This window comes from Spirillospora sp. NPDC049024 (assembly GCF_040649235.1).
Taxonomy (GTDB): domain Bacteria; phylum Actinomycetota; class Actinomycetes; order Streptosporangiales; family Streptosporangiaceae; genus Spirillospora.
In genome coordinates this window covers 1-55,880 of record NZ_JBEZFD010000017.1, presented here as the reverse complement: position 1 = coordinate 55,880, position 55,880 = coordinate 1, and the positions used below count along the sequence as shown (strand labels likewise).

Genomic DNA, 55,880 nt, shown 5'->3' with positions numbered 1-55,880 from the left:
GACGGGCAGCATCCAGCCGAGGTCGGCCCGGTCGCCGTCCCGCAGCTCGGCGTTCGTCACCATGCCGATGACCTCGCCCGACACCGGGTCGTACACGGCGGACCCGCTGTAGCCCTCCTCCAGCCAGTCGCCCGGCCCGGTCTTCAGCTCCCACCACTCGCGCCGCATCCCGCGATGCGGGAACGTCGTCACGGACGCGTGCCGCTCGTTCTGGTCGCGGCGGCGCGGGAAGCCGCACACCCCGAACGTCCGGCCGCCGAGGCCCGCGTCGTGCAGGGCGTCCGGGGCGGCCAGCGTCGCCGGGGTCAGCGCGACGGGCTCGCGCAGTTCGAGGACGGCGACGTCGCCGGGGTCGCCCGCCCGCCGCCAGTCGCCGCGCCGCACGACCTCGGCGGGCAGGTCCTCCAGCAGGCCGGGGAATCCGACGCGGGCCTCCTCCAGGCCGTGGACGGTGTGGGCGCAGGTCAGCAGCCGGGTCGAGGTGACGAGGAACGCCGCGCCCAGCTTGCCGCCGGACGGGGGGCCGACCCAGGCGCGCCACTGCCAGTCGTCCACGATGCGGCTACGCCTCCTCCGCGGCGCGCGGCTGCTGCCCCCACGTCATCTTGACCTTCAGGTGGCCCTCGACGGTCGTCTTCGCGATGACGGCCCCGGCCGCCGCGTTGAGCTTGACGCCGAACTCCAGTTCGACCCCGTCGGGGTTCAGGTCGCCTCCGCGCAGCGACGCGAGCGCCGCCTGCGCCGCGTCGCGGACGTGCTGGAACGCGTCCTCGAACTTGCCCGCCGCGTCGTGGATCAGGTCGCCGGTGCGGGACACCGACTGGAACCCCGGCTCCCGGTCGTCGGTCTCCACGACGATGGTCCCGTTCTCGGTCTGCCAGCGCACCAGTTCGTTCACCCGGCAAATCTAACAAGATCATGCCTTGTGGGGTGCTTTGCTGGGAGGAGCGGCGCGGTGTGCCGCGGCCACAGGAGGACAGATGATCACCGTCGAGCAGGTGCGGGCGCTGGCGATGACGCTGCCCCGCACGTCCGAGCACCTGATCAGGGACCGGGTGAAGTTCCGCGTCGGCTCCATCGTCTATATCGCCTTCTCGCGGGACGAGACCGTCATGGGATTCGCGTTCCCCAAGGAGGAGCGACTCGCGCTCGTCGAATCCGAGCCGGACAAGTTCCACCTTCCGAGCGAATCCGACATGCGTTTCAACTGGGTCCACGCGTGGACGGCGGCGCTCGACGAGGCCGAGATGGAGGAGCTGGTCGTCGACGCGTGGCGGATGGTCGTCCCGAAGAAGGTCGCCGCCGCCCGTCTCGGCCTTCAGGACGGCTGACGCCCCTCCGGCGGCCGGGGCGGTTCGAGCAGCGCCCCGGCGCCCCGGGTGATGTCCTCCGCCGCGACCCGCAGGAGCCGCGCCATGCTCCGGGTGGACAGCCTGCCGGTGCGCCCGGTCACGCCGAGGCAGCCGATCAGCGCGCCGCCGGGGTCGCGCACCCCCGTGGCGACGCAGCTGAAGCCGAGATGGATCTGCTCGTGCTCGACCGCGACCGCGGTGTCGCGCACCTCCTTGAGCTCGTCCAGGAACCGCGGCCAGGACGTGGTGCCGCGAGGGGTCTGCGGCGCCGGCGGCCGTCCGTGCAGGCCGTCCAGCAGGTCGGGCCGCTCGGCCAGCAGCACCCGTCCCAGCGCGGATCCCTGCAGCGCGGCGCTGCGGGGATCGTTCGGCCATTCGCCCCGCCGGACGTCGGGCGCCCGGTTGGCGCCGAAGGCCATGGTCATGAACGAGATCGAACCGCCGCTGATCCGGCAGATCCACGCGATCTCCCCGGTGCGGGCGAACAGGTCCTGCACGTGCGGGGTGGCGGCGGTGAGCAGGCCCTGCTGGAGGGCCGCGCGGCTCCCGAGGTCGAGCAGATGCGGCCCGAGCCGGTAGCGCCCGTCGGGGCCCCGCTCCAGCATCCGGCGCGCCACCAGGTCCGCGGCGATGCGGCGCACGGTGGGCTTCGGGATGCCGACCTCGCGCGTCAGATCGGCCAGCCCCACCGGCTCGCCGCGAGCGGCGACCGCGTCGAGCACGGCGACGACGCGCCCGGTCACCGTCCGGTCGTCCCTGCCCTCGTCGCCCTCCATGCCGTCAATGGTCGTACCCGGTCGGGCTGAAAGCCACTGGCGGGTCACTCAGTGACACGTATCCCTGGCGTCCGGAACCGGACTCGGCGACCGTGGCGACGGAGACACCGCGCCGGCGGGCCCGCGCCACGGGGGCCGGGGTCCGAACCGCGGTGTCACCGCCGCACCGGAGTTCCGACCGCACCGGGGGACCATCCCATGACCCAGCCCTACCGCCCGGCGGCCCACCGCCCCAACGTCCTGTTCTTACTGTCCGGCCTGATCCTGATCATCATCGGCGTCGCGGCGATGGTGCTCAGGTTCCTCTACGCGGCCCAGGCGGTGCTCGGCGCCGGTTCCGGCGACCTGCGCTCCCAACTCGGCTCCGCCGGGCTGGGCGACGCCCGCGGGGACATGGAACCCATGGTCAACGGCGTCACCGTCGCCCTCGTCGGGACCATCGTGCTGACGATCGGCCGCTACCTGTGGCGGGGCGCCCGCCGCCGCGGCGCCCGCGACCGGATCGGCCGACTCCTGATCATCGTCGGGTACCTCGTCGTCGGCGCCGCGATGGTGGTCTTCACCCGCTTCGTGCTGTCCGCGCTGGACGCCGGCGACCCCGCGGAGGGGGAGAAGATCATCTTCAGGGGGCTGTTCGTGTGCGCGGCGCTGTCCGTCCCGGGCCTCCTCCTGGGCGTGCCCGGCATGCGGATGGCGAAGGAGCGCCCGCTGATGAGCGCCGAGATCGAGGTGAACCGCCCCGGGCCCCCGCCGCCCCCGCCTCCACCGCCGCCGCCTCCTCCGCCGCGGCCCTTCATCCGCTGACCCGCGCGCCGGTCAGTGGGGCGGCGGCATCGGGTGGACGGCGTTGCCCGCTCCGCAGCCGCCCTCGCCGGCCATCCGCTGCATGCGGGGCGGCGTCCACACGCTGGTGCGGCCCGGCGCGACGCGGGCCAGGACGCAGTCGAACAGGTCCGACCCGTAGGGCTTCGCGACGAGGGCCACGCCGACCACGTCGCCCTCGGTCCGGAACTCGCGCCGGACCGCCGGGTCGAGCCGCAGCGACGCGACCGCCGCGCGGACCTTCGCCTCCTCCGCCCTGCCCCCTTCCGGGACGCGGGGCAGCGCCTTCCGCAGCTGCTCGTACGGGAGCCGCGGTGTCTTCGGCCATGGCTTGAACGTCAGCGGGCCCCCGGCCGGGCACCTCACATCGCGGGTTCCGTAGTGCTGCCATTCGGTGGTGGTGGAGAACCGCAGCTCGAAGCACCGCTGCACGGTGACCGTCGAGGTCGGGAACCAGCCGTCGTCCGGGGCCGTCCCGGACGTCCGGAGCACGAGCCGCACGCCGTCTCCAGCGGTCGAGGCGCCGGTCACCCGCATGACCTCGACGCCGTCGAGGTCCGCGGCGCGGTGCGCCATGTCCTGCGCGGGCCGGACCCGGGCGTCGTAGATCCGGTCACCGGCCCGCTCGGCGGCCTTACGCGCGTCGTCGGCGGCCACGTCCTCGGGACTGCTCCCCAGCTGCCCGCACCCGGCGGCGAGCAGGACGACCAGCGGAATCACAAAGCGGCGCATGCCCCCGATCCTCCCGACCGCCGCGCCCCGCCGGCATCCGCTCTCGTACTCATTCCTGCCGCGACGTCCGGGCCCGATGTCAGGCGTCGGCGGGCTGGACCTCGGGGGGCGCCTCGATCGGCTCGGGCTCCGGCGCGGCCGGGGCGGGACGGCGGCGGCCCCATGCCAGCGCGGCGGCGAAACACGCGAACGGCAGGGCGGGCAGCATGTAGCGGTAGTCGAAGTCGACCGTGATCGGGGGGATCGCCAGGAGGGCGACACCGGATGTCCAGAACAGCGCCGTCCGGGCGCGCGACCGCCGCCACACCATCCCCGCCGCGCCCGCGAGCAGGATCGCGCCGAGCACCGTCCCCGGCACGCTCACATGCTTCTGGTAGCCGCGCAGCACTCCGGCGTACGGCTCGACGACGTGCGTGCGGCCCGTTCCGTGGGAGTACTCGTACACGACCGAGCGCCGGTCACCGCCGCCGTAGACGGGCAGCCCCGGCTTGCGCGCCGTGGGGCGCGTGGGGAAGTGGTACCTGGCCTCGGTCCCCACGGTCGGGTACCGCGACCGGTGCCACGAGAACGTCCGGACGAAGAAGTCGTAGGAGGCGACGCGCAGGTAGTCGAGCGGCTGGTTCTTGATCGCCCACAGCGCGAACCGCTGCGCCCGCGCGTTCGTCTCCGCGTCGAACGCCTTCCCGTTGGACCAGCCGGTCGGGGAGTTGTCCTCCCAGATCTGGTGGGACGAGGCGGACCGGTCGCCCTTCGCGCCGTACGGGCACAGGCTGGCCAGATCCGGAGGCGGGGCGAACGCGTCGCAGTCGGCGAACGCGGCGGTCCGTCCCCACAGGAAGATGCCGTCCACGCCGGTCATCTGGAACCGGCCGTGCTCCCGCTGGAACCACGTCGCGTACGCCCCGACGGGCAGCGCGAACGTCACGGCGAGCGCCACGTACACCGGCCACCGCGTCCGCCTGACCAGCAGGTAGAGGAGGGCGATCAGGAACAGCGGCACCCCCACGGTCCGCGTGACGGCCGCCACGCCGAGCAGCGCGCCCACCAGCGCGGCCCGCCGCCACCCGGTCGCCCCCGGCTTCGCCAGCAGCAGCATCGCCCCGAACAACAGAACGGTGAACAGGGTGTCGGACAGCAGGAGGTGCTCAAGCGTGAGCTGGTAGGAGTCGAGCAGGACCGGCGTGACGGCCAGCGCGGCCCACGTCCGCCGCACGTCGAAGTCGCGGACGAGCATCCGGTACCCGAGCACCGCCAGCCCGAGCACCGCCGCGTGCTGCAACGCCGTCACCAGCGCCAGGCTGTGGAACGGCTTCAGCGCCCAGAGGAAGAGCCCGTACCCGGACGGCCTCAGCGGATGGGGGAACGGGTCGTCCGCGATCCGGACATAGTCGTAGCTGTCGTTGAACCACAGCACGCCCCGGAAGCCCACCATGGCGAGCACGCGCAGCACGACACCCGCGAGCAGCACCGCGCAGAACAGCCAGTTGCGGCGAACGGCCGAAGGGGAGAACGACACCGGGAACCTAACTGTGGGACCTGCGGGCGGACAGAATCCTGCGCCGATCCGGGACCGGCGGCGTCACGCCGGGGCGGGCCACCTGGCTGCGCCTCTCACAGCCACCTGGCTACGTCACTCACGACCGCCCACGCATCGGCCGAGATCCTACCAGCGCACCCGCGTCCCCCTCAGCCCACTGCGACCATCCCCCCAGCCCACGGGGGGTTTCGGGGCCTTCGACGCGGTTCATGTGGACACGGTCGCCTCCCCGTCCGCCGGCAGGTAGTGCGCCCGGCCCTCGTCGTCGAGCTCGACCGAGCCTTTCGGGATGATGCAGAACTCGAGACGACCGGCCGGTCGAGGAGTTCGCTCCAGAAGGCCGCCAACCGATCGGGGTCGGCCGAGTCGACGATCACGCAGTTGATGTCCATGGTCACCCCTCTGCCCCGGGAGAGGCGCCCGTCAACTGTGACGGCGCCGTAATTGTGCCACCGTCCACTGGCGAATTAATGTCTCGCCCGGGGCGTCCGTCAGCGGATCCTGCTAGCCCTGCCCGGGGACGACGCCTGCTGAGCCGCCCCTGCCTGCTCCGCGGGGAGTCGGATCGTGACGAGGAGACCGCCCGTGGGGCGGGGGGTGAGGGCAAAGGTCCCGTCGTGCGCCCGGACGATGCTGTGCACGATCGCCAGCCCGAGGCCGACGCCGGCGTGCTCGCCGGTGCGGGTGCGTCGGGTGCCGCGCTGGAACGGTTCGGTGAGGGTCGGTACCAGTTCCGGCGGCACCGGCCGTCCGGTGTTCTCGACCCGGAGCACGCTCGCGTCCTGCTGCGATTCGGTGTGGACCGTCACGGTGCCGCCGTCCGGGAGGTTGTGGACGATGGCGTTCTGGACGAGGTTGGTCACCAGCCGGAGGATGAGCTCCGCGGAGCCGAGGGCGTGGGCCTTCTCGCCGGTGACGTCGAGCGTGATCCCGCGCCGTTCGGCGAGGGGGAGCAGTGCTTCGGCGGCTTCCTCAGCGATGAGGGACAGGTCGACGCGCTCGCGGGTGAAGCTCCCGCGCTCGCCGCGGCTGAGCAGCAGGAGCGCCTCGGTGAGGTCGATCGCCCGCGCGTTGACGGTGTGGAGGCGTTCGAGGAGTTCGCCGTGATCCCGAGCGGGATCGTTGCGGGCGGCCTCGAGCAGGGTCTTGGAGATGGCCAGCGGCGTGCGCAGCTCGTGGGAGGCGTTCGCGGCGAACCTCTGCTGCTCGGCGACGTGGGATTCGAGTTGTTCGAGCATGGCGTCGAACACGTCGGCGAGTTCGCGGAACTCGTCCTTGCGCCCCCGCAGCCGGATCCGGTGGGACAGCGACCCGCCGGAGGCCATCCGTGCCGCGTCCGCGATCCGGGTGAGCGGCGCGAGCATCCGGCCGGCGAGGATCCATCCGCCGAGGAGGCCGAACACGAGGATGAAGCCCATCGCCGCGGCCGCGGCCGGATAGAAGCCGCGCAGGAGGTCGGAGCGGTCGGGCCCGAGCACGATCACGACGCCGAATCTCTGCTGGATGGCTGAGGGATCGACATCGCGCATCCACCGCAGCACGAACACCCAGAACACGGCCAGCAGGAGACCGCCCCCCAGCAGGAGGAATCCGGCATAGCTGAGGGTGAGCTTCAACCGGGCGCTGAGCCCCGGGCGCCTGCCCACGACGGCGGTGTTCGTCTCGACGATCGACACGCGCATGCCCGCGATGCTACGAGCCGCTCCATATCGTCGGCGTATCGAAAACCCCGTACAAGCCGGCGACACCGCGCCGCCTTGACCGGCGGGGTGACTCCGACTCCATCATCACGAGCCGGCGATCGCCCCGGCCCTCGGCCGCGACACAGTCGTCCGTTCGGACGGGCGGGCTTCACCTCCGTCCGGGCGTCCGCGCGTTCCGCCAGGCACGGTCGAAGAGGTCGGGGACGGGGCCGGACGGGACGGCGGCCATGTTCGCCAAGGAGCGGTGCTCGTCCGCCAGCGGCAGCAGCCGGACCTTCGGCCCCTCGACGGGGAGGCGCGGCGCCTTGTGCTCCCGCCATGCGCCGTCCACGAACAGCGAGCGTCCCGCACGCGCCCGGGTGGCGGTCAGCACGAGCCCCGAACCACCGAGTTCGGCCACCGCCGCCTTGAACCGGGCGGGCTTCCAGCCGGTCCACTCCTTCACGTTGCGGTCGGACGGGTCGGGCAGGGCGAGCAGCATCAGGTAGAGGGCCGCCGCGTCCTTGCCCAGCCGGTGGGTCTCCGCGCACTCCTCCACCAGGTGCGGCACCGAGCGTGCCGGGTGCTGCTCCCAGCCCGGCGCCAGGTTCGGGTCGGTGGCCAGGTGCGCGCCGAGCGCGGCGAAGTCGTCGCTGAGCAGCAGGCGCAGGTCCGCCAGCGTGGGGAGCCCGGAGCCGCCGGGCACCACCTGGGACGGCAGGGTCGCGTCGTAGTAGTCGTCGAGGACGTCGAGCAGCGGGTCGTCCGGCCCCTTCACCGCCGCCGGATCGACCCGCACGTGAGTGAGGCGGAAGACGTCGTCCTCGACGAGCGTCACCGCCGGATGGGCGGCGAGCGCGCCGGTGGGCGGCGGGGAGCCCATCAGGTGGTTGCTCTGCAGCGAGAACAGGGTGCAGGGGCCGGTCGCCCCGCGCAGCCGGGAGATCGCGGCGCCGATCGAGGGGCGCAGCGGATCACCGGCCGGGGTCCGGTAGGCGAGCCAGGCGGCGACGCGCGGCAGCGCCAGTGGGTCCGGTTCGCCGGAGAAGATCGAGGCGTCCGCGAGGCAGGCCGCGCCGGCGGCGACGCGGCCGAGCAGCACCCGATGCCGCAGCGGCGGACGGCCGCTCCGCCACGGCCACGGGGCCTTGAGACCCGCGCGTGGCAGCGGAGTCTCGCCCTTGGGCCGGGTGATCTCCTTCAGCGCGCGGGGCAGGAACCCGGCGGGCACGGGGAACGGGGCCCCCGACTGCTCCGAGCACCACGCGGCCGCGCGGTCGACCGCGGGGCCCGACGTCCACAGATCCTCCGGGTCGTCCGGCAGGAGCCGTTCGTAGAGCTTGGTGTAGAACTCGGGCGGGCGCAGCGCCCTGAGGCTCTCCTTGGCCTGGTCCGCCTCCGTGTTCCGCCGCGTCCAGTTGGACGCCCCGCGACCGAAGTGGACCAGCCGGACGGGGTCGTCCTCGCCCAGCTGGTACGGCGCGGACGAGACCGCCCCCTGGAGCACGACGGCCGCCTCGGTCTCCGACAGGCCCGTCTTCTCCGCGAACGCGGCCGCCAGTTCAGGGCTGATCTGGGGGCGGTCCCGTTCGCGCCAGAGCTCGCTGAAACGCGCGAACCAGTCGCGGGAGCGCACCGGCTCCAGCACGCAGGCGTCGAGCAGGCGCGCACCGGCCGCCGCCAGCGGGCCCTCCTCGGCGAACCTCCCCTCGGGTGCGTACTCCAGCAGCACTCGCTCGGGAGGGGCCCCATGCTGGGCGCTCACCACCAGGGCGACGGACGTGGCCGTGCGGAACGCCATCCCAGGGGTGGCCTTGCCGCCCTTCGTGTCCTCGGGGAGTTCGCAGCGCACCACCCGCCAGCGGCCCGGCTCTCCCGACACGAAGGGGTAGGACGCGTAGGCGGCCGGCTTCTGGTACGCACGCGCCCTCGACCTTGAGGGGACGCCGGTGTACTCGGCGGTGTTGACGTGGTCCGGCCGCAGCTCCAGGCCGATCAGGTTGCCGTCGAACTTGCCGCTCGGCGTGCCCATGTCGCCGTCCCAGACGGGTGTGCCGGAGCCCGCCAGGTCCATGAGCCGGCCGCACTGCCGCACGACCGGGTCGACGGTCCGCGCCGGGGCCGCCTCCTTCGCCTCCTCTCCGGGAGTGAGGCGGCGGACGAGGCGTTCCAGCCCGACCCGGCAGTTGACCGCTGTGACCAGCGAGAACGCGACCCCGTCGAAGGTTTCCCGGTCCCGTTCCCTCAGCTCCGGCAGTGCCTTGGAGAGGGCGACGAAGTTCGGTCCCGACACCGAGCGGTTGATGTAATGGGGTTCCAGGAGCTTCAGCAGCTCCTCGACCCGCTCGCGGGTGAACTCCTCCGGCAGGTCGGCCATGAGCAGCGCCATGACGTCCACCGCCGCGAACTCCCGCGCCGCCTCGGCGTCCTTGAGCAGCAGGTCCACCGCCGCGCCCACGTGCACGAACCTGGCGAGCAGCATCCGCAGCCCGTACAGGTCGACGCCCTCGCGCAGCAGGGCGCGCTCGCGGGCGCACCACGCGCGCACCTCCTCGTGCCCGACCGGGTTGTCGAACAGCACCGGGAGAGCGCCCCAGCCCTTGGTCTCGTGCGGCTCGTACCAGGTGTTGGACGCGCTGTCCCCGACGGTCATGTCGAGGTCGCCCCGCACCCGGGCGCGCAGCTCCCGCGCGAACCGCTCGTCGGCCAGGACATGTCGCAGCTCGGGACGGCGCGTGATCACCAGGTCGGACAGGGACGCGGGGCCGAGCCGCTCGGGCGGGTCGGCGACGGGGACGCCGTGCTCCAGCAGAATGTCGATCATGTCCAGGGGCGTCCGCCTGCGGCCGGTCTCGTCGAGCCGCCAGAAGCGGAACGCCACCGGCACCCCGTCGGCCGCGAGCCGCGGCGCGATCCGCTCGGCCACCTCGTAGAGCTTGCCGAACGGGTCCGTCCACTGACGTGCCTGCGCGCAGGCGACCAGCCAGGCGGCGGCCTCCCCGCGCTGGAGGCCGGGGACGTCCCCGGCCAGCATCGCCAGGGCGCCGCTGCGGTCGAGCAGCCTCAGCCACAAAGGTCCGTAGGACGGCCAGCTCGGGCGCAGCTTCAGAACCTGCCGCGCCGCCTCCGGCCCGGACACCAGGTCCATGGCACGGCCCTTCAACGCGTCGTCCCAGAACGCCTCGTCGGTCAGCGATACCTCGCCCGCCGTGAAGAGCGACCGCACGAACTCCGCGAGCTCCTCCTCGGGATCCAGCCCGGCGGCCTTGGCGATCTTCCGGAGGTCGGTGGCGAGCTGCGGATAGACGTCACCGCAGCCCTCGACCCGCAGCTCCATCACCTCGCGGAAGCGGGCGAGGCCCTCCGGCGTGGCCGCGCCCCTGGCGCTCAGATCGCGCACCCACGCCCGCAGGACCGTCGCGGACACCACACGCGCGTGCTCTTCGTAGCGGTCGGCCAGCCACTCCGGGTCGGGACGGTGCGCCAGCGTCCGCTCCAGCTTGCGTGCGCGGCCGAACCAGACGGAGGCCAGTTCGGGCTCATCGCAGGTGAGGGCGGTGTCGGCCACCGCGTCCAGAAGCGAGATCAGGAGGTCGGGCGCGGTCTCCTCCAGGCCCGCCAGGATCTCCTCGACGGCCGGCTTGTAGAAGTAGTGCCAGCGACCGGTGCAGACCTCCAGGGTGTGGACTTTCTCCACCGCGAGCCGCTCCGCGTCGGGGTGCGCAGCGATGATGCGCTCGGGGAAGGGGATCACGTCGCCGTGGGGGTCGTGCAGGCCGGTCTCGAACAGGCCTTCCGGCTCCCACCCGTCCACCGCCATCAGCATGTCGCGGTAGCGGACGGCCGACTCGCGGAGCACCTGGGTGAGCCTGCGGTCGTCAGGGCCGACATAGGTCCGAGCGCACAGCCCGCCTTGGACCGGCCCGCCGGTCAGGGTGACGCCCGCCTCGTCGAGCGCCTCCGCCCAGAAGGGGTCGGCGTCCGCGAGCGCGTGTGGAACGCTCACCCCCCGAGCCGCCCACGAGCGCGCCGTCTCGCCGCACTCCTCCTCGTGGCGCTTCAGGTACCGGCGCACCGCGAACATCGCGGACAGACCGGGCGCGCCCGCCATCTGCCCGGGAAGTTGCTTGAGCTTGCGCCCACGGGGATTGCGGAAGACGACCTCCAGATCGTCCGTGAACTCCGCCGTGTACCCGCCGGCCTCGATCCGCCACCCCATACGCGCCGCAGCCCCCATCTCGATCTTGACGCGCCAGCGTACGCACGACGACCGACATCGGCCACCGAAGCATCCTCACCGCCGTCGACGGCGGGTCAGCGGCCGTCAGCCCGGGCCGGGGGTCTCGCGGCGGAGGCGGCTGCGACGGCCGTGGCCAGCGGGTCTCGGATGGGGCGGCCGAGGATGTCGGCGAGGTCGGGGCCGCTGCCGTCGAGGAAGCCGTGCCGGACGCTCGTCGCGATCGAGATGAGCATGGGCGGCTGGAACGGCAGAAGTTCCGGCACGCTCAGGAGCCTGCGGCGGTACTCGCCCAGGTCGATCGTGCGGCAGGGGACTTCGAGTCGTTCGGCCACCTGCGCCGCCGTGATCGGCGTGCCGGTCAGCTCGTAGACCCGCCCGCCGTGCCGTGCCGGATCCGCCGCGACGGCCGCCGCGGCCTCGGCGAGGTCCGCACGGGCGACCGCGGCCAGGGCGCCGTCGCCGAACGCGGACTCCACGCCGTCGCCGGTCCACATCAGCAGACCTCCGAACAGCTCGGCGTACAGGCCGTTGCGCAGGATCGTCCACTGCATGCCGCAGGCGCGCACGAGCCGTTCGGTCGCGCGGTGGGCCAGTGCGAAGCCGAGGTGGTCGCCCGCGCCGGTCAGGCTCGTGTAGATGACATGGCGGACGCCGTCACGGACCGCGGCGTCCAGGACGGCCCCGTGCCGCCGGACGACCTGGTCGTCCTCGGCGTAACCGGCGGAGACCAGCACCAGGGTCGACACCCCGGCGAGGTCGATGCCGGCGGGATCGTCGAAATCGAGGCGCCGCATCCCGTCTTTCGGTGTGCGGCTGCCGCCTGTCGCGCTCGCGCCGCGGGCGTGCAGCGCCGCGAGGGTCGCCGAGCCGAGGCTTCCGTTCGCTCCGGTCACCAAGATCATGTGCGTCACAGACTTCCGTAGTGGTTCTCTTCGGTAACTACGCTTGATCCTGATTCGCCCGCGCAGCCGGCCACAAGGAGGCAGTTTCATGTCACCCACGCACACCGGGGTAACCGCCGAGCCCGCGGCGCTCGATCCCTGCGGACGCGCGGACCACCCGGACTGCGGGATCCGCGACGTCCTGGACCGCATCGGGGACAAGTGGTCGGTACTCGTGATCGTCGAACTCGCCGGCGGGCCGCGGCGCTTCCGGGAACTGCAACGCGCGATCGACGGCATCTCCCAGCGCATGCTCACCCTCACGGTGCGCAGGCTGGAGCGCGACGGACTCGTCCTCCGCACCGTGTATCCGACCGTCCCGGCCCAGGTCGACTACCGCCTGACCGAGACCGGCGACAGCCTCACCCACCTGGTGAAAGCACTGGCCGACTGGTCTCTCACTCATCGCGACGTCATCGCCGAGGCCCGGCACCGATACGACCAGACCAACCCCGACCACGACATCCGGTGACCTGCGGCATGGTTTCATCGTGACGGTTCCCCGCGGTGCCGCCCGGCGGCCACCGTTCGGGCTCGCTGTGACGCAATTGGAGGACTCTGTGAACCGCAGCTCGACGCCGGCCGCTCGAACTCAGAACTTGCGCGTGCTGGAGGGCCGCTTTGTCCTCGAGCGGGTGTCCGACGTCCGCACGGTCGCCCTCGGATCCGACCTGCTCGCGCTCGTGCTCGGTCCGGACGGAGGCGCGGCGATGCGGCGCGACGACACGGCCGAGGACGGATGGGCGGCGCTGTGGAACGGCGATGACGCGCACGACCCGGAGGCGACGGGAATGCTCAGCGCCATCGTCGCGCCGCTCGCCGCCGACGAGCTCCCCGTCTGGACCGCGGCGAGCTACGACGGCGACCTGGTGCTCGTCCCGGCCGACCGGCTTGAGGAAGCCGTCGGCATACTTCGCCGAGCCGGCCACCAGGTGGCCGCATGACTGAACACGCCGAAGTTCCAGGAGAGCGGCCGGAGCCCCAGAGATTCCGCCTGCCTGCCGTTACCGCTGCTTGAGATCCGTGAGCAGCGCCCGGAACGCAGCGGGGGCGAGCAGAAGCTTCGGCCCATCCGGGTCCCGGGAGTCCCGCACGCCCACACTCTTCGGCAGGGCGGCAAGTTCGACGCAGGCCCCGCCGTGGTCGTTGCTTCGCCGCGCCTTGCGCCAAGTCACATCGTCCACCGGTCTATCGCCTTTCGTATGAAGTCACGGGAGTCAGTGACGCTCAGTGCGCGAGCCTGCAACTCCGCAAATTCACCGACAACGGTCAAGATATCCCTTGAGTCGTCAGAGGTGACTCCTCCGGTGGAGGTCTCCAGAGAGACCAGTTCCTCCCCTGTCGGTTGCGTGGCGATGTTGAATGATCCGGAGACACCACGGTAGTAAGCGATCGGAGCGATCTGAACGAGGATGTTCTCCCGCTCCGTCGACTTCAGCAAGTGTTCGCACTGGTCCCGCATCACGCCTGGGCCACCCACCTCCCGCATGAGGACGCTCTCGTCCATGACGACGATGAGCCGGGGCGGTGTTTCGCGGAACAGGATCTGCTGGCGACTGAGACGCGCATCGAGAGCGGCCTCTGAGAGAAGAAGCACGTGGGCGTACTCCTTCGTCTGGAGCAGGCCGGGCACGAACGTCGCTTCGTAGGCGCGGAGTAGGTCGGCTGATGACTCGGCCTCGGAGTAGTCGGCGAAGAACTTCGGGTAGTTCGCGGCGCGAAGGTGCCTGGCCCAGGACGCCGTGAGTTGGTCGCCCGTTTCCAGCGCATGGTCCAGTCGCTGGGCGAAGTCCTTGCGGCACCGGGTATTGCCGCTCTCGACCTGGGAGATATAGGAGGGCGTCACCGCTACACGGTGGGCCAGCTCTGTTCGGGTGATGCCGGCGTCTTCGCGCAGGCGTCTGACCTCTGCGCCGAAGGCCTTCAGGGCCGGGGACGGCTTGCGTTTGGCCATGGCAGTGATCTCCAGTGGCTCTGAAGTGGAATTAAGTGATTTTGAGTCCTCGATGTGCGTCTCGGGGCTTGCATGCTCACGTTACTTCCTGGAGTGGATTCTGTGCGGGGAGTTACCGGAAGTCGGAGGTGATCGTTCATGGAGTGCCCCGCGGAGATCGTGGTGCTGGTTCGGGCCGAGTCGGTCAAGGAAGCTCGGGACTGGGTCGAGGCCGTTCTGGGGAGGTGGGGCCAGGACGCCTATGTGGCGAAGGTCGTGGTGTCGGAACTGGTGACGAACGTTTTGCGGCACACGAAAAGCGCGACGGCGACCGTGCGGGTCGTCCAAGCGGACAAGGGGACGGTCGTGGAGGTCTTCGATTCCTCCGACGTCCTGCCGGTGCCGGGATCGGCGGACCTGCTGAGCGAGGACGGGCGCGGGCTGGCGATGCTGGGCGCCCTCGTCAAGGAATGGGGCACGCAGCCTCTCGGAGGCGGCGGGAAGGCGGTCTGGGCGCTGCTGCCGGAGAGCACGTCGTGAAGGAAGCCGAAGTGCTGCTTTCCTTGCGCGAGCGCTACCCGTCCTGGGAAATCGCGCTGGACCGGGGCATGTGGCAGGCCGAAGGGCGCCTCTTCATCCGCTCCTCGTCACCGCGCCTGCTGGAGGCGGCGATGAACGGCGAACCCCCATTCCCGTCCCGCCTGGCCAAGGCACGAGTCGCTGTGCGGGCGAACGGAGCGTCAACCGTCCACAAGTCGCGACCGGAGGTGCCGTGCGGATCCCTCGGGCCAGGTCGCAACCGCCGGTGGCGCGGCGCTCTGCGAGTGGTCCGGTCAGTCCTTCGGGAGCGGCAGGGACGGGCGTGCTTGTGCCGCCTGAAGCGGTGACCCTGGGTGCTCGGCGGGCGCGGCGGTTCACTGCCGGAGTGGGGAGCGGCGTCCTGATCGGGGCGGGGTGGCTCAGCTGTCAGGATGGACGTTATTGATCACTATGGTCTCGTCCATGACCAGGTAGTACACCGTGATGTCGTCTCGAGTGACCACGTAGTGCGCGAACTCCAGGTCCTCGATGCCGAGCGGCTTGGCGTCCGGGGGCACCGGGTCGGTGAGCAAGGACATGATCACCAGTTGGATCGCGGTGCGATAGTGCGGTGCCATCGCGGCGATCTGCAGCCGGATGGACCTGGAGATGGTGAGATGGTCAGGCAAGCCAGTCCCCTGAGGCGATCTGCTCACGGGTGTAGACCTCGTATCCCGGCGGGGTCTTACCGGCTTCCAGATGGGCTCGGATGCGCCTGGCCTCGCGGTCCGCTTCTCGGGCCGCGCGCTCAAGGCGGAGTTCCTGGAGTTCCCGCCACTCCTGCTCGGTGACCAGTACGACCGGATCCTTGCCGTTCTTGGTGATACGGGGATGTGCGGCCCTGTGGACGACGGCTGCGTGGAGATCGCCGAGCCGCACGCGGGCTTCTTTGATCGGATAGGACTCCATGGTTCGACCATAGTGCACACAGTGATCCGAGTGCACACTTTGTACATCGCAGGTGGTGCGAGTCGGTTTTCGGCTGCGCGCTGACAGCTCGCCGGGTGGCCGGCAGGCGGGGTCGGTTGCCGGTGTCGGTCTGGATCACGCTGACGCTCAGGGGGAGGCTGGGAGGTCATGCCGTCCGGTCTGCGGCACGCCGAGAGCACGCCCGCGCCTTCAGTCGCGTGTCAGTCGTCCAGTACCTCGATCACGGGCAGTGTTCCGTCGATTCTGGCTCCTGCCGACTCCGGAGTGATCGCCTCGTTGTCTCGCAGCGTTTTGGTCACCTTCATCGGTACACGCGGTGTCACCAGGTATTTGCCCGGTGGTAGTAGCTCGCGGTCCGGAAGGACGATTTTGAACGTGGTCGTCCACCGGCTCATGATGGCGCATTCCGCCTGGATGAAAGGCTGCTGTTCACCGACCGTGTCGCTGCGAACGGGGAGGACTATGGCGCCCGTCGTCTTCTGGGGGATGTCGCTCCGCCTGGCCTGTGGGAGACGGTAAAAAGCCATGGACTCCGAGCCCTGGGTATCAAGCTGATCGGTACCGAGTCCGATCGCCCATTCATACCCATGGGTCTTCGGCGGGTGCGCCTTGGTTCCGAAGCATTGACGCTCACCGCTCGCGGTGTAGTAGACGGCTCCGGTAGTGCGTGCCCGAAACTCCTCCACGAGGCGCACTTCCGTGCCGGTCTTGGCTCTGGCCGGGGTGAGCGAGTACTTGAGGTCGATGTACGGGGTCTCGGCGGCGGGCAGGTGGGCCTGCCCGAGGAGCACGCCCGGCCTGGTGAAATATGCGTGGACTCCGGCGTGGCTGGTGCCGCCCACGCTCGGGCCGGGCCAGAGAAGCCATGCCGCGATCACGCCGCCCACGCCCGCAATCCCGATTCCGGCGGCGCCCTTCGCCCCGCCGATCTTGCTCAGGAAGCCTTTGGACGCGGACGCGCCGGTTCTCGCCATCACGTCCACCGAGGCGGCGTGCTGTGCGAGGCCGACAGAAACGTGGCCCGCCGCCGTGGACGCTGCGGCGCCGGTCGCGGATGCGCCGGGGGGCAGGAGGGCGCCGCCGAGCATTGCCAGTGGGGCGGCCGTTACGACGGTGGCGGCCACCGCGCCGAGTGCGAGGAGGCCCCGCCGTTCCCAGTCGGGCCCGTAAGCCCGTGCGGCGACCGATTCCAGCTCGCTGACGAACTCGTACGCGTTCCAGATCCGATCACTTGGTCTTTTCGCCAAGCCTCGTCGAACGAGGGGCCGCAGCGGCTCAGGGACGCTCTCGTATGACGAGAAGCCTTGGTCATGCGCGGTTTTCAACTCGGCGAGAGTCGTGCCGCTGAAGGGCTTGTTCCCCGTGGTGCACTCTACGAAGACGCATGTCGCCGCGTAGAGGTCGGTCGCTGGAGTGGCGGGCCCTCCCGCCCACTGCTCCGGGGCCATGTAGGCGGGTGTCCCGGCCTGGCCGCCCTGCCCGGTGAGAACGGCGATCCCGAAGTCGATGAGTTTGCTCTGCCCGTCGTCCTGGACGAGCACGTTCCCGGGCTTGTAGTCGCGGTGGACGACTCCGACCGCGTGTGCCGCCGCCAGGCCGAGCAGGGAGCCTTTCAGTATTGCCAAGGCGGCCTCGGATGCCAGCGCCCCCTCGTGTTCGTCCAGCACCTTGCGCAGCGGGCGTCCCGGCACCGCCTCCAGGATGATCGCCGCGCCCCAGGGCGACTCCAGATAATCGAGTATTCGCGCCACATGCGGGTTGTTCACCCGCTTGAGCATCTGAGCCTCTTCGCGGAAGACGTTCCTCGCGGCCGCATCACCGAGAAGGTCGGTGGCCAGGTACTTGATGGCGACTGGACCGCCGCCCGACTCGTGCCGGGCGAGCACGACCTCGCCTTGGGCTCCCGTTCCCAGCTCCGAGAGCTCGACGAACCCGGGCAGCCGATGTTCGCGATATGTCACCGGCCCGTGTTGGTCTGGATCTCGCTGACGACCAGCGGTGCGGGCTCAGAGGAGACGGAGCGCTCCCCCAGATCGCCCCCAGGGCTGTCACAGTCGTTACCCTCACACGTCCAGGTGACGTTCCAGGTGATGGTCGCAGTGATCAGGTATTTCCCACGCGGTTGGCCGGCGGAGGACCGCTTGTAGGTGTAATGGCAGGACTTGCCGTCCTTGCTGCCGGCGCTCTTGCAGGTGAACTCGTCTTCGCCCATGTTCCATCTGACCGACACTGGCTGCGCCGTCGCCTGGACCGTCTGGTCGCCCGCGCTCACCGGTTGTGTTTTCACGACCTCGAAATTGTCCACCCAGAGGGCTGTCCGAACACGCACGTATGTCTTCCCGTTCGGTGCTGTGTGCACTACGGGAACGGGGAAGCCCTTGGTGGTCAGGGCCTCGTCGACGAGTTGCAACGTGTTCGGCGGGGCCGGAGCCGGTGGTGCGTTACCGCCCGGGCCGTTGACGGCGTCCACCGCCTGGTTGTCCGTCAACCCCATGGGGTCGGGTGGATCGATCGGTCCCGAAACGCCGCCTGCTCCTCCGCCCGTCCCGCCGCCTCCGCCAGAGGGGACGGTCTTGCTCGTCTTCGGGTTGCAGTACATCTTCTTCGAAGCTCCACAACCATCGGCTCGGGCTGGCACGGCGGCCAGGAAGGGCGCCGTGAGAGCCGCAGCGATCACCATGCAGGAGGCCGTACGGCGTCGAGTGGGTGGGTTCTTCAGCATTGTTTGTCCTGGGCAGTCGCCGCGGCCTTCCATACGCCGGATTCGTACTGGAGGGTCGTCCGCTGGATGTGGGCTACGCCCGGTCCACCGTTGAGTCGCTCCCCCGTCTTCGCGGAGAAGCGGTAGGCGGCGAGGGTGCGGACGCAGTCGATGACGTAGACCTTCGTGCCGTCCTTGGAGCGGGCGTAGACGCGAGGGTTGAACGTGTTCGTGAAGCGCCAGATGACGCCTTTGGCCTTGACGGCCTCTACGTCGTTGGTCACCTCGGTGAGGAGGGGGTCCGTGGCGACGTCGGCCAGGCCGGACGGGTCGTTGGTCTCGTAGGCCTTCTTGTAGGCGGCCTGGTAGGCGCGGTAGCGGTCGAGCACCGTCTTGAAGAGCTGCTCGGTCGGGACCGCGGTGGGCGTTTGGGCGGCGGGGGTGGCGCCGCCGGTGTCGAGCCGGCCGTTGGGGGATAGTTCGCCGTTGGAGGACGAGCCGGACGAGCCGCATCCGGTGGCCGTGCACACGGCGAGGACGGCCGACAGGCAGGCGGCGCGGCGAGACCCCAGCGGGGAGGAACGTACCAACCGGGTGCGCATCGCCATCCCTGAGCGGCAGCAAACGACGGGCCGAATACGCGCGAAAGCTTACAGAGGTGTGTGTGGCGAGAAAAGGGATTCGTTGCGCCCGCTTGACCTCGACCTTGCTTGAGGTAGCAGGCTCCTCGTGAAAGCGCTGATGAGGAGGAGTCGGATATGCGTGCTGTGTGGTTGAGGGAGTTCGGCGGGCCCGAGGTGCTGGTCCCGGGGGACGTGCCCGATCCGGTGCCGGGCGAGGGGCAGGCGCTGGTGGAGGTCGAGTTCGCCAACATCACGTTCGTGGAGACGCAGACGCGGTCGGGCTCCGGTCCGATGCCGGTGCGGTGGGAGCCGCCGGTCATCCCGGGCAACGGGGTCGGCGGCGTGGTCACGGCGGTCGGCGAGGGCGTTGACGGAGCGCTCGTCGGACGGCGGGTCGTCAGCAGCACCGGCGGCACGGGCGGCTACGCCGAGAAGGCCGCCGTGGACGCCCAGGGCCTGTTCGAGGTGCCGGACGGCTTGGCCCTCGATGACGCCGTGGCCCTGCTCGCCGACGGGCGGACGGCGACGATGATGACGCGTGCGGCCCAGCCTCGCGAGGGCGAGCGTGTCCTGGTGGAGGCGGCGGCCGGCGGCGTCGGGACGCTCCTCGTCCAGCTCGCGAAGGCGCAGGGTGCGACGGTCGTCGCGGCGGCGCGAGGCCCCAGGAAGACCGAGCTGGCGTTGCGGCTGGGCGCGGACGAGGCCGTCGACTACGGCGAGCCCGGCTGGGCGGAGAAGGTCGGCCCGGTGGACGTCGTCTTCGACGGGGTGGGCGGTGACGTGGCCCGCGAGGCGTTCGGCCTGCTCGGGAAGGGCGGGCGGATGGTCAGCTTCGGGCTCGCCAGCGGGAAGTGGGCGAGCATCCCCGAGGAGGACGCCAAGGAGCGCGGCGTGGCGCTCGTCCGGCCCGGCGCCTCGCCTGAGGAGATGCGGGAGTTCACGCAGAGCGCGCTGCGCGAGGCGGCGGCCGGACGGCTCAAGCCGGTGATCGGGCAGCGCTTCCCGCTCGACGACGCGGCCGGGGCGCACGCGGCGATCGAGTCGCGCGGCACCGTCGGCAAGACCCTGCTGGAGGTCAGCCGACCCGCTTGAGGAACGCGACGAGCGAACGCTCGTAGGCGGCCGGGTCGACGTTCCAGGACTCGGTGTGGTCGCCGGGCGTGGGAATGTGCGTGACCGTGCCCGGCGGCGCCTTGCGGGCGAACGCGAAGGCGGGGGCGTTGGCGACGGTCTCGTCGTCCTCGGTGGTGAACATGAGGACCGGCGTCCGCAGGTGGGGCGCGAACCGGCGCATGTCGAAGTCGGTGAGGTCGATGCCGATGCGCCACTGCAGGACGCGCTTGGCGACGTCGGTGATGAAGCCGGGCAGGTGGCGGGCGTCGGCCTGCTTGTCCAGGGTGGCGTTCCAGTCCAGGACGGGGGAGTCGAGCACGACCCCGCGGACGAACGTCGGGTCCCGCTGCAGCGTCGTCATGACCATCGCGCCGCCCATCGACCACCCGTACAGGACGACGCCGGTCGCGCCGTGGGCGCGTGCGTAGCCCATGGCGGAGATGACGTCGTGCCACTCCTTGTCGCCCAGATGGTTGTGGCGGTCCTTGGAGGGCGGCGCGCCCACGTCGTTGCGGTAGGCGATGGACAGCATCGGCATGCCCAGCGCGTGGACGGCCCGCATGACGCGGAGCGTCTCGGCCTTGTCGGCGTTGCGTCCGTGGACGCCGATGACCCAGGTGCGCTTGGAGGACGTCCCCGGGACGAGCCACGCCGGCATGGGCCCGACCTCGGACGGATACGTGACGTCCTGGAACGGCAGCCCGAGCGCCGTCTTCGGGTCGCCGTCGTACATCCAGTGGTCGATCATCGCGGGGGCGTCCTTCAGCAGGGCGCCCTCGACCGACGTCACCTTCCGGACCACGTGCTCGTCGTTCGCGCCGACGACGGGCCCGAGCAGGGCGCGGCCGCCCCGCCAGACGAGGGACCACGTGCCGGGGCGCTCCGTCCCCGGTTCGCGGGGGAGCGTGACGGTGCCGTTCCCCGCGTCCTCGATGGTCAGCGGGTACTCGGCGGAGTGGTCGACCTCGATGGCGACGCCGGCGAAGTACCAGCCGATGCCGCCGACGAGCGCGCACAGCAGCGCGGTGATCGTGACGACCGCCGACATCAGCGGGCGGGTAGGGCGGCGCCGCCGGGACGGCTGGCCGGGGGACGCCGGGACGGACGACGCGGGTGCAGCGGTGGACACGACATACGAAAGTAGCCTCCCCCGAGCGTCGCGAATGCCCGGGTTAGAGCGCAATACATTGATTAGTGCGGTTAACCTGCCGATCAGGTGCCAAAGGAGGAGCCATCCGGACGGAGGGACGCGGGGTGACGGGCCAGGACGACCGCGTCGCGGAGTACGAGGGCCGGATCGCGGATTTCGCGCGGCGGCTGGCTCCGCCCGGCTGGCGGCGGCTCGACCTGCACTGCGTCGCGACGGTCGCCGTGAGCGACGTCGCGCTGACGGTGCTGACGGGCGAGGGCGGGATCGTGACGGCCGAGGGCGTCCCGGAGGAGCTGACCGGCCTGCTGATGGACCTGCGCCGCGCGCACTACCTGTCCGAGCAGGGCACCTGGTTCTCGATGACCATGATCATCGAGCCGGGCGCGGCGCGCCCGCTCTACAACTACGACTTCGACCCGCTGTGGGACCCGCCGATCCCGGTGGACTGCTGGCGCCGCGACCAGATCGTGATGCCGAGGGACGGCGCCAACATGCCGGGCTGGCTGCGCGACCGACTGGAGGGCCGCGAGCCGGCCGACCGCCCGGCGCCCGATCCCGGGCCGCTGAACCCGGTCGAGCAGATGGAGCTGCTGTCGAACCAGTTCGCCGTCCTGGTCGCCGACCGCGCGCCGGCGCTGTGGGAGCGGGTCTCCGGGCACTACCAGGCGGTCGGCGGGCACGCGGAGCTGCCCGCCGCCACCGTCCACCTGGGCGGCGGCGCCCGGACCTCATGGACGCCGCCCGCCGCTGCCGCCGCCCTCCTCGACCGGCTCCGCGCCGGGACGCACGCGTTCCAGGGCTCCACCTGGTTCCGGATCGACTTCGAGGTCCTGTACGAGGACGGGGGCGTGCGCTGCCGCGCGAGCTTCGCCCATGACGACGAGCCGCGCTGGGAGAAGGAGCCGTCCGCCGGCGACGTCCGGCGCGAGCTGGAGCGGTTCCCGCGCGAGGACGTCCCGGAATGGATGACACGGCGGCTCGGGCCGCGCCCCCAGCCCGTGACCGTGGCCGACACGCCGCCGCCCCGGCCGAGCTCCGGGCTGCGCAGGGCCAGGATCTTCGACCACGCGGGACCGGACGGGAGCCGTCCCGCCGTGTCCCGCCCGGCCGTCCCGCCGGACGAGGCCGGACGCGTCGCCGAGTACCTGCGGCAGGCCCCGACCGTCATGGCCGCCCGTTCCAACGCCCCCGACCGGCTCGACCCGTCGCGCGGCACGGTGGTGCCGCTGACCTTCCACACCGACGGGACGTGGGTGTGGTCGGGCGCGGTGGCGTACTACCTGAGCGAGCACGGCGTCCCGCCGGAGCCCGACCTCGTCGCGCACATCAGGGCCAACGGCTTCCGCGTCCCGGCGGTGGACGACGACACCATGGACGCCGCGAACGCCTCCGTCACCGGACGCGCCGCGCCCGAACGCGTCCGGACCGAGGCGGGCCCCGGCTGGGCGGAGAGGCTCCAGCACCGGCTCGACCAGCTCCGCGTCGACCGCGCCGCCTACCGCGTCGACGACACGGCCGAAGGCGTCTGGTGCCTGACGTCGGAGCCGGGCCGCTGGTCGGTGTTCCAGATGCGGGACGGCGAGCGCCGCAAGGAGGCCGTCTTCGACGACGCCGAGCAGGCGTCCGCGCACCTCCTCGGACAGCTCCTGCTCGACCCGCGCCACACCGTCAAGGACGGGCCGTTCGAGCCGCTCAAGGGCGAGCCGCCGCTGTCGCTCCTGCGCGACCGCCACGTCATGGAACTGGCCGCCGGGACGGAAGTGGACCGCTACGGCGGCTCGGACGGGAACGTGACGTACGCGGCCCGCACGCCTTATCCGCAGCGGTCGCTGCCGGCCGAGTGGCGCGACCGCCCGTACCGCGTCTACCGGTTGCGGCGCCCCATGGAGGCCCTGACCGGAACGGCGATCCCGTGGTTCGGCCAGCCGGGCGGCGGGACGGCGCACGTGTTCAGGAGATCGGTCGCCGACCTGCTCGCCGACGGCAGCATGATCGAGGTCCCGAACGGCTGAGCGGGACCGGGGCAGCGGTCAGGCCTGGCCGATCGCGGAGACCAGTCCGAGCGCCAGCACCAGGTCGAGGTGGATGAAGGTCTCCAGCTTCGCGCCCGGCGGGACGTCCCGGTCGGCGGCGAGCCGGTCGAGGACGGCCAGCGCGGCGGGCCCGTCGAGGTCGTCGGCGAGCGCGGCCATGGCCTCGTCCGCGTACTCGCGGCTCATCGGACGCCCCGGGGACGTCGCCCACTCGGCGACCTTGCCGCGCCACGCGTCCAGCCGCTCGGCGGATGCCGCCACCCTCTCCCCGGACAGCTCCAGAGACTCCTTGTAGGGGACCTCCAGCATCGCCAGGCGCGCGGCCGACGGGTCTGGAGCGGACCCGGTCTCCTGCGGCACGACCAGGCACAACGCGTCCATGTCGGCCCTGCCGGTCACGTAGACGTCGGCGTCCGGGAGCACGTCCTCCAGCACCTCGAACGGCTGGACGCTGTAGTCGTCCAGCCCGGTCGCGGTACTCGGGGTGCTCACGACCCGGACGCGGCGCCCGGCCCGCTCGGCGACCCGCCGCAGCAGGTCGGCGACGACCGCGCGGCGGTACCCGCCGTCCGGCCCGTCCGAGGAGTCCACGACCTGGACGCGCAGCCCGCGCCCGGCGGGCAGCGCCTCAGCCCGCCCCGTTCGATGGTCGTACAGCCGCAGCATGCCCCCACCCTAGGCGGGGGCTGCAGATCCTGTCTCGAAGTGGCCTCGGCCACGTGCGCGAACGCGTGACCTGGCCGGTGGAGCGAAGCCGGAGGCGAGCGGAACCGGGCAGATCGCGAAGCGATGCCGCGTTCGCCCAGGCCCGGTCACGTAGCGAGCCGCCAGGCGAGCGAAGTGGGCCGGGACTTGATTACACGCCTACAGCGGGTGGTCGGCGGCCAGCGGGCCGAAGGGCGCCGGCGCGGCGCCGTCCGACCGGCGGACGGCCGCGAACCGCAGTCGCACGTAGTCGGCGACCCATCCCGACTCGCGGCGCAGTGCGGGCGCGGCGAGGTCGTTCACCCGCTCGAGCAGCGGGTCCACCAGCTCCGGCGGGACGTCGGCCAGCGCGCGGGACGCGTAGGCGCGCACCCAGTCGGCGGCGCCGTTCGGCCCCTCGGTCATCCGGGTCGGGCGGTCGGCGTGCTCCAGCAGCCGCAGCGTGAACCCGGCCTCCTCCAGCTTGGCCGCGTACTCGGCCGGCGACGGGAAGTACCAGGGCAGCTCGGGCTCGCCGAGGCCGAACACCCGCCACGCCGTCTGCATCGCGACGATCAGCTCCGCGCAGTTCCCCGCGCCGCCGAGCTCGCCGACGAACCGGCCGCCGGGGCGCAGCGCCGCGTGCACGCGGCCGATCACCGCGTCGGGGTCGCGGGTCATCCAGTGCAGCGCCGCGTTCGACGCGACCGCGTCGAAGGACTCGCCTACGGTGAAGTCATGGGCGTCGCCGACGATGAACGACAGCCCCGGGTTCATGGCGGTCGCCTGCGCGACCATCTCCGGGCTGCCGTCGATGCCCAGCACCTCGGCGCCCCGTTCGGCGATCTCCGCGCTGAACGAGCCGGTGCCGCATCCGAGATCGATGATCCTCTCGCCGGGCTGCGGATCGAGCAGATCGACAAGGGGCGCACCGTGCGCGGACACATACCCGAAGGCGGAGTCGTACGTCGTCACGGCCCAGTTCACTGTCATAATTTATCGGACATCGCCCAATGGTGAGGTGGGGTTGCCGTGGCGGACGTCACGTCGGAGATCCGCGTCGTGGGTGCTGAGGGCCCCGAAGGCCTCTCCCTGCGCACCTCCGGCCTGTCCGCCAGGGGCCTTCCGGAGTTGCGCGCCGACGGGCTGCCGCCCTATCTGGGGCAGGGCTGGGCGCGCGTCCTCGCCGCACTCGCGCAGCGGCTCGCCGCCACCGGCGAGGTCCCGGACGAACTCGCGCCCGGCGTCGAGATCCGCCTCGTGCCGGCGGAGGACGGCACCCTGGAGCCCGTCCCGCCGCAGGGGCGCGACCTCGGCGAGTGGCGCCGCGACGTGCTGATCCGGCTCTTCCCCGAAGCCCGGAGCTGACGGCCCGGACCTGGCCGCCCACCCGCGAGGGGCCGGTTCCTAGAATCGGATTCTGACAACCGGCTGGAGAAGGGTGCGCGAGGTGCCGTACGCAGAGATCGAGTACGAGGTCCGGGACGGGATCGCCACCGTCACGCTGAACCGGCCGCAGAAGATGAACGCCTACACGTTCGTCATGCGCAACGAGATGCTCGACGTCTTCGACCGGATCGACGCCGACGACGAGGTCCGCGCGGTCGTGGTGACCGGCGCGGGGCGCGCGTTCTGCGCGGGCGCCGACCTGAGCGGCGGCGGCGACACCTTCGACAAGGACAAGTCCAAGGACATGTTCGCGGGGGAGGACGACGTCCTGGAGGACGGCACCCCGCGCGACGGCGGCGGGACGGTCGCGCTCCGCATCGCCCGCTGCCTCAAGCCCGTCATCGGCGCGTTCAACGGCGCGGCGGTCGGCGTCGGCGTGACCATGACCCTGCCGATGGACGTCCGGCTCGCCAGCGAGAAGGCGAAGTTCGGCTTCGTGTTCGCGCGGCGCGGGATCGTCACCGAGGCCGCCTCCGGCTGGTTCCTGCCGCGCCTCGTCGGCATCGCGCAGGCCATGGAGTGGGCCGCCACGGGCCGGATCTTCGACGCGCAGGAGGCGCTCGCGGGCCGTCTCGTCTCCCGCGTGTACGCGCCCGACGAGCTCCTCCCGGCCGCGTACGGGCTCGCGCGGGAGATCGCCGACAACACCTCGGCCGTCTCCGTCGCCGCGATCCGCCGCCTCATGTGGTCGGGCCTGTCCGCGCCGTCCCCGTGGGACTCCCACATCGCCGACTCCCGCCTCATGGCCTCCCTGGGCGGGGCCGCCGACGCCGTCGAGGGCGTCTCGTCCTTCCTGGAGAAGCGCGACGCCGCCTTCCCGCTGCGCGTCAGCAAGGACCTCCCGCCCGAGGTCCCCGACTGGCCCGTCCGCTGAGCCGCGCCGTCCGGGCCGCCGTCTCGCGGCGGCCCGGACGTCCACGGCGACCCCGGTGAAAGGCGGGTGAGCGGGACGTCGCATGATGGAGGGGAATCCCCGGGGCGTCCCAAGGACGATCTTGATTTTCCGGACCATCGGGAAGCGTGTTCCATCGGTTACGGAGGGTATTAAGCCGCCCGAGGCCACACGTTACGGGGGTGCCTGGTGCGGATCAGGAATTGTGCCGTCATCGGTGTCGGACTCCTGCTCGCGGCCGGTTGCAGCCATGCCGACCGGCAGGCGCGGACCGCAGGTGAGCACGGCAGGCTCAAGGGCAAGGCCCCGGCCACGAGGCCGCCCGCCCAGACGCCGCCTCCGCCAAGGAAGATCGACTGCGACCGGGTGAAGTGCGTCGCGCTGACGTTCGACGACGGGCCCGGCCCGTACACGGCGCGGCTGCTCGACACGCTCAAGAAGAACGGCGTGCGCGCCACGTTCTTCATGCTCGGCGAGAACGTCGGCGCCCACCGCGACGTCGTGCGCCGGATGGCGCTGGAGGGCCAGGAGGTCGCCAACCACACCTGGTCGCACCCGGACCTCACCACGCTGTCGCCGGCGGAGGTGCGGTCCCAGATCCAGCGCACGCAGAAGGTCGTCAAGGACGCCTCCGGCGTCCTGCCCACGCTGGTCAGGCCGCCCTACGGGTCGGTGAACAAGCGCGTCGAACGGGCCGTGGGGATGCCGCTGATCCTCTGGAGCGTCGACACGCTCGACTGGCGCTACCGCGACGTCGCCCGCGACACGCGCGTGGGGGTCAAGGAGCCCAAGACCGGCGGCATCGTCCTGTTCCACGACATCCACAAGCCGAGCGTCGACTCCATCCCGAAGGTGGTGGAGGGCCTGCGCAAGCGCGGGTTCACGTTCGTGACCGTCTCGGAGCTGCTCGCGGGGCGCCGGCTCCTGCCCGGCGCGTCCTACAGCGAGCGGACCCCGCCGCCGACCCCGGTCACGGCGAGCCCGCCGCCGACCCCGGTCACGGCGAGCCCGCCGCCGACCGGCTCCTCCGCGCCCGCCGCCCCGCCTACCGCAGGCTCCACGGGCTCTATGCGAAGCGGCCCAGTGCCCGCCCCCGCGCTCCCCGGGCTGGACGCTCCCCGCTAGTCGTCTTCGGGGTCTCGGCGGGGGCGTCGTTTCGGTGGGGGCTGGGGCGGGACGACCTTCGCGGCGACCATGGTCCGCTCGGGCACCTCGACGAGTTCGCCGTTGCGGCGCCGCACCGCGAGCGTGCCGCCGGACCATGATTCGAGGACGCCCACCACGTCGCTGTACTCTCCCGTTGGCAGACGGCGGCGCAGCGAGATCCGCTGACCCACGTCCGCGCTACTGATGGCCACCACCAGGCGTGCGGCGAAGCGGCCGGACATGTAGGGACCCCCATGTCGAATCGTCGGCGGCGGGGTGGCCATACTATTCACAGCGAGCTTGCGGTGAGCCGTGACGTGCGGCGGGGCCGGAAATCCGAGAGGAGTCACTGACGTGACCTACGTCATTGCGCAGCCCTGCGTGGACCTGCTCGACAAGGCATGCATCGAGGAGTGCCCGGTCGACTGCATCTACGAGGGGAAGCGTCAGCTCTACATCCACCCGGACGAGTGCGTCGACTGCGGTGCGTGCGAGCCGGTTTGCCCGGTTGAAGCCATCTACTACGAGGACGACGTCCCCGAGCAGTGGAAGGACTTCTACAAGGTGAACGTGGAGTTCTTCGACGACCTCGGCTCGCCCGGCGGCGCGTCCAAGGTCGGGAAGATCGACAAGGACCACCCGATCGTCGCCGCGCTGCCCCCGCAGAGCCACGACGACTGATCGCGTGCGGGGTCTGGAGCGCTCCTTGAGGGCGCGTTCCGGGGGCCGCCTGCGTCGAATACCGGGCCGTGGTCGGGAACGACTGCGGCCCGGTGGGTTTTCTCAGAGGAGGTAAGGGCGTTGTTCACGTTGCCGGACTTTCCGTGGGATCGGCTCGCGCCGTACAAGGAGCGGGCGCTGGCGCACGCGGACGGCATCGTCGACCTTTCGGTCGGAACGCCCGTGGACCCGACGCCCGAGCCGATCAGGGAGGCCCTCGCCGCCGCGTCCGACGCGCCCGGCTACCCGCAGACCTACGGGACGCCGGCGCTGCGCGAGGCGGTCGCGGGATGGCTGCGCCGCCGCGCCGGGGTGTCCGGCGCCGACCCGGACGCCGTGCTCCCCGTCATCGGCACCAAGGAGCTCGTCGCCTGGCTGCCGACGCTGCTCGGCGCCGGCCCCGGCGACAAGGTCGTCTTCCCCGCGCTGGCCTACCCGACCTACGACGTGGGCGCCCGGCTCGCCGGCGCCGACCCCGTCGCGACGGACGGCCTGCTCTCCCTCGGCCCGGTCAACCCGAAGATCGTGTGGGTGAACTCGCCGTCCAACCCGACCGGCAAGGTGCTGCCCGCCGAGCACCTGCGCAAGGTCGTCGCGTGGGCGCGCGGCCGCGGCGCGGTCGTGGTCAGCGACGAGTGCTACCTGGAGTTCGGCTGGGACGAGGCGAACCCGCCGATCTCGATCCTGCACCCCGACGTCTGCGACGGATCCCACGAGGGCCTGCTCGCGCTGAACTCGCTGTCCAAGCGCTCCAACATGGCGGGCTACCGCGCCGGGTTCGTCACCGGCGACCTCGCGCTGGTGAAGCGGCTGCTGGAGGTCCGCAAGCACGCCGGAATGATCGTCCCGGCGCCGGCGCAGGCCGCGATGACCGTGGCCTACGGCGACGACGCGCACGTGGACGAGCAGCGGGCCCGGTACGCGCGCCGCCGCGCCACCCTGCGCGCCGCGTTCGAGAGGCACGGCTTCCGGATCGACGACTCCGAAGCCTCGTTGTACCTGTGGGCCACGCGGGACGAGCCGTGCTGGGAGACCGTCGCCCACCTGGCGTCCCTCGGCGTCCTGGTGGGCCCCGGCGAGTTCTACGGCCCGGGCGGCGCCCGGCACGTCCGCATCGCCTTCACCGCGACCGACGAACGCGTCGCCGCGGCCGCCGAACGCCTCTGACCCCGTCCGGCCCCTCGCCGGTGAGCGGGTGGCCGTACCAGGTCGGCGGCCGGTTCCGGTCGGGTTGCCGCCCAGGAAATACGGTGTTTCCGGACAAAACCGCATCTTCATTTGATACGTCTGATCGCGGTATGGGCTTGATAGGCCACAGTCGGTAGGATCCGCAGGTCTGGCCCCCGAAAACGGACGAAACGATGGAGGTGCCGTGGGCAAAGCGGCGATAGTGATCCTGCTGGCACTGATCCTGGTCGCCTTGGTCGTGCTCATCGCCGTCCTGCTGCGGCGCCGTTCGGGCGCCCCGGCGCCGGCGCCCGCCCCGGCCGCACCGCGCGACCCGTTCGCCGCGGAGGACCAGGTGGCCGGCGACCCGCGCGCCCTCAAGGCCGGAGACATGGTGGAGTACCTCGGCACCCGCTACTTCGTCCGCGGCTCGCTGCGGCTGAAGGAGGGCGGCTTCACCTGGAGCGAGCACCTCCTCGACGCCGACACGATCGAGGGCACCAAGGTGTGGGTCTCCGTCGAGGAGGACCCCGACCTCGAGGTCGTCTGGTGGACCGAGCACGACATCGGCGACCTGCGGCCCGGAGAGAAGACCATCGTCGTGGACGGCGTGGAGTACCGCCGCGACGAGCACGGCACCGCCGACTACACCAGCGAGGGCACGACGGGCGTCGGCGTCCAGGGCCGGGTCGAGTACGTCGACTACGAGGGCCCGGGCGGCAGGTACCTGTCGTTCGAGCAGTACGGCGGGGGTCAGTGGGAGGCGGGCCTCGGCGAGCGCGTCCCGGCGGGATCGATGACGATCTACCCGGGCGGCGGTAGCTGACCTTGCGGGCCGTCCTCGACACCCCCTACGCGGACGCCCGCGCCGACGGGCTCTCGTTCGCGCTCGGCCTGCCGCCGCTGGACGCCCTCGCCGTCCTGCCGGTGGAGCGCGCGGGCCTGACCGTGGAGCTGCGCCTGCTCGGCGCGTCCCACCAGGTCATCGCCGGGCCGCTGAGCGAGACGGTGGCGTGCCTGCCCGGCCGCGCCGAACCCCTGCCGGGACGCGCGGTGACGAGCGTGCCCGGCTGGGCCTACGACTTCGCCGCGACCACCGCGGCGCACAGCGACGGGACGGCGTTCGCCCGTGCCGTCGAGGCGGTGTGCGCGCGGCTCGCGGACCGCGGTGACGCGCTGACCGGGTCGTTCCCCGGTTCCCCGCATGCCGTCACCGCCCTTGCCTTGGAGGACACGGCGGACCAGGAGGCCGGGTTCGGCTGGCGCACCTGGCACGCCTACCCGCAGACCCGGGAGATCGTGATGACGCGGAGCCGGCTGGTGAGACCTCGTGAACGGTAGGAGCCAGGTGAACAACAGGTACCGGGTGGCGGGCGCCGTGGTCGCCGCGACCCTGACGGCGGCGGCGCTCAGCGGCTGCGGGCAGTCGCAGTCGTCCTGGATCGCCGACAAGTACAGCAGGGACGGAGTGGGCGCCTACCGGTCGCCGAAGCCCCCGCGGACGGTGGCGTCGGAGATCGGCCGCAAGTTCAAGCCCATCGACCGGGTGGACGACATGGCCACCAGGGGCGCCAACGGGGGCATCTTCATGCGCTACCCGAAACTCGTCGTCGGCGTCCTGCCGAACGGGACGGGCAGCCGCATCACGGTCGACAACCCGCGCAGCGGTTACAGCCGCCACTACTCCCATGTGGCCGGGCGCTGGAGCAGCCCGGGCAGCAACGGATGGACCAGCAGGGGCGCCGCGTCGTTCCGCGGCGGCGGACCGGGCTCCGGCAAATGAGGCATCGGGCCGACCAGGGCGTCGGGCAGACGAGGAGCGACACATGAACGACGACATCCTTCACGAGATCGGGGCGACCTTCGCCTACGGCGCGGTCGGCATCGCCCTGATGGCGATCGGCTACCTGGTCGTGGAGGTGACGACGCCCGGCAAGCTCGGCAAGCAGATCTGGACCGAGGGCAACCGGGGCGCCGCGCTCCTGCTGGCCGCCAAGCTCTTCGGCACCTCCGTGATCGTCACCACCGCGATCGTGACCAGCGACAGCGACCTGACCGACGGGCTGGTGGACACCGCCGTGTTCGGCGGGATCGGCATCGTGCTGATGGTCGCGGCGTTCTTCCTGCTGGACGTGCTCACGCCCGGCAAGCTCGGCGCCACGCTCGTGGACGCGGGCGGGACGGGCACCGCGATCCACCCGGCGGGCTGGGTCGTCGCCGCCGCCGACCTCGGGGTCGCCGCGATCGTGGCCGGGGCGGTCTCCTGACGTCCCGCGACCTGGACCAGGCGGCCCTGCCGTCCGGCACGGCCTCCCCGGAGCCGTCCACTCCCGAGGGGGACGGCCCGGGGAGGTCGCGTGTCACGGCGCGGGCGGCGCGCGCGCTCGTCCTCGCGGCCGTGTTCGCGTGCGCGGCGTGCGGGCTGGTGTACGAGCTGGCCCTGGTGGCGCTCGGCAGCTACCTCGTCGGGAACTCCGTCACGCAGGCGTCCATCGTCCTGTCGGTGATGGTGTTCGCGATGGGCGTCGGCTCGCTGGCCGCCAAGCCGCTGCAGGGCCGCGCCGTCGTGGCGTTCGCCGTCATCGAGGGCGCGCTCGCGCTCATCGGCGGCGTGTCGGTCCTCGCGCTGTACGCGGCGTTCGCATGGCTCGACCTCTACGTCCCGGCGCTGGTGGTGGTGTCGTTCGCGGTCGGGGCGCTGATCGGCGCGGAGATCCCGCTGCTGATGACCCTGCTCCAGCGGATCCGCAAGCAGGACGCGGGGTCCGCGGTGGCCGACCTGTTCGCGGCCGACTACGTGGGCGCGCTGATCGGCGGCCTGGCGTTCCCGTTCCTGCTGCTGCCCACGTTCGGGCACATCAAGGGCGCGCTGCTCGTCGGCGTCGTGAACGCCGTCGCCGGCATGGCGGTCGTGCTGTGGCTGTTCCGGCGGGAGGTCGGGCGCGTCGCCCGGATCGCGCTCGCCCTCGGCATGGTCGCCGTCCTCGCCGTCCTCGGCGGGACGTACGTGCTCGCGGACGGGTTCGAGGTGTCGGCGCGGCAGGCGCTCTACGACGCCCCGATCGCGGTGGCGAAGCGCACGAAGTACCAGGAGATCGTCATCACCCGGCGGGCCGGGCTCGGCCCCTCGGACCTGCGGCTGTTCCTCAACGGCGACCTCCAGTTCTCCTCGGCCGACGAGTACCGCTACCACGAGTCGCTCGTCCACCCGCTGATGTCGGGGCCGCACGGGCGGGTGCTGATCCTCGGCGGCGGGGACGGCCTGGCGCTGCGCGAGGTGCTGCGCTACAAGGACGTCCAGAGCGCGACCCTGGTCGAACTGGACCCCGAGATGATCCACCTGGCCCGGACGTACGGGCCGCTGGAGTCCCTCAACCGGCACGCGTTCGAGGACCCGCGCGCCGAGACCGTCAACGCCGACGCGTTCTCCTGGCTGCGCCGCCTCGACCGGCGGTTCGACGCGGTCATCGTGGACATGCCCGACCCCGACGACGTGTCCACCGCCAAGCTGTACTCGGTCGAGTTCTACGGGATGGTGAAGCGGGCCCTGGCTCCGGGCGGGCGGATCGTCGTCCAGTCCGGGTCGCCGTACTTCGCGCCCAAGTCGTTCTGGAGCATCCAGAAGTCCATCGCCGCCGCCGGGCTCGCGACCACCCCGTACCACGTCGACGTGCCGAGCTTCGGCGACTGGGGGTACGTCCTCGCGGCCCCCGGGAAGCGGCCGCCCGCGCTGGGCCTGGCGCCCGGCGTCTCGGGCCTGCGCTTCCTCGACGGGCCGGTGCTCCAGGCGGCGGCCGTCTTCCCCAAGGACCGCCGCGTGCGGGACGTGGACGTCAACACCCTCGTCCACCCGCGCCTGGTCGAGTACGAGGGCCAGGAGTGGAAGAACTCCTAGCCGGGTCCGGGCGGCCTAGTCGGGGACCGACCGGCGGAGCGCCTTGTCGACGGCCCGCTGGAACGAGGTGACCAGTGACTGGATCATCAGCGGCTTGAGCTTCCCGGCCATCTCCATCAGCCGTTCCCGCTCCTGCGGCGCGCGCCCGCCCGCCCGGTAGGGGCGGACGACGGTGTCCTGGAAGACCTGCTGGAGCTCGGCGGCCAGCGCGGTCGTGTGCCGGTCCACCGCCTGGTACGAGGCGATCAGCGTGTCCAGCGGGAGCGGCAGCGCGGCCAGTTCGGCGCTGACGCCGAGCAGCGCGGGGCTGACGACCCGCACCTGGCCCGCCGGGTCGTCGGAGATCTGCTCGACGACGCCGAGGGCCTCCAGCCGCTTGATCGTCTCGTCGTCGAGGTGGCGTCCGGCGCGGCGGTCCAGCTCGTGCCGGTCGAGGTCCTCCGGACGCTCCGGCGCCCAGGGGGACAGCAGGGCGCGCTGGAGGGCGAGGTCCTCGGCCGGCGCGTCCAGCGGGATGCGCTTCAGGTGCTTCTCGATCGAGGCGAGCGTGAGCCCGAGCGACTGGAGCTCCCGGACGAGTTCGAGCCGCGCGAGATGGTCGGCGCCGTAGAGGCCCGTCCGGCCGCGCAGCCTCGGCGGGGGCAGCAGCCCGCGGCCGGCGTAGAACCGCACGGTGCGGACGGTGACCCCGGCGCGCGCGGCCAGCTCGTCGACGGTCAGTTCCATGCCGCCCTCACTGCCGCCTGCCTCCATGCCGCCGCTCCCGGGCCGCCCGCCGCTATGTGACAGCACCAGTGTTACATTAATCGTGTATCAGCGCGCACTTACCTGAGCGCGCACCGGTCGGCGCCACACCTGTCAGCACGTACTAAGTAGGGAGACCGCGGATGGGACGCGACATCTACACCGAGGAGCACGAGGCCTTCCGCGACATGGTGCGCTCCTTCATCGCCAAGGAGATCGCCCCCCACCACGAGCAGTGGGAGAAGGACGGGATCGTCTCGCGCGACGTGTGGCTGGCCGCGGGGCGCGCGGGCCTGCTCGGCATCGACATGCCGGAGGAGTTCGGGGGCGGCGGCGACCCCGACTACCGCTACTACGTGATCTTCAACGAGGAGCTGGCGAAGGCCGGCGTGCACGGACCCGGCTTCGCCGTCCACAACGACATCAACGGCGGGTACCTGCGGCAGCTGTGCACCCCCGAGCAGCAGCGGCGCTGGTTCCCCGGCTACTGCTCCGGCGAGCTCGTCACCGCGATCGCGATGACCGAGCCCGCCGCCGGGTCCGACCTGCAGGGCATCAAGACCACCGCGGTGAAGGACGGCGACCACTACGTCCTGAACGGCTCGAAGACGTTCATCTCCAACGGCATCCTCGCGGACCTGGTCATCGTCGTCGCCAAGACCGACCCGTCCGCCGGGGCCAAGGGCGTCAGCCTCCTCGCCGTCGAGCGCGGCATGGAGGGCTTCGAGCGCGGCCGCAACCTCGACAAGGTCGGCATGCACGCCCAGGACACCGCCGAGCTGTTCTTCGACAACGTCCGCGTCCCCAGGGAGAACCTCCTCGGCGAGGAGGGCATGGGCTTCATCTACCTCATGCAGAACCTCGCCCGGGAGCGGCTGTCCATCGGCGCCACCGCGCAGGCCGCCGCCGAGACCGCCTTCGAGCAGACGCTGGAGTACTGCAAGACCCGCGAGGCGTTCGGCCGCCCGATCGGCAAGTTCCAGCACAACCGGTTCACGCTCGCCGAGATGAAGACGGAGCTGACCGTCTCGCGCTCCTTCACCGACGAGTGCATCGTCAAGGAGAGCAGGGGGGAGCTGACCCCCGACGAGGCCGCGATGCTCAAGTGGTGGAACACCGAGCTGCTCAAGCGGGTCGTGGACCGCTGCGTCCAGCTCCACGGCGGCTACGGCTACATGACCGAGTACCCGATCGCCAAGGCCTACCAGGACGTCCGCATCCAGACCATCTTCGGCGGCACCACCGAGATCATGAAGGAGATCATCGGCCGCGGCCTCGGCGTCTAGCCCGCGCCCCGCGCCCCGCGCGCCCATCGCCCGGGCCGCCGCCGCGCTCGCCGCGCTCACCGCGCCGAAACCTCCCGGCTGCCACGTTGGGCGCGTGAACACACGCGAGGAAAGGGTCGTACGGCTCGGTTCCGTACGCAGGACATTCGGCGACGTCGCCGCGCTGGACGGGGTGAGCCTCGACGTCCGGCGCGGCGAGTCCGTCGCGGTGATGGGGCCGTCCGGCAGCGGGAAGTCGACGCTGCTCAACATGGTCGCGGGACTGGACCGCCCGACGGCGGGCTCGGTGGCGGTGGACGGCGACGACCTCACCGGGATGGGCGAGGCGGCCCTGGCCCGCTTCCGCCGCCGCCGGATCGGGATGGTCTTCCAGTTCTTCAACCTGCTGGACGACCTGCCCGCGCTGGAGAACGTCGCGCTGGCCGCCCGGCTGGCCGGCGTCCCGGCGCGCAAGGCGCGGGCCCGTGCGCTGGAACTGCTGGACGAACTCGGCGTCGCCGACCGCCGCGACGCCTACCCGGCGGTGCTCAGCGGCGGCGAGCGGCAGCGCGTCGGGGTGGCGCGGGCGCTGGTGAACCGGCCGGCGCTGCTGCTTGCGGACGAGCCGACCGGCGCCCTCGACAGCGCGACCGGCGAGCAGGTCGCCGGGCTGCTGCTCGACCTCAACCGGAAGGGCCAGACGCTGCTGCTGGTCACCCATGACCAGGGCCTTGCCGACCGGTGCGCGTCCCGCCTGGTCGAGTTCAGGGACGGCCGGATCGTCCGGGAGTCGGCAACGGGCGGCGGCGCGCGGGAGACGGCCGAGACGCGGGCCGTCCGATGAGCGCGGTGTGGGCGGCGTCGCGGGCCGGGGTGCGGCGGCGCAGGGTCCAGTCGGCCAGCATCGCCGTCGTCGTGGCGCTGTCCACGGCGACGCTCGTGTTCGGGCTCGGCCTGCTGGCCGCGTCGCGGTCCCTCTTCGACGACGCCTTCGCGCAGGCGCGCGGCGCGCACGCGACGGCCTCCTTCGACGCCGCGCGGGTGAGCGCCGACCGGCTCGCCGCCACCGCCCACGCGCCCGGGGTCACCGCCGCCGCGGGCCCGTTCCTTACGGCCGTCCTGCCCCGGGACAAGGGCCCCATGGGACCCGGCGGCGACGGCCTCCTGGTGGTCGGACGAGACGACCCCGGCGGCCCCGTCGACAGGCTCACCCTCACCCAGGGCCGATGGGTCCGCGGACCGGGCGAGGTCGTGCTCCGCGTCAAGCCCGGCGGCCCCTTCAGGCTGGGCGGCAAGCTGACGCCCCAGGGCCTGCCCGAGCTCACGATCGTCGGATTCGCCGACTCCGCGACGGACGGCTTCATGGGCTGGGTGACCCCCGCCCAGGTCGCCGCCTTCCGGCCGGACGGGCTCCAGATGCTCTACCGGTTCGACCGCGCGAAGGGCGCGTCCGAGGTCCGGCAGAGCCTGGCGACCGCGACCGCCGGGCTGCCGATGCGCGGCTACGACTCCTACGTCACCGCCGAGCGCTCCTTCGAGAAGAAGTTCAACCAGCTGATCCCGTTCGTCACGGTCTTCGGCGTGCTCGCCATGGCCGTGTCGGTGTTCATCGTCGCCAACGTGGTCAGCGGCGCGGTGGTCTCCGGGTTCCGGCACATCGGCGTCATGAAGGCGCTCGGCTTCACCCCGGCGCAGGTGACCGCCGTCTACGTCGTGATGGTCGCCGTCCCGGCGCTGCTCGGCTGCGCGGTCGGCCTGCTCGCGGGCCACCTGCTCGCCCTGCGGATCGCGGCGAGCGTCGCGGCGGGCTTCGAACTGCCGTCGGCCGGGGGAGCGGCGCCCGTGCTCGACCTCGCCGGGGGCGCCGGGGTCCTCGCCCTGGTGGTGCTGGCCGCCGTCCTCCCGGCGCTGCGGGCCGGACGGCTCCCGGCGGTGCAGGCGATCAGCGCCGGGACCGTGTCGCGCCGGGGCCGCGGGCGGCGCCTCCAGCGGTGGCTGCTGCGCACCCGGCTGCCCGTCCCGGCCGGGCTGGGCCTCGGGCTGCCCGCCGCCCGCCCTGCCAGGACGGCGCTCACCCTCGCGGGGCTGTGCCTTGGCGTGACCGCGGTGACCATGGGGTTCGGGCTCCAGCAGACCGTCACGAAGATCACGACGGCGGACACCGAAGGGCACACCTCCGTCGTCGCGGGCGTCGCCCCGAGAGCCTCCGGCGGCATGACCGACGACAAACTGGAGGCGCTGCTCCGAGCCCAGCCGGGGACCGCCCACATCATGTCGTTCGCGCCCGCGAACGTGCGGATCCCCGGGGTGCCGTCGAGCCTGTCGGCCGAGGCCTACAGCGGCGACTACCGCCCCTTCCTCGGCGACGGCCTCGTCCGCGGACGCTGGTTCTCGGGCCCCGGCGAGGTCGTGCCGAGCGAGGCGTTCATGCGCCTCCACGACCTGGACGTGGGCGACACCCTCACGCTCCAGACGGCGGACGAACCGGTCAAGGTGCGGATCGTGGGCGCGTTCGCCCATCCCGACACCGACCGCCTGATGCTCGACACCGCCGGCCTGCCGGCCGCGGCGACCAAGGACCAGCCGCACCCCTTCTCGGTGATCCTCACCAAGGGGACCGACCCGTCCGACTACGTCCGCCGGCTCACCGCCGCCGCCCCGCCCGGCGGGCTGTTCGCCGAGCCCGTGCGGCCCGACCTCGGCGAGGGCGCGGTCTTCGGCGGGCTGTTCCTGCTCTTCTCGCTGATCATCTGTGCGGCGGCGGGGCTCGGCGTCCTCAACAGCGTGCTGCTGAACGCCAGGGAGCGCGGCCGGGACCTCGGCGTGCTCAAGGCGGTCGGGACGACCCCGCGGCAGGTCGTCGCCATGATGGTGACGTCGATGGCCGCCCTCGGGATCGCCGGCGGCGCGCTCGGGGCGCCGCTCGAGGTGCTCGTCCACCACGGCGTCGTGGTGCTCACCGGCGACATGCTCGGCAGCGGGATGGCGTCGTCCTGGATCCACGTGTACTCGTGGACCGTGCTGGTGCCGCCGGCCTGCGCCGGGCTGGTCGCGGCCGTCCTCGGCGCCTGGCCGCCCGCCCTCCGGGCCGCCGCCACCCGCACCGCCGCCGTGCTGCGCAGCGAGTGAGGGTCACGTGAGGGCCACGGTGACCGACAGCCCGCCGTCCGGGTTCGCCGTGGCCCTCACGTCGCCGCCGTGGGCCCGGGCGATGGCGGCGACGATCGACAGCCCGAGCCCCGCGCCCTCCGCCGACCCGGTCCGGTCGGCGTGCAGCCTCCGGAACGGCTCGAACAACTCCTCCACCTTCTCCGGCGGGACGATAGGCCCGGTGTTGCGGACGACCAGCGCCTCCTCCGACAACTCCACGCGGACGTCCCCGCCGGGCCGGTTGTGCCGGATCGCGTTCTGCACCAGGTTCGCGGCCATCCGCGTGAGCAGCACCTCGTCCCCGGCGACGGTCACCGGCCGCGTCTCGGCGGCGACGGCGATCCCGTCGCGTTCGGCGGCGGCCGCGTTGTCCTCCACGACCTGACGGACGACCGCTTCGAGGTCCACCGGCGCGCGGGCGTCGAGCCCGCGTTCCCCCTGCGCGAGGACGAGCAGGCCCTCGATCAGCCGCTCGGACCGCAGGGTGTTGCGCAGCATCTCGGCCCGGACCTCGGCGAGCCGCTCCGGCGAGGGGTCCGCGAGCCCGACCTCCACGGCGGTCCGCTGGATGGCCAGGGGAGTGCGCAGCTCGTGGGACGCGTTGGCGACGAAGCGGCGCTGGCTGTCCACCGCCTTCTCCAACCGGTCGATCATGGCGTCGAAGGTGTCGGCCAGCTCCTTCAGCTCGTTCTGCGGCCCGTCCAGCGCGATGCGCTCGTGCAGGGTGGACAGCGACAGCCGGCGCGCGGTCGCCGTGATGCTGTGCAGCGGCCGCAGCAGCCGCCCGGTCAGCCACCAGCACACCGCGAACGCCAGCACCGTGATCACCACGATCGCGACCAGGATGACGAGCCGCTGCGACCCGACGACGCTGTCCTGGAACTGCTCCGGCCCGACGACCTTCTTCGGGCCCTGCCGCGTTCCGGGCTCCACGAACTCGAACCGCGGCGTCGGCGCGACCGGCGCCGCCGGCGGGCACGGCATGTCCTCGGGAACCCCCTCGCATGCGACGGGATTCGGGTGCACGGGGACGTCCTGGACGCGGTCGTTGACGATCCTCTTCTGGATCCACAGGACGGCGCTGAGCACGCCCAGCGTGATCACGGCGAACAGGCCGCCGTACAGCAGCGTCATCCGGGCCCGCACCGTCGCGGGCATCACAGCCGGTACCCGCTTCCCGGAACGGTGACGATGACGGGCGGGTCGCCGAGCTTGGCCCGCAGCTTGCTCACGGTCACCTTGACCACGGTGGTGAACGGGTCGGTGTTCTCGTCCCACGCCCGTTCGAGCAGCTCCTCGGCGCTGACCACGCCGCCCCGCGCCTGCATCAGCACCTCCAGCACGGCGTACTCCTTGGGGGACAGCGCCAGGCGGCGGCCGTCCCGGGCCACCTCCCGCCGCGCCGCGTCCAGCGTGAGCCCGCCCCGCACCAGCACCGGGGGCAGCGGCGGGACGTTCCGCCGCGCCAGCGCGTGGATCCGCGCCACCAACTCGTCGAACGCGAACGGCTTGGCCAGGTAGTCGTCGGCGCCGAGGTTCAGCCCGTCCACCCGCTCGTGCACCGCACCCGACGCGGTCAGCATCAGGATGCGCACCCCCGCCTCGCGCTGCGCCAGCTCCCGGCAGACGTCGTCGCCGTGCACCAGCGGGAGGTCGCGGTCCAGCACGAGGACGTCGTACTCGTTGACCGCGAGCCGCTCCAGCGCCCCCGCCCCGTCATAGGCGACGTCCACCGCCATCGCCCGCTTCCGCAGGCCTTCCGCCACCAGATCGGCCAGGAAGCGCTCGTCCTCGGCCACGAGTATCCGCATCCCGCCATTCCCCCAGAACCGCGATAAAACGGTGGTTAACACCCCCAGAAATGGGCTGTGGTGCCCCGAGGAGGCCTCGGGGCACCACAGGTGTCATCAGACGCCGAACGCGGCGGGGTACTGGATGGTGCCGGTCGGGACCGGGCGGGTCTCGTCCAGCGCCATCGCCATCATGGCCTCGTCCGGGACCTCGAAGGGCGCGCGGATCCCGAAGCGGGAGGCGGGGACGAAGCCGAACCGCGGGTAGTAGTCGGCGTGGCCGAGGACCAGGACGAGGTTCTCGCCCATGGCCCGGGCGGCGTCCAGGACGGCGCGGATGGCGGCCGAGCCGGCGCCGGTCCGCTGGAACGACGGCAGCACGGCGCACGGCGCCAGGGCGAGCGCCGGCTCGCCGTCGACGTGGCAGCGGGTGATCAGCGCGTACCCGACCGGGGTGCCGTCGGGCGTCGTGCTGACCATGGACAGGCCGTCGATCCACGCCTCCGCGTCGGCGCGCAGGGCGTCGACGATGCCGGCCTCTTCGGCGGTGGGGAAGGCGGCCAGGACGATCTCGCGGATGGCGGGCACGTCTTCGGCGGTCTCGGGGCGGGTGTTCCAGGTGGTCATGGCGGTCCTGCTCTCGTCGGTGGAAGCGTCGTCGTGAAGGAGGTGGGCGCGCGCCGGTGCGGCGGCGTCGGTGCCCTCTCGGGGCGTGTCGGTGGGGCTCATTGCTGGCGCTCCCTGAAGCGGTAGGTGGCGCGCAGGTGCGCCGTGATGTTCTTCTTGACGGCCTCGCGGTCGGCCCGCAGCCGCGCGTCGGTGCGGGAGGCGGCGTAGTCGTTCTCCCGCAGCAGCCGGTGGTAGCTGTCCAGGCGGCGCTCCGGCAACGTGCCGGCCTCGACGGCGGCCAGGACGGCGCAGCCCGGCTCGCTCTCGTGGGCGCAGTCGCTGAACCGGCAGTCCTGCGCCAGTTCCTGGATGTCGGCGAACGTCTGCTCCAGGCCGCTCTGGGCATCGTGCAGGCCGATCGAGCGCAGACCCGGGGTGTCCAGCAGGACGCCGCCGCCGGGCAGCGGCAGCAGTTCCCTCCAGGCGGTGGTGTGCCGGCCCTTGCCGTCTGTAGCGCGTACGGCGCCGGTGGCCAGCAGGGGCTCGCCCAACAGGGCGTTGCCCAGCGTGGACTTGCCCGCCCCGGACGGGCCGAGCAGCACGACCGTGCCGGTCAGGACGGCCGTCAGGACGTCCAGGCCCTCCCCGGTCACGGCGCTGGTGACCAGCACGTCCACACCGGGCGCCACCTCCGACACCTCGGCTTGGGCCGAGGCCGCGTCGGCGCGCTCGTCGGCCTTGGTGAGCACGATGACGGGCTGCGCCCCGCTCTCCCAGGCCAGCGCGAGCATCCGCTCGGTGCGGTCGTGGTTGAGCGGGGCGGCCAAGGACACGGTCACCACGACCGTGTCGACGTTGGCGGCCAGGACCTGCCCGTGCGAGGTGCGCGAGGCGGTGGACCGCACCAGGGCGGTGCGCCGCTCCAGAACCTCGTGCAGCACCGCCGCATGGTCGTCGGTCGGCGGACGCAGCGCCGCCCAGTCACCGGTGCAGGGTGCCGCGAGCGGATCGCCCTGCTGGGCGGCCGGGATCTCCGCACGGACGGCCCCCGTGTCGGTGACCGTCTCGCACAGACCGCGTTCGGCCCGCACGATCCGGGCCGGGATCAGCCCGGCGGCGTGATGGGGTGCGAAGGCGTGCTCGTAGGCATCGTCCCAGCCGTAGCGCGCCAGAGGGCGCGGCCGGGTGGAGAAAGAATGTTGAGACAACGTGAGAACCCTTGAACAAGGGCCCCGATCAGCACGGAGTGCAGCCTCCCGGAAGCCGGCACGGCTTCGACGGGATCGTGAACGTCAGGTCAGACCAGGGCCCGGGACGTGAGGATGGTCCAGCGGGCGCTGCACACGGCAGCGGCCTTCGCGGCGCTCATCAACTCACCTCCCATTTCCGTAGCCGACCGGTTGTCTCTGCAAGCGCGACACTAGCACACGGCAGGACGTTTGCGATCTTCGTCTCCCGGGCCCGACGAGGGGACCAGGCCGGAGACATGATGTCAGCCGGGTGGACCGGGCGCTGCGACTCCCAGGGCGGCCGCCACGTCCAGCGTCCTGCGCGGGGTCGCGCAACGCTTGGCCAGCGCGGTCTGGTCGAGCCGTCCGCTGCGGGCCTGGAACAGCACCGGCGCGGCCGGATGCCGACGCATCTCGTCCGCGGCCAGCTCTCCGGCGATCCGATGCGCCGCATCGACCAGAACGGGGACCAGCGCCCGCAGCGCCGCCGCCCACTCCTCGACCGCCCGCAGCCATTCCCGCGTTGCCTCATCGGCTGTGCCGGAGAACCGCGCGACCTTCTCTTCAAGCTCCGCCCAGGTGAAGTCGCGCCACGGCCTGGTCTTCAGGACGGGCAACTGCCATGCGCGCTTGGCGATCGACCAGTGGTCGGCGCGGGCCGCCACCGAGTGGACCGTGAAGCCCGGGACGCACAGCGCGGTCAGGTTCCAGCCGTGGCAGGCGCCGGTGTCGAGCCCGAAGACCCTCCCGTCGCGGACCAGCGGCTCCCGGCCGGTGACGTGGTGACCGAACACGACCGGCTTGGCGTCGGTGTAGCGGTCGTGCCAGTGGCCGTCCGGGAACAGTGCGGCGAGCTCCCGTTCGCCGCTGGTCGTACCGCAGAGGATCTCGTCCTTCTGGTCGCTCAGCGGGACACCGGGGACGAGCGCCGCATGCACGACCCGCACGTCCTCGCTCTCGAAGAAGTACGGAAGCGTCCGCATCCACTCGACCGTCCGGGCGTACTCGTCGCCCAGCTGCAGGCGCGTGATCTCCTGTGCGTAGGAGAAGACGCCGCGCACGTGCTTGCGCTCGTGGTTGCCCATGACCACGACCGAGTTCGGACGCTCGCGGAAGAACCGGACGACCTTCCCGGGAGCCGGCCCCCGGTCGACCAGATCGCCCACGCTGACGAGGAGGTCGTCCGGGCGCAGGCCGACCTTCTCCAGCAGTTCGAGAAGCTCGTCGAAGCAGCCGTGAACGTCGCCGACGATGACCGTGCGTCCCACCCGGCGGAGCCTAGGCAGGCGCACATTTCACGCGCAAAGCAATATCTAGCCTTGTGGCACGATCTCCTGGACGGCCCAGCCGTTGCCGTCCGGGTCCTGGAAGTAGACGAACCGGCCCCAGGGGAACTCCTGCACCTTGCTCACCTCGACACCCCGCCCGGCAAGCTCCGCATGGGCGGCGTCGGCGTCCTTGACGACCAGTTGCAGCCCCTGCACCGAGCCCGGCGCCGTCTCGACGATCCCCTTGCCGATGGCGATCGAACACGCCGACCCCGGCGGCGTCAGCTGAACGAACCGGATCTCGTCGCTGACCCGGTGGTCGTGGTCCAGGTTGAACCCGGCCTTCTCGGTATAGAACGCCTTGGCGCGGTCGACGTCCGAGACGGGCACCGCGACCAGCTCAAGCTTGAAGTCCATACCACCTTCCTACCGCGCCCCTCAGACATTCACTCCGTGTAGAGCCTCCGAGCGCAGAGCCCCTCTTCGACGGTGTCGATGCTCCGGACGTTCTCGGGGTCGAAGCGCAGCACCCGCTGCTCGTTCCCCTTCAACTCGACCGTGCCCGGACCGGTGAACCGCGCGGATTCGATCCAGTCGCCGCCGGAATCGGGGTTGAAGCAACCGAGGTAGGCGCGCCTGCTGAACGGGCCGTTCCTCGACTGCACGTACCACCCCTGCACCGGGTCGATGATGTTGCTGGTCTCATGCAGGACCAACTCGAACCGCCCATCGCCGGACGTGGCCACGATCCGCACGTCCTTGTCCTCGTCAGCCCAGGCCCAGCTCAGGATGCTCGCAGCCATGAAGAGCAGCGCCGCCGGACACAGGACGCACGCCGCGAGCACCGCCCCCCGCCGCGGCAGACCGCCTACCGCGGCCGCGAGCTGTATGCACGTCACGCCGAGCGTGCCGAGCCCGGCGGTCAGAAGGAGCGCCCACCACAGCGACCGGTCCCCGAGCCAGATCCAGCGGGACGGATTCGCTGCCGCCGCCACGCCCACGGCAAGCAGCACCCCGCCGACGACGACCGGCCACACCCATCGCTTCTTCACCTCAAGTACACACCGCCAGATCGTCCATCGCGGGCTGTCAGCCCAATCCGACGATCACGGCTCGAGAAAGGTTCGCGCCCTCACTCTCGTCCAGGACGGCACACCGCCTGCCTCCCGAACGCGAATGACGGACCGGGAGTAGTGCAGGCTCAGGAATCCCAGGTCGGGCGGCTGAACCGATCAATGAATATAGTGCGCGGCCGTTCTGTGCATTTCATTGGAGGACGGCTGTTTGGGGATCAAGAATGCCGGACACTCTAAGTAGCGAGTTCGGTTCTCATGGTGAGATGCCGCAGGTGATAGGCGGTGTGCGCCCGCCGCTCGGCGGTCACCGTTTCACATCATGGAGCAGCCCCCATGCCTGCCAAGATCTCCCCGGTCGATCTCCTCCGCCGGCACGCGCGGATATCCGGCCACGCCGCACCCGTCTCATCCCTCCATCCCGTCCGGTCCGCCGAAGCGGCATTGGTGGCCTATGTCGCCAATAGCGGGAGCGACACGGTGTCGCTGATCGACACCGTCACCAATGTGGTGGCCGACGCCATCACCGTGGGGCGCTACCCGTGCTTCGTGGCGGCCGCTCCGGACGGCGGCAGCGTATACGTCACCAACAACGGGGATAACACGGTGTCGGTGATCGACACTGCCGCCAGTGCCGTGACCATGACCGTTCCCGTCGGTGACGAGCCGTTCGGGGTGGCGGTCTCCCCGGACGGCGGCAGTGTCTACGTCGTCAACGGCGGGGATGCCACGGTGTCGGTGATCGATACCGCGACCAATACCGTGACCGCCACCATCGCCGGCACCGAGGGCCCGTATGGGGTGGCCGTCACGCCGGACGGGGGCAGCGTCTATGTCGCCAACCTCTACGCGGATACGGTCTCGGTGATCGACACCGCCGCGAACACCGTGACCACGACCGTTCCCGTCGGCGTCGACCCGGAAGGCGTGGCGGTTACCCCGGACGGCGGCAGCGTCTATGTCGTCAACGGCGGGGATGGCACGGTGTCGGTGATCGATACCGCCACCAATACGGTGACCGACACCATCACCGTGGGGAGCTACCCCAGTTTCGTGGCGGTCACCTCAGACGGCGGCAAGGCCTACGTCACCAACTATGGAGAGGGCACGGTGTCGGTGATCGACACCGCTGCCCATACCGTGACCGCCACCGTTCCCGTCGGTGGCACCCCGTACGGAGTGGTGGTGACCTCTGACGGCGGGAGTGTCTACGTCACCAACGACCAGGAGAGCACGGTGTCGGTGATCGATACCGCCACCGACACGGTGACCTTCACCATTCCCGGTGTCGGCCCTTACCCGTGGGGCATCGCGATCGGGGCGGGGGCCACCTCGGCGGTGACGGTCACCGCTGAGCCCAATCCGGCTCAGGTCGAGCGCCCCGTCACTCTGAAGGCCACGGTCACCTGCCCCGAGGGCATTCCAACCGGCGCGGTCGAGTTCCGTGACGGCGCCGCCGTTGTCGGCTCGGCCTACCTGATCCACGGCACCGCCACCCTCCTTCACAGCTTCGAGGCCGGCGCCCACGCCATCACCGCCCTCTACAGCGGCGACGACAACTGCCCGGCCGCCGAGTCCCCTCCGACCACCCTCACCGTCAACAAAGGCACCTCGACCACCGTGGCCTCGGCACAGCCCCGCGTGACACCGCCGAACCGACGCGTGGCCCTCCTCGCTCGCGTCCTGTGCGACGGAATCCTCCCCACCGGCACCATCGAGTTCCTCGACGACACCACCACCCTGGGAACCATCCCCCTGACCGCAGGCTTCGCCTCCCTGGTCACCACCTTCACCACCACCGGCACCCACACCATCACCGCCCACTACAGCGGCGACCAGCACTGCGAGGCCTCCACCTCACCCCCCGTCACCGTCACCGTCCGCTGACCCCCGCCAACGGGTCGGCGGCACCATGCGGACGCCCGCCAGAGGGCCCACCCCGGAACGCCGTGTCCGGGCGGTCGTTCTGATCAATAAATGTGCCGGCAGCCGTTCTGCGCATTTCGCTGGAGTTGGCTGTTTTTGGAGATCAAGAATGCCGGACACTTTAAGTGGTGAGTCGATTTCTCAAGGTGAGCTGTCGCAGATCAGACGCGACATTCGCTCGTCGCTCAACGATCTCTCTTTCCGAACTCGGAGCAATCCCCATGCCCGTCGATATCTCCCCGGCCGACCTCCTCCTCAGGCGCGCGCGGATATCCGGCCGCGCAGCTCGCGCCTCGACTTTCCGGGCCGCCCTGTCCGCCGACACCCCCACCATGACGGTGGCCTACGTCGCTGATCTGGAGGGCGGCGCGGTGTCGGTGATCGACACCGTCACCAACGCGGTGGCCGCCACGATCACCGTCGGCAGCCACCCGTACGGGGTGGCGGTCACCCCGAACGGCGGCGGCGTCTACGTCACCAACGCCGGGGACGACACGGTGTCGGTGATCGATACCGCGACGAACACCGTGGCCGCCACCGTTCCCGTCGGCAGCGCCCCTTACGGGGTGGTGGTCACCCCGGACGGTGGCAGCGTCTACATCGTCAACAACGGGGACAACACCGTGTCGGTGATCGACGCGGCCGCGAACACCGTGACGGCCAGAGTCGCCGTGGGCGGCGGTCCGCTCGGTGTGGCGGTCTCCCCGGACGGTGGCGGCGTCTACGTCGTCAACAACGCGGACGGCACGGTGTCGGTGATCGATACCGCGACGAACACCGTGACCGCCACCATTCCCGTCGGCGGCGCCCCTTACGGGATCGCGGTCACTCCGGATGGCGGCACCGCCTATGTCACCAACGGCGAGGACGCCACGGTCTCGGTGCTCGACACCGCCACGAACATCGTGACCTCCACCATTCCCGTTGGGAACTACCCGTACGGCGTGGCCGTCTCTCCAGAGGGAGGCGTCGCCTACGTCACCAACCGCAACGACGACACGGTGTCAGTGATCGACACCGCCTCCAACACCGTCACCACCACCATCACCGTCGGGAATGCTCCGGTCGGCGTGGCGGTCACCCCGGACGGACGCACCGCCTACGTCACCAACCACTACGAGGACACGGTGTCGGTGATCGACACCGCGACCTACACCGTGACCCTCACCATCCCCGGCGTCGGCCCCTACCCGTACGGCATCGCGATCAGCGAGGGCGCCACCTCGGCGGTCACGGTCACCGCCGAGCCCAACCCGACCCAGGTCCATCACCTGGTCACCCTGACCGCCACGGTCACCTGCAGCGGAGGCACGCCCACAGGCACGGTCGAGTTCCGCGACGGCGCCACCGTCCTGGGCTCCGCCGACCTGGACGAAGGCACCGCCACCCTCGGCTGGAGGTTCGAGGCCGGTACCCACACCATCACCGCCGTCTACAGCGGGGACGACGGCTGCCCGGCTGCGGAGTCCAGCCCGATCGCCCTCACCGTCAACAAGGGCGCCTCGACCACCGTGGCCTCGGCATTGCCCCGCGTGACGCTGCGCTACCTGCGGATCACCCTCCTCGCCCGCGTCCTCTGCGGCGAGGGCCTCCTCCCCACGGGCACGGTCGAGTTCCGTGACGGCGCCACCAGCCTGGGAACCGTCCCCGTGCTCGCCGGCGTGGCCTTGCTGGTCACCGGCTTCCGCACCACCGGCCGCCACACCATCACCGCCGTCTACAGCGGCGACCGCCATTGCGAGGCCTCCACGTCGCCCCCTGTCACCGTCCTCGTCCTCTGAGCCCACCGACCGCGGGCGCCTGGTATTCGATCCACTCGGACTGACCGGGCGCCCCGCCGTTGAACACGCTCACTCGTCGGGGACCAGGCACAGGGTGACCGGCCCCTTCTTCGCGGGCAGCACCAGCGTCTTCGTGAAGCTGGAGCAGGACGTCTCCTCGTCGTAGTGGTAGACGACCCGGTAGTTCTCCGCCCACGGCATGCTCAGCCAGCAGGGGTGCTTCCGCCAGGTTCCCCGCTTGCCGGTCTCCGAGCTCTTGGCGTGGACGCAGTCGTCCGCTTCGGCGCGCTCCGCGGGCTGGGCGTACGCCGACATGGCGACCAGGAAAGCCGCGGGGATCGTCGCGCAGATCCCGATCGCGAGCACCTTTCGGTTGATGCGGGGGCGTGACCAGCGGCTCGCGATCTCGTCCAGGTGCCGCCTCTGGGAGGGGGCGCGTTCGGTGGGCTGCCCGCCCGGGTCCTGCGGAGTTTCCATCAGCTCCAGGGCCTCGGCGGCGCTGGGACGGGTCGCGGGGTCCTTGTCGAGCAGCCGGACGATCAGCCGCGTGAGCCTCCCGGCCTGCGTCGGCGGCGGGGGATCGTCGCGCAGCAGCGCCGTGACGGTTTCGGCCGGGGTGCCGCGGCGGAACGGCGACACGCCTTCCACGCACCGGTAGAGGGTGACGCCCAGGGAGAACAGGTCCCCGGCCGTGCCGTTGTTCTTGCCGCGCAGCCGCTCGGGCGCGAGGTACTCCATCGAGCCGATGACCGCGCCGGACGCCGTCATCGCCGTGTCCGTCTGGTGGACCGCGATGCCGAAGTCGGCGAGCAGTACCTCCCCGGCCTCGGTGAGCATCACGTTCGCCGGTTTGATGTCGCGATGGACGACCCCGGCCTTGTGCGCCGCGTCCAGCGCCCTCAAGAGCGCCATGGCGATCTTCGCGGCCTCCTCGGCGGGGATGCGCCGCCGCTCCTTGAGCCGATCCGCCAGGGAACTGCCGTCGACGAGGCGCATGACGATCCACGGGACGCCGTCCTCGATCACCACGTCGTGCACGGGGACTATGCCGGGATGGTCCCGCAACCGGGCCGCGTTGCGGGCCTCGCGTTTGGCCCGGATCAGGAACTCGTCGCGTTCCGCGTCGGACGCGGTCGGCGGCAGCCGCACCTCCTTGACCGCGACGTCCACGCCGAGGGTCTCGTCATGGGCCTTCCACACCCGCCCGAACCCGCCCGACCCCAGCACTTCGACGAGCCGGTAGCGCCCGCCGATCCGATCCAGGTGTGCCTCCCGGGTCACGCGCCCCTCCGGTATCCGGCGACGCCACGAAGAAGCCGATTATGTCCCACAAGATCACCCCGTGGCAGAGCAAGAAGGCTCGCGACGAGGCGCAGCCACCTGCCTTCGTCGTCCTCACCGGGGCCTTCGCGATCCCCGATGCGGAACCGCGGGCATACGACGTGGACGCCGGCGCGGAGGTCCCGGCAGCGCAGGAGGCAGGTCACGTGCGGTCGCGCACCGGTCGCTGGCGGGTCGAGTTCGGTGAGGGCGGCGCGGTCGGGTGGACCGGCGCGCGTGGGAGCGGCCGTCCTCTGGTGTCGGCGGTGCGACTCCGAGCGAGAAAGTCGGCACTCGTGTGGAACGTTCGGCGTCTCAGGCGCCTCCCTACCTCTGACGGACAGAGTTTTTGGGGAGGCATGCATGCGCTCATCTCGGCAAATGCCCTGGGTGGACGGCGTCGAGCACCGCTTCGTGGAAGCGCGCGGAATACGCTTCCATGTCGCCGGAGCGGGGGAGGGGCCGCCCTTGCTGTTCCTGCACGGCTTCCCGCAGCACTGGTACGCGTGGCGACATTTGATTCCTCGGCTCGCCGACCGCTACCGCCTGGTGATGCCCGACATGCGCGGGGCAGGCTGGTCGGACGCGCCCTACCGGGGGTACGGCACTCGGGACCGGGCCGCCGACATGCTCGCGGTCATGGACGCCCTCGGGCTCGACCGGGTCGGCCTGATCGGGCATGAGTGGGGCGCCTGGGCCGGCTTCAGGGCGTGTCTGGACGCGCCCGACCGGTTCACCCGGTTCCTGGCGCTCAACATCGTCCATCCCTGGCCCGACCAGCGCGCCACCCGCCGGAACGCCTGGCGCATGTGGTACACCGCCCTGTGGGAGTACCCCCTGCTGGGCGGCGCGATCTTGCGGCACTGGCCGGGGTTCACCCGGTACCACCTGCGCCGGGGCGTCACCGACCCTGCCTGCTGGCGCGCCGGCGAGCTGGAGGAGTTCGTGGCGTCGGTGCGTTCGCGGGCTCACGCCCATGCGGGACGCGCCCTGCATTGGCAGTACGTGCTGCGTGACATCCCCGCCCTCGCCACCGGCCGATTCCGCCGAGAGCGCCTCGCCGTTCCCACGACGGTCCTGCTCGGCGCGGGCGACTTCGCGTTCGTTCCGGAAATGCTGGCAGGCGGGGCCGATCATGCCGATGAACTGGACTTCAGAATCGTCCCCGGCGGGCACTACCTTGCTGACGAACGACCCGAACTGGTCGCCGCGACCATCGAGGAACTCTTCCCCGCGACGGAGACCACCGTTCAGAACAAGCCACTCGCGCGGAGCCGGGCCGACCGGGCGCCGGCTCCAGCCCGGGCGCGCATATGACCAGGTGGGAGCACGCTGCGTGACGGCCGATCCCGAGTACGTTGCCGCGCTGGTCCGGGGCGCCCAGCGCGGCGACAGCATGGCCATGCAGGCACTGCTCGATCTGCTGGCGCCCTACGTCGGCAGGCTCTGCGGGCCCATCGCCCTGGAGGACGGCCCGGATGCGGCGCAGGAGACGTTGATCGCCGTGTTCCGCGGGATCTCCCGCCTGCGCGAGCCCGCCGCTCTGTTCGGCTGGGTACGGGCCATCGCGATCCGTGAAGCCGTCCGGACCGCGCGCCGGGCCGGGCCGCCCGCAGAGCCGCTCGACCTCGACGCCGTGCCCCAGACGGGAGATCTGCAAGAGGCCACCGACGTCCGCGACCTCCTCGATCGGCTCTCACCCGAGCACCGCGCCGTTCTGGTCCTGCGCGATATCGAGGGCCTCGACGAGCGGACCGTGGGCAAGCTGCTCCAGATCTCCACGGGAACGGTGAAATCGCGTCTCCACCGAGCACGCAAGAGCTTCCGGAAGGCATGGCAAGGATGACCGAGCCCCGTTGGCCCGTGGCCGAACTCGACCCGGTACGGCACCTGCGCGTCATGGCCGCCTCCATCCCCGGCGCCGCCTACGCGGAGCTGGTGCTCGCCCGTTCCGTGAACGAGGTCTGGGCGGTCGCCGGTGACCTGGAGACCGAGTTCCCCATGCTGCTCGGCGACGTCCGCGCGATGTCCATCGCTCATGCCGACGGCGAGCACCTGGAAGCGATCGCCGTCGGAAGGTTGGGGCAGCGCGCCCGGTTCGATGTCGTTCTCCGCCCGGGATGGTGCTGGATGCAGAGCAGGTTCCTGCATGGGGGGATGGCCGCCGCGCCCGAGGGCGATGGCACCCGCGTCGCCTTCCTCGGGGCGCTCCGCATCCCCGGCGTGCGCCTGGCCGGCCCGATCGTCCGCAGGCTGCGCTTGGGCAACCGCGTCCTCCACCGCCTGGAGGCCCGCCTACAAGCCCGAGCAACCGACTAGCCAGGGGGCCGGGGTGCGATCCCGGCCGGTGGGGACGTGCCCGCCGCCCAGACCTCGCCCGCGACCGTCCCCGGCCATGCCCTGCCATCGCTCGATCACCTGCCGGCGCTCCTCCCGCATGCGGCCCCGTCCGGCCCACTCTCCCAGTTCCGATCACCACGGCACCCGAAATGAGTGATCATGGTCGGCTTCACCGCCCGGAGGGGATGCGATGCTGACGGACGACTACGGGATCCGCGTGCTCGACCTCGATCGCGCCGAGCGCCGCGTCCGGGTGCGGGTGTTCGTCGTCCGGTACGACATCGAGCGGCGCAGCCACCCGCCGGTCCCTTCCGAGGCCGCCTTCTTCGTGCGGCTGCTCTGGGAGACGGCGGCGGACGGCGACCCGATCCGCGAGGAGATCTCCGCGGCCCGGATCCGGGACGACGCCTGGCTCGAACAGAACAGCCGGTGGTTCGTGGAGCGGGTCGAAGGGCGCGACGGGCACAAGGGGCAGCTGGACGGCGGCGACTACGGTCTTCTCGACGGCGGCTACCACTACCAGCGGGGCGACGGCTGGACGGGCGAGTTCCGGTTCGCGCAGGGCGACTTCGACATTGGGGTCCCCGACCCTCGCTGGCTGCACCATCTGGAGCCTGGCCTGGTGCTGGGGAGCGCCTCGCGGGACGCGGCGACCGAGCACCTGCGTCCCGAGGACGTCCCGCACCTGCCGGACCTGCGGTCTCCCGTCGCGACGCTCACCCCGTTCCCGGAGGAACCCGGCGAGTACGACGAGCTGGAAGACCCCGCCGTCCTCGACCGGCTGGTGTTCTCCGACGATTCGCGGTACCTGGCCGTCACCAGCGAAGACGGCGACCTGGTGGTGTACGAGACCGACGGCTGGACGGAGCGCACCCGCGTCCACCCCGGGCGCGACGGCCTGGACAACCTCATCTGGATACCGGGGGAGAACGTCATCGTGCTCACCGATGCCTACGGGATCCACGACGCGGAACCGTGGGCATACGACGTGGACGCCGGCACGGAAGTTCCGGCACCGGAGGAAGCCGGTCACGTGCGGTCGCGCACCGGCCGCTACCGGGTCGAGTTCGGCGAGGACGGCACGGTCGACTTCGTCACCGCTCCCCGGACGCCCGACCGCACGGTGCCCATCTGCCCTGACGACGAGTCGCTGCTGTCCGCCGATGCCGTTGCCTTCGACGCGGCCGAGAGCCGGATGTTCGTCTGCCGGGGCCCCAATGTCTACGTCCTGGACCCCGCGACCGGCCGCGCCCTGTACACCATCACCGCCGGGGTGCGACGTCTCGGATCGGTGGCGGCCAGCCCGGACGGCGCCTACATCGCCACCGCACCGCACACCTCACCCGGCATGGCGCCGTGGACAGCTCGTCCCGAGATCGAAGGACGGGAGGCCGGGGACGAACCGTCGATCTGGCGCGTAGCCGACGGCCGCCCGCTCCTGCACTGCAGACTCGGCCTGAACATCGGAGCCCTGGCATGGTCCCCTGACGGCCGATGGCTGGCCGCCAATACGGACGGCCCCCTCCACCCAAGCGACCCCGTCCAGACCTACGTGTTCCGCGTCCCGGGCCGAGGATGAGTCCCCTTGCCGACGACGCCCGCCCACGCGATCATCCGCTGGGATCCAGCAGCTTCAGCCAGCCGGTGGTTTTCGTTTCCTTGGAGGTGAAGCGCACTCGTTCGTAGCTCGCCGCGTCGACGAGGCCGGCTGAACGAATCACCGATTCGTAGACGAACTCCGAAGTGATGAAGCCGAGGGCCGCTCCGGTTCTGGCCATCGCTTCTCTGAAGGGAGGGGCGTCCAGCAACCGGGCGGCATGGATGATGGCCGAGCCGGTCACGCCCAGTCGGTCGCTCCTGACGGGCCCGACGTTCAGGGCCGCGCGCACTTGGAAGCCGGTCCGGCTCGACCGGCGGTTGTGCCGGCGCAAGCCCGCGGTGAATCGAGGGATGATCGCTTCGATCACCGTGTGCGGCGGCACGTGCGGCGGGATGACGACGAGCATGCCGTCGCCCCGATCCTCGTGGGGGCAGCCCTCCCAGGGGACGTCGGAGTCGTCGAACGCCCCGCGCAGCAGGTCGTACATCGCCCCCCGGATCGCCACCAGGTCCGCATCGCTTCGCGGCGCGGCGGAGAACCCGACGACATCGGTGAACAGGATCGAGCACATCTGCCCGGTGAACCGCTGCGGGATCGGGCGAGGCGGTTCAGGCGGGGACGGAGCGAACCGCGACCAGGTGGACGAGGCGGGGGAGGCGCCGGTCCGACCGCTCTCGGCAATCCGGTCGTACATCTGCCGTTCGAGCACGGCGACAACACGAGGTTGGTCGGACAGGAACTCAACGAACCGCTGGGTGCCCAGGCGCAGGCAGTGGACCTCGCTGAAGGCGAGGGCGGTGGCCGCACGGCGCCGGAGCATCAGTGCGTCCCGCTCACCGATCACGTCGCCCGGCCCGCGGAACGCGATGATCCTTTCCTGGCCGTCCCGTTCGGCGGAGACTCTCACTCGCCCGGCCTGGATGATCAGCAGGTGGTCGGCGACGTCGTTCTCCCGGAACAGCGCCTGCCCCGTCAGGAAGGTCACCTCGGTGGCCGAATCCCGGAGCATCCGCCGCTCACGAGTCGTGAGCGAGTGCCAGAACGAGGTCGGGGGCGCCACCGATTCGGGGACGGGCCCAGCGGACGAGGCGTGGTCGCCGGGCTGGACCCGCTGGAGCTGCAACCGCTCCCACGTGTTCATCCATTCGGCGATGTCGGCCGGCTCGACCTCGCAGGCCCGCAGGAACGCGTCCAGGACCGCCTTCTTGGGCATCCGGTTCCCGTTGAGGAGTTCGGCGATCGTCGACCTCCGCAACGGATGCGGGAAATCCCGGGTGACCGCCTCTAGCTGCCGTAGCGAAGGACTACCTGCGCGGGTGTGCACCACCTTCAGCGCGGCGACCAACTCGGGGAGGCTCGTCATCGACGCCAGACCGAGGCCCGTGGGTCCTGCCGTCTTGCGGGTCGACGGCAAGTGGTCGCTTTCCTGTATCCGGATCAGCGCCGCCGACTCGGAGGATTCCCGGTCACGAGCCGCCCTGCTCATCATCAGCGGGCCTCTCCGTCACGGGGCGCGTCCTCCTCGACAACGGCCGGGGCGAGCCGGATGCGCCGCCACGCGGTCAGCCACCGCTGCACTTCGGTCGGATCTCCTCCGCACCCCTGCACACACCCGCGCAGGTACTCGAAATCCAGATCCGGCTGGCTCGGCCCGTACAACAGCTTTGCGGCGGTGGAATGGCTGAACGCGCCTTCGGACGCTCTGGCCACGGTACGAGTGGACGGGCTGCCGTTCCAGCGCCAGTAGATCCGCAGCAGTTCGTGCAGTTCGGGCATGGTGCGCGCGGTCAGCGGGTCGGGTTTGAGGGCATGGCCGGGCAGGTCAGCCACCGGCGGAGGCCGGCGTCGGCCTCGATCAGGTGATAGCGCCATTGCGATCAGGTGTGCGATCCGGCGAGGAACGCGGTCACCTGGCCGTAGCCGCTGATCAAAGTGATCTGGACCGCCTCGGCCAGGGCCACCTGCTGGCCCATGACGATGTACAGCACCGCGGCGGTCGACGGCAGCAGCGACAGAACGGCGAGCAGCTTCGGCCCGCCCTCTATCGAGAGGGAGATCTTCACGTGTGTGCGCCTTCCGGTCGTGGGATTCGACACTCTGACCCGCCGAGTGAGCCCTTCACACGCGTTATCAGCCCCGGAGAAGGCCTGCCAGCCGACTCCCGCGCCCGCGCCCTTCAAGCGCACCCGCACCTTCATAATCCCCTGCACCGGCCTATCTGGAAAGGCCGGAAGACGACCTTCGACACAGATGGACGGCCCTATACAGCAACCATTCGAGCATTTATTCGAAATTTGATGGCGCCTTTATGGGGCCTCGGGCGGTGTCCGGGACTGTCCCGGCCCGTCCGAACCCCCTGGCCAGACACTGAGTGCACCCGCATGCTGGACCCCAGGAGACGGGCTTCGCGGCTGTCTCCGCCCCGCAACCGATCGGCATGGGATTCGACACGCGACCGGGGAGAGGGCCGAGCGGCTGCCACCGACTCGGGCCCGCACCGAGGCCCCGCCCGGCTCAGCCCGGCGGGGCCTCGCGCACGGCTCGGGGGTCAGACATCCCTGGAGGTTGGATGTCAAGCGGCGAGGTCGTGGTTGTGGTGTGACCAGGCGGTTGCCCGGTCGTAGGGGGTGTGGGTTTTGAGGCAGCCGTGCAGGATGCCGACCAGACGGTTGCCGACCTGGCGCAGGG

At 71.4% G+C, this 55,880-nt stretch carries 58 protein-coding genes (1 of these 58 running past the window's edge); 26 read left to right on the top strand and 32 right to left on the bottom strand.

The features are described from left to right. Positions 1-555, bottom strand: partial view of a VMAP-C domain-containing protein gene (locus tag AB0C21_RS28640; RefSeq protein WP_500208361.1) — the 5' end (the start) only. Its footprint begins 1,116 nt before the window's first position; only the first 555 of its 1,671 coding nucleotides appear in the window; its start codon is at positions 553-555; its stop codon lies beyond the left edge, outside the window. Between the two features lie 7 nt (positions 556-562). Further along, entirely contained in the window at positions 563-898 is a 336-nt protein-coding gene (locus tag AB0C21_RS28635) for a CU044_2847 family protein (RefSeq protein WP_500208359.1), read from the bottom strand. 82 nt (positions 899-980) lie between these two features. Here AB0C21_RS28635 and AB0C21_RS28630 point away from each other — a divergent pair, with 82 nt between their 5' ends. Beyond that, a complete protein-coding gene (locus AB0C21_RS28630) occupies positions 981-1,331 on the top strand; it encodes an MmcQ/YjbR family DNA-binding protein (RefSeq protein WP_500208358.1) in 351 nt (116 codons plus the stop codon). Here AB0C21_RS28630 and AB0C21_RS28625 read toward each other — a convergent pair. Beyond that, on the bottom strand, positions 1,319-2,128 hold the full coding sequence (locus tag AB0C21_RS28625; RefSeq protein ID WP_500208357.1) for an IclR family transcriptional regulator: 810 nt from the start codon (positions 2,126-2,128) through the stop codon (positions 1,319-1,321). The two genes, AB0C21_RS28630 and AB0C21_RS28625, sit on opposite strands and share 13 nt — an antisense overlap. A gap of 198 nt (positions 2,129-2,326) precedes the next feature. Here AB0C21_RS28625 and AB0C21_RS28620 point away from each other — a divergent pair, with 198 nt between their 5' ends. Then, positions 2,327-2,932, top strand: a complete 606-nt coding sequence (locus tag AB0C21_RS28620) for a hypothetical protein (RefSeq protein ID WP_500208355.1) — start codon at positions 2,327-2,329, stop codon at positions 2,930-2,932. Positions 2,933-2,944: 12 nt separating this feature from the next. Here AB0C21_RS28620 and AB0C21_RS28615 read toward each other — a convergent pair whose 3' ends face one another. From AB0C21_RS28615 to AB0C21_RS28590, 6 genes are all read right to left on the bottom strand, one after another. Continuing rightward, a complete protein-coding gene (locus AB0C21_RS28615; RefSeq protein WP_500208353.1) occupies positions 2,945-3,682 on the bottom strand; it encodes a hypothetical protein in 738 nt (245 codons plus the stop codon). Between the two features lie 79 nt (positions 3,683-3,761). Further along, entirely contained in the window at positions 3,762-5,198 is a 1,437-nt protein-coding gene (locus AB0C21_RS28610) for a hypothetical protein (protein WP_500208351.1), read from the bottom strand. Between the two features lie 170 nt (positions 5,199-5,368). Continuing rightward, complete coding sequence (locus AB0C21_RS28605) at positions 5,369-5,611, bottom strand: VOC family protein (RefSeq protein WP_500208350.1); 243 nt, start codon at positions 5,609-5,611, stop codon at positions 5,369-5,371. A gap of 99 nt (positions 5,612-5,710) precedes the next feature. Then, positions 5,711-6,901 carry a sensor histidine kinase gene (locus AB0C21_RS28600; RefSeq protein WP_500208349.1) on the bottom strand — a complete coding sequence of 397 codons (1,191 nt, stop codon included), beginning with the start codon at positions 6,899-6,901 and terminating at the stop codon, positions 5,711-5,713. A 169-nt stretch (positions 6,902-7,070) separates the two neighbouring features. Then, on the bottom strand, positions 7,071-11,120 hold the full coding sequence (locus AB0C21_RS28595; protein ID WP_500208347.1) for an HU family DNA-binding protein: 4,050 nt from the start codon (positions 11,118-11,120) through the stop codon (positions 7,071-7,073). 95 nt (positions 11,121-11,215) lie between these two features. Further along, positions 11,216-12,043, bottom strand: coding sequence for an NAD(P)H-binding protein (locus AB0C21_RS28590; protein WP_500208346.1), 828 nt, complete (start codon positions 12,041-12,043; stop codon positions 11,216-11,218). 88 nt (positions 12,044-12,131) lie between these two features. Between AB0C21_RS28590 and AB0C21_RS28585 the strand changes: the two genes are divergently transcribed. Beyond that, entirely contained in the window at positions 12,132-12,554 is a 423-nt protein-coding gene (locus AB0C21_RS28585) for a winged helix-turn-helix transcriptional regulator (protein ID WP_500208345.1), read from the top strand. A 163-nt stretch (positions 12,555-12,717) separates the two neighbouring features. Next, positions 12,718-13,026, top strand: a complete 309-nt coding sequence (locus AB0C21_RS28580) for an ACT domain-containing protein (RefSeq protein WP_500208344.1) — start codon at positions 12,718-12,720, stop codon at positions 13,024-13,026. 60 nt (positions 13,027-13,086) lie between these two features. Here AB0C21_RS28580 and AB0C21_RS28575 read toward each other — a convergent pair whose 3' ends face one another. After that, positions 13,087-13,257: a DUF397 domain-containing protein gene (locus AB0C21_RS28575; RefSeq protein WP_500208530.1), complete on the bottom strand. Its 171-nt coding sequence runs from the start codon at positions 13,255-13,257 to the stop codon at positions 13,087-13,089. After that, a complete protein-coding gene (locus AB0C21_RS28570) occupies positions 13,254-14,036 on the bottom strand; it encodes a helix-turn-helix domain-containing protein (protein WP_500208342.1) in 783 nt (260 codons plus the stop codon). Before AB0C21_RS28570 ends, AB0C21_RS28575 begins: the two co-directional genes overlap by 4 nt. A gap of 138 nt (positions 14,037-14,174) precedes the next feature. Between AB0C21_RS28570 and AB0C21_RS28565 the strand changes: the two genes are divergently transcribed. Continuing rightward, positions 14,175-14,555: an ATP-binding protein gene (locus AB0C21_RS28565; RefSeq protein ID WP_500208341.1), complete on the top strand. Its 381-nt coding sequence runs from the start codon at positions 14,175-14,177 to the stop codon at positions 14,553-14,555. A 419-nt stretch (positions 14,556-14,974) separates the two neighbouring features. Here the strand turns inward: AB0C21_RS28565 and AB0C21_RS28560 are convergent, their stop codons facing one another. The 5 genes from AB0C21_RS28560 to AB0C21_RS28540 form a co-directional block, all read right to left on the bottom strand. After that, positions 14,975-15,223 carry a hypothetical protein gene (locus AB0C21_RS28560; protein WP_500208340.1) on the bottom strand — a complete coding sequence of 83 codons (249 nt, stop codon included), beginning with the start codon at positions 15,221-15,223 and terminating at the stop codon, positions 14,975-14,977. Next, positions 15,216-15,503, bottom strand: coding sequence for a type II toxin-antitoxin system Phd/YefM family antitoxin (locus tag AB0C21_RS28555; protein ID WP_500208338.1), 288 nt, complete (start codon positions 15,501-15,503; stop codon positions 15,216-15,218). Before AB0C21_RS28555 ends, AB0C21_RS28560 begins: the two co-directional genes overlap by 8 nt. 221 nt (positions 15,504-15,724) lie before the next feature. Continuing rightward, positions 15,725-17,485, bottom strand: coding sequence for a serine/threonine-protein kinase (locus tag AB0C21_RS28550; RefSeq protein ID WP_500208337.1), 1,761 nt, complete (start codon positions 17,483-17,485; stop codon positions 15,725-15,727). Beyond that, the gene (locus tag AB0C21_RS28545) at positions 17,482-18,204 is read right to left on the bottom strand and encodes a hypothetical protein (RefSeq protein WP_500208336.1); all 723 of its coding nucleotides are present in this window, start codon (positions 18,202-18,204) and stop codon (positions 17,482-17,484) included. Before AB0C21_RS28545 ends, AB0C21_RS28550 begins: the two co-directional genes overlap by 4 nt. Before the next feature lie 35 nt (positions 18,205-18,239). Continuing rightward, positions 18,240-18,827, bottom strand: coding sequence for a hypothetical protein (locus AB0C21_RS28540; RefSeq protein ID WP_500208335.1), 588 nt, complete (start codon positions 18,825-18,827; stop codon positions 18,240-18,242). A 156-nt stretch (positions 18,828-18,983) separates the two neighbouring features. Between AB0C21_RS28540 and AB0C21_RS28535 the strand changes: the two genes are divergently transcribed. Then, entirely contained in the window at positions 18,984-19,940 is a 957-nt protein-coding gene (locus tag AB0C21_RS28535; RefSeq protein WP_500208333.1) for a zinc-binding dehydrogenase, read from the top strand. On the opposite strand, the gene AB0C21_RS28530 is transcribed toward AB0C21_RS28535, so the two are convergent. Then, positions 19,924-21,090, bottom strand: coding sequence for an alpha/beta hydrolase family protein (locus AB0C21_RS28530; RefSeq protein ID WP_500208331.1), 1,167 nt, complete (start codon positions 21,088-21,090; stop codon positions 19,924-19,926). The two genes, AB0C21_RS28535 and AB0C21_RS28530, sit on opposite strands and share 17 nt — an antisense overlap. 125 nt (positions 21,091-21,215) lie before the next feature. On the opposite strand from AB0C21_RS28530, the gene AB0C21_RS28525 reads away from it, so the two are divergent. Further along, positions 21,216-23,123 (top strand): glycohydrolase toxin TNT-related protein, encoded by a 1,908-nt coding sequence (locus tag AB0C21_RS28525; RefSeq protein WP_500208330.1) that lies wholly within the window; start codon positions 21,216-21,218, stop codon positions 23,121-23,123. A gap of 18 nt (positions 23,124-23,141) precedes the next feature. Here AB0C21_RS28525 and AB0C21_RS28520 read toward each other — a convergent pair whose 3' ends face one another. Together AB0C21_RS28520 and AB0C21_RS28515 are read right to left on the bottom strand one after the other, a co-directional pair. Further along, entirely contained in the window at positions 23,142-23,810 is a 669-nt protein-coding gene (locus tag AB0C21_RS28520; protein WP_500208329.1) for a hypothetical protein, read from the bottom strand. Positions 23,811-24,008: 198 nt separating this feature from the next. After that, positions 24,009-24,821: a class I SAM-dependent methyltransferase gene (locus tag AB0C21_RS28515; protein WP_149260796.1), complete on the bottom strand. Its 813-nt coding sequence runs from the start codon at positions 24,819-24,821 to the stop codon at positions 24,009-24,011. Between the two features lie 39 nt (positions 24,822-24,860). On the opposite strand from AB0C21_RS28515, the gene AB0C21_RS28510 reads away from it, so the two are divergent. The 3 genes from AB0C21_RS28510 (at position 24,861) to AB0C21_RS28500 (ending at position 27,294) form a co-directional block, all read left to right on the top strand. Further along, the gene (locus AB0C21_RS28510; protein ID WP_500208327.1) at positions 24,861-25,196 is read left to right on the top strand and encodes a hypothetical protein; all 336 of its coding nucleotides are present in this window, start codon (positions 24,861-24,863) and stop codon (positions 25,194-25,196) included. Between the two features lie 82 nt (positions 25,197-25,278). Then, the gene (locus AB0C21_RS28505) at positions 25,279-26,151 is read left to right on the top strand and encodes a crotonase/enoyl-CoA hydratase family protein (protein ID WP_500208325.1); all 873 of its coding nucleotides are present in this window, start codon (positions 25,279-25,281) and stop codon (positions 26,149-26,151) included. 207 nt (positions 26,152-26,358) lie between these two features. Further along, entirely contained in the window at positions 26,359-27,294 is a 936-nt protein-coding gene (locus AB0C21_RS28500; RefSeq protein WP_500208324.1) for a polysaccharide deacetylase family protein, read from the top strand. Here AB0C21_RS28500 and AB0C21_RS28495 read toward each other — a convergent pair. Beyond that, positions 27,291-27,557, bottom strand: coding sequence for a putative acetyltransferase (locus AB0C21_RS28495; protein ID WP_149260793.1), 267 nt, complete (start codon positions 27,555-27,557; stop codon positions 27,291-27,293). The two genes, AB0C21_RS28500 and AB0C21_RS28495, sit on opposite strands and share 4 nt — an antisense overlap. A 112-nt stretch (positions 27,558-27,669) precedes the next feature. On the opposite strand from AB0C21_RS28495, the gene fdxA reads away from it, so the two are divergent. From fdxA to AB0C21_RS28460, 7 genes are all read left to right on the top strand, one after another. Further along, positions 27,670-27,996 carry a ferredoxin gene (gene fdxA / locus AB0C21_RS28490; protein ID WP_149260792.1) on the top strand — a complete coding sequence of 109 codons (327 nt, stop codon included), beginning with the start codon at positions 27,670-27,672 and terminating at the stop codon, positions 27,994-27,996. Between the two features lie 120 nt (positions 27,997-28,116). Next, on the top strand, positions 28,117-29,202 hold the full coding sequence (gene dapC / locus AB0C21_RS28485; protein ID WP_500208323.1) for a succinyldiaminopimelate transaminase: 1,086 nt from the start codon (positions 28,117-28,119) through the stop codon (positions 29,200-29,202). A gap of 205 nt (positions 29,203-29,407) precedes the next feature. After that, positions 29,408-30,028 (top strand): DUF4178 domain-containing protein, encoded by a 621-nt coding sequence (locus AB0C21_RS28480; protein WP_149260790.1) that lies wholly within the window; start codon positions 29,408-29,410, stop codon positions 30,026-30,028. 2 nt (positions 30,029-30,030) lie between these two features. Continuing rightward, positions 30,031-30,543, top strand: coding sequence for a DUF2617 family protein (locus AB0C21_RS28475; protein ID WP_500208321.1), 513 nt, complete (start codon positions 30,031-30,033; stop codon positions 30,541-30,543). A gap of 7 nt (positions 30,544-30,550) precedes the next feature. Next, positions 30,551-30,985, top strand: a complete 435-nt coding sequence (locus AB0C21_RS28470) for a DUF4247 domain-containing protein (RefSeq protein ID WP_500208320.1) — start codon at positions 30,551-30,553, stop codon at positions 30,983-30,985. A gap of 43 nt (positions 30,986-31,028) precedes the next feature. Continuing rightward, the gene (locus tag AB0C21_RS28465; protein ID WP_500208319.1) at positions 31,029-31,469 is read left to right on the top strand and encodes a DUF350 domain-containing protein; all 441 of its coding nucleotides are present in this window, start codon (positions 31,029-31,031) and stop codon (positions 31,467-31,469) included. A gap of 131 nt (positions 31,470-31,600) precedes the next feature. Then, entirely contained in the window at positions 31,601-33,097 is a 1,497-nt protein-coding gene (locus AB0C21_RS28460) for a polyamine aminopropyltransferase (protein WP_500208317.1), read from the top strand. Between the two features lie 15 nt (positions 33,098-33,112). On the opposite strand, the gene AB0C21_RS28455 is transcribed toward AB0C21_RS28460, so the two are convergent. Further along, positions 33,113-33,889, bottom strand: coding sequence for a MerR family transcriptional regulator (locus tag AB0C21_RS28455; RefSeq protein ID WP_500208315.1), 777 nt, complete (start codon positions 33,887-33,889; stop codon positions 33,113-33,115). A gap of 95 nt (positions 33,890-33,984) precedes the next feature. Here AB0C21_RS28455 and AB0C21_RS28450 point away from each other — a divergent pair, with 95 nt between their 5' ends. The 3 genes from AB0C21_RS28450 to AB0C21_RS28440 all read left to right on the top strand — a co-directional run bounded on the left by AB0C21_RS28450 (position 33,985) and on the right by AB0C21_RS28440 (position 38,235). Further along, on the top strand, positions 33,985-35,127 hold the full coding sequence (locus AB0C21_RS28450; protein ID WP_500208314.1) for an acyl-CoA dehydrogenase family protein: 1,143 nt from the start codon (positions 33,985-33,987) through the stop codon (positions 35,125-35,127). A 94-nt stretch (positions 35,128-35,221) separates the two neighbouring features. Then, positions 35,222-35,950, top strand: coding sequence for an ABC transporter ATP-binding protein (locus AB0C21_RS28445; protein WP_500208312.1), 729 nt, complete (start codon positions 35,222-35,224; stop codon positions 35,948-35,950). Beyond that, positions 35,947-38,235, top strand: coding sequence for an FtsX-like permease family protein (locus AB0C21_RS28440; protein ID WP_500208311.1), 2,289 nt, complete (start codon positions 35,947-35,949; stop codon positions 38,233-38,235). The genes AB0C21_RS28445 and AB0C21_RS28440 overlap by 4 nt, the downstream gene beginning before the upstream one ends. A gap of 3 nt (positions 38,236-38,238) precedes the next feature. On the opposite strand, the gene AB0C21_RS28435 is transcribed toward AB0C21_RS28440, so the two are convergent. From AB0C21_RS28435 to AB0C21_RS28405, 7 genes are all read right to left on the bottom strand, one after another. Continuing rightward, entirely contained in the window at positions 38,239-39,414 is a 1,176-nt protein-coding gene (locus AB0C21_RS28435) for a sensor histidine kinase (RefSeq protein WP_500208309.1), read from the bottom strand. Continuing rightward, the gene (locus tag AB0C21_RS28430) at positions 39,414-40,067 is read right to left on the bottom strand and encodes a response regulator transcription factor (protein ID WP_500208308.1); all 654 of its coding nucleotides are present in this window, start codon (positions 40,065-40,067) and stop codon (positions 39,414-39,416) included. Before AB0C21_RS28430 ends, AB0C21_RS28435 begins: the two co-directional genes overlap by 1 nt. Before the next feature lie 96 nt (positions 40,068-40,163). Continuing rightward, on the bottom strand, positions 40,164-40,673 hold the full coding sequence (locus AB0C21_RS28425) for a GNAT family N-acetyltransferase (RefSeq protein WP_500208529.1): 510 nt from the start codon (positions 40,671-40,673) through the stop codon (positions 40,164-40,166). Positions 40,674-40,771: 98 nt separating this feature from the next. Next, on the bottom strand, positions 40,772-41,863 hold the full coding sequence (gene rsgA / locus AB0C21_RS28420; protein WP_500208307.1) for a ribosome small subunit-dependent GTPase A: 1,092 nt from the start codon (positions 41,861-41,863) through the stop codon (positions 40,772-40,774). A gap of 284 nt (positions 41,864-42,147) precedes the next feature. After that, the gene (locus AB0C21_RS28415; RefSeq protein WP_500208305.1) at positions 42,148-43,152 is read right to left on the bottom strand and encodes a metallophosphoesterase family protein; all 1,005 of its coding nucleotides are present in this window, start codon (positions 43,150-43,152) and stop codon (positions 42,148-42,150) included. A 45-nt stretch (positions 43,153-43,197) separates the two neighbouring features. Further along, complete coding sequence (locus tag AB0C21_RS28410; protein WP_149260780.1) at positions 43,198-43,569, bottom strand: glyoxalase superfamily protein; 372 nt, start codon at positions 43,567-43,569, stop codon at positions 43,198-43,200. Positions 43,570-43,598: 29 nt separating this feature from the next. Continuing rightward, positions 43,599-44,204, bottom strand: coding sequence for a hypothetical protein (locus tag AB0C21_RS28405; RefSeq protein WP_500208304.1), 606 nt, complete (start codon positions 44,202-44,204; stop codon positions 43,599-43,601). Between the two features lie 357 nt (positions 44,205-44,561). Here AB0C21_RS28405 and AB0C21_RS28400 point away from each other — a divergent pair, with 357 nt between their 5' ends. Both AB0C21_RS28400 and AB0C21_RS28395 read left to right on the top strand, forming a co-directional pair. Further along, positions 44,562-46,112, top strand: a complete 1,551-nt coding sequence (locus AB0C21_RS28400; RefSeq protein ID WP_500208303.1) for an Ig-like domain repeat protein — start codon at positions 44,562-44,564, stop codon at positions 46,110-46,112. Positions 46,113-46,372: 260 nt separating this feature from the next. Further along, on the top strand, positions 46,373-47,932 hold the full coding sequence (locus tag AB0C21_RS28395; RefSeq protein ID WP_500208301.1) for an Ig-like domain repeat protein: 1,560 nt from the start codon (positions 46,373-46,375) through the stop codon (positions 47,930-47,932). Positions 47,933-48,001: 69 nt separating this feature from the next. On the opposite strand, the gene AB0C21_RS28390 is transcribed toward AB0C21_RS28395, so the two are convergent. After that, the gene (locus AB0C21_RS28390; RefSeq protein WP_500208300.1) at positions 48,002-49,213 is read right to left on the bottom strand and encodes a serine/threonine-protein kinase; all 1,212 of its coding nucleotides are present in this window, start codon (positions 49,211-49,213) and stop codon (positions 48,002-48,004) included. A 420-nt stretch (positions 49,214-49,633) separates the two neighbouring features. On the opposite strand from AB0C21_RS28390, the gene AB0C21_RS28385 reads away from it, so the two are divergent. From AB0C21_RS28385 to AB0C21_RS28370, 4 genes are all read left to right on the top strand, one after another. Further along, positions 49,634-50,569: an alpha/beta fold hydrolase gene (locus AB0C21_RS28385; RefSeq protein ID WP_500208298.1), complete on the top strand. Its 936-nt coding sequence runs from the start codon at positions 49,634-49,636 to the stop codon at positions 50,567-50,569. 19 nt (positions 50,570-50,588) lie between these two features. After that, a complete protein-coding gene (locus AB0C21_RS28380) occupies positions 50,589-51,098 on the top strand; it encodes an RNA polymerase sigma factor (RefSeq protein WP_500208297.1) in 510 nt (169 codons plus the stop codon). After that, the gene (locus AB0C21_RS28375; protein ID WP_500208295.1) at positions 51,095-51,571 is read left to right on the top strand and encodes a hypothetical protein; all 477 of its coding nucleotides are present in this window, start codon (positions 51,095-51,097) and stop codon (positions 51,569-51,571) included. Before AB0C21_RS28380 ends, AB0C21_RS28375 begins: the two co-directional genes overlap by 4 nt. Positions 51,572-51,782: 211 nt before the next feature. Further along, positions 51,783-53,171 carry a WD40 repeat domain-containing protein gene (locus AB0C21_RS28370; protein ID WP_500208294.1) on the top strand — a complete coding sequence of 463 codons (1,389 nt, stop codon included), beginning with the start codon at positions 51,783-51,785 and terminating at the stop codon, positions 53,169-53,171. A gap of 31 nt (positions 53,172-53,202) precedes the next feature. Here AB0C21_RS28370 and AB0C21_RS28365 read toward each other — a convergent pair whose 3' ends face one another. The 3 genes from AB0C21_RS28365 to AB0C21_RS28355 form a co-directional block, all read right to left on the bottom strand. Next, positions 53,203-54,447 (bottom strand): cyclic nucleotide-binding domain-containing protein, encoded by a 1,245-nt coding sequence (locus tag AB0C21_RS28365; protein WP_500208293.1) that lies wholly within the window; start codon positions 54,445-54,447, stop codon positions 53,203-53,205. Between the two features lie 233 nt (positions 54,448-54,680). Beyond that, positions 54,681-55,022: a hypothetical protein gene (locus AB0C21_RS28360; RefSeq protein ID WP_500208292.1), complete on the bottom strand. Its 342-nt coding sequence runs from the start codon at positions 55,020-55,022 to the stop codon at positions 54,681-54,683. Positions 55,023-55,069: 47 nt separating this feature from the next. Beyond that, on the bottom strand, positions 55,070-55,255 hold the full coding sequence (locus tag AB0C21_RS28355) for a hypothetical protein (RefSeq protein ID WP_500208291.1): 186 nt from the start codon (positions 55,253-55,255) through the stop codon (positions 55,070-55,072). Between the last annotated feature and the right edge of the window lie 625 nt (positions 55,256-55,880).

What these genes read in the sequence shown, in the direction of transcription:
- AB0C21_RS28630 (WP_500208358.1), top strand. Translation starts at nt 981, where the DNA reads ATGATCACCGTCGAGCAGGTGCGGGCGCTGGCGATGACGCTGCCCCGC.
- AB0C21_RS28625 (WP_500208357.1), bottom strand. Translation starts at nt 2,128, where the DNA reads ATGGAGGGCGACGAGGGCAGGGACGACCGGACGGTGACCGGGCGCGTC.
- AB0C21_RS28620 (WP_500208355.1), top strand. Translation starts at nt 2,327, where the DNA reads ATGACCCAGCCCTACCGCCCGGCGGCCCACCGCCCCAACGTCCTGTTC.
- AB0C21_RS28615 (WP_500208353.1), bottom strand. Translation starts at nt 3,682, where the DNA reads ATGCGCCGCTTTGTGATTCCGCTGGTCGTCCTGCTCGCCGCCGGGTGC.
- AB0C21_RS28605 (WP_500208350.1), bottom strand. Translation starts at nt 5,611, where the DNA reads ATGGACATCAACTGCGTGATCGTCGACTCGGCCGACCCCGATCGGTTG.
- AB0C21_RS28600 (WP_500208349.1), bottom strand. Translation starts at nt 6,901, where the DNA reads ATGCGCGTGTCGATCGTCGAGACGAACACCGCCGTCGTGGGCAGGCGC.
- AB0C21_RS28595 (WP_500208347.1), bottom strand. Translation starts at nt 11,120, where the DNA reads ATGGGGTGGCGGATCGAGGCCGGCGGGTACACGGCGGAGTTCACGGAC.
- AB0C21_RS28590 (WP_500208346.1), bottom strand. Translation starts at nt 12,043, where the DNA reads ATGATCTTGGTGACCGGAGCGAACGGAAGCCTCGGCTCGGCGACCCTC.
- AB0C21_RS28585 (WP_500208345.1), top strand. Translation starts at nt 12,132, where the DNA reads ATGTCACCCACGCACACCGGGGTAACCGCCGAGCCCGCGGCGCTCGAT.
- AB0C21_RS28570 (WP_500208342.1), bottom strand. Translation starts at nt 14,036, where the DNA reads ATGGCCAAACGCAAGCCGTCCCCGGCCCTGAAGGCCTTCGGCGCAGAG.
- AB0C21_RS28565 (WP_500208341.1), top strand. Translation starts at nt 14,175, where the DNA reads ATGGAGTGCCCCGCGGAGATCGTGGTGCTGGTTCGGGCCGAGTCGGTC.
- AB0C21_RS28555 (WP_500208338.1), bottom strand. Translation starts at nt 15,503, where the DNA reads ATGGAGTCCTATCCGATCAAAGAAGCCCGCGTGCGGCTCGGCGATCTC.
- AB0C21_RS28545 (WP_500208336.1), bottom strand. Translation starts at nt 18,204, where the DNA reads ATGGTGATCGCTGCGGCTCTCACGGCGCCCTTCCTGGCCGCCGTGCCA.
- AB0C21_RS28540 (WP_500208335.1), bottom strand. Translation starts at nt 18,827, where the DNA reads ATGCGCACCCGGTTGGTACGTTCCTCCCCGCTGGGGTCTCGCCGCGCC.
- AB0C21_RS28535 (WP_500208333.1), top strand. Translation starts at nt 18,984, where the DNA reads ATGCGTGCTGTGTGGTTGAGGGAGTTCGGCGGGCCCGAGGTGCTGGTC.
- AB0C21_RS28520 (WP_500208329.1), bottom strand. Translation starts at nt 23,810, where the DNA reads ATGCTGCGGCTGTACGACCATCGAACGGGGCGGGCTGAGGCGCTGCCC.
- AB0C21_RS28515 (WP_149260796.1), bottom strand. Translation starts at nt 24,821, where the DNA reads ATGACAGTGAACTGGGCCGTGACGACGTACGACTCCGCCTTCGGGTAT.
- AB0C21_RS28495 (WP_149260793.1), bottom strand. Translation starts at nt 27,557, where the DNA reads ATGTCCGGCCGCTTCGCCGCACGCCTGGTGGTGGCCATCAGTAGCGCG.
- AB0C21_RS28465 (WP_500208319.1), top strand. Translation starts at nt 31,029, where the DNA reads ATGAACGACGACATCCTTCACGAGATCGGGGCGACCTTCGCCTACGGC.
- AB0C21_RS28450 (WP_500208314.1), top strand. Translation starts at nt 33,985, where the DNA reads ATGGGACGCGACATCTACACCGAGGAGCACGAGGCCTTCCGCGACATG.
- AB0C21_RS28440 (WP_500208311.1), top strand. Translation starts at nt 35,947, where the DNA reads ATGAGCGCGGTGTGGGCGGCGTCGCGGGCCGGGGTGCGGCGGCGCAGG.
- AB0C21_RS28435 (WP_500208309.1), bottom strand. Translation starts at nt 39,414, where the DNA reads ATGCCCGCGACGGTGCGGGCCCGGATGACGCTGCTGTACGGCGGCCTG.
- AB0C21_RS28430 (WP_500208308.1), bottom strand. Translation starts at nt 40,067, where the DNA reads ATGCGGATACTCGTGGCCGAGGACGAGCGCTTCCTGGCCGATCTGGTG.
- AB0C21_RS28425 (WP_500208529.1), bottom strand. Translation starts at nt 40,673, where the DNA reads ATGACCACCTGGAACACCCGCCCCGAGACCGCCGAAGACGTGCCCGCC.
- AB0C21_RS28410 (WP_149260780.1), bottom strand. Translation starts at nt 43,569, where the DNA reads ATGGACTTCAAGCTTGAGCTGGTCGCGGTGCCCGTCTCGGACGTCGAC.
- AB0C21_RS28400 (WP_500208303.1), top strand. Translation starts at nt 44,562, where the DNA reads ATGCCTGCCAAGATCTCCCCGGTCGATCTCCTCCGCCGGCACGCGCGG.
- AB0C21_RS28395 (WP_500208301.1), top strand. Translation starts at nt 46,373, where the DNA reads ATGCCCGTCGATATCTCCCCGGCCGACCTCCTCCTCAGGCGCGCGCGG.
- AB0C21_RS28385 (WP_500208298.1), top strand. Translation starts at nt 49,634, where the DNA reads ATGCCCTGGGTGGACGGCGTCGAGCACCGCTTCGTGGAAGCGCGCGGA.
- AB0C21_RS28375 (WP_500208295.1), top strand. Translation starts at nt 51,095, where the DNA reads ATGACCGAGCCCCGTTGGCCCGTGGCCGAACTCGACCCGGTACGGCAC.
- AB0C21_RS28370 (WP_500208294.1), top strand. Translation starts at nt 51,783, where the DNA reads ATGCTGACGGACGACTACGGGATCCGCGTGCTCGACCTCGATCGCGCC.